A 54,030-nucleotide genomic window follows, 5' to 3' on the forward strand; every position below is an offset into this window, starting at 1 on the left:
GGACCCGATCACGATCAGGGCCAGCGACACCAGCATCACCAGCAACGCACCGGCCACCGCCGCCGCGACGGGTCCACGACGGCGTCGCCAGGCGAGCACCATCGCCACCAGGCTGCCGACGAAAGACACACCCAGCGCGACCAGCGCGGCCACGATCCAGTACTGCATGGCCTGGATGCCATGGTTTCCGTCACCCGGCGAGCCGAAGCTGGCCGCAAAGGCCATTACTCCCAGCAGCAGGGACGCCCAGGCGAGCACGGACAGCCCCAGCGCGACCAGGCCCCAGGGCCAGCCGCGCGCCGACGTGCTCGTATTCATCAAAGCAATCCGTAGAACAGGGCGCCGAGCCACAGCGAAAGCAGGATGATCGCAAAGCCAGCCGCCACCTTGCCGCGATTCAGCCGCCAGGCCAGCACCGCGGCCGCGAGGCAGCCCGCGGCACCGAGCAGCTCCGCGACCAGCAGCGCAATGAAATACGCACGCAGATCAAGCGCGCTGCTGCCATCACCCGGGGGGCGCACCGACGCCGCACCGATCAGCACCAGGCCAAACATGCCCACGGTGAACAGCACGGCCAGGCCCAGTGCGATCAGGCCCCAGCGCCACTGTTTCCAGTGCCGGCGATGACGCTGGGCTTCCAGCGCCACCCTCGGGTCACGACTCACGCGAAGCGCGAGAAGCCGTGCTTCTTGGTCACCGCGTCGAGCTCCATCAGGGTCTCGAGCAGCGCTTCCATCTGGTCCAGCGGCCACGCGTTGGGGCCATCGGACAGGGCCTTGGACGGATCCGGATGGGTCTCGGCGAACAGGCCGGAGATGCCCACCGCGACGGCGGCACGGGCCAGCACCGGCACGTGCTCACGCTGGCCACCGGAACTGGTGCCCTGCCCGCCCGGCAACTGCACCGAGTGGGTGGCATCGAACACCACCGGGCAACCGGTATCGCGCATCACCGCCAGCGAGCGCATGTCGCTGACCAGGTTGTTGTAGCCGAAGCTGGCACCGCGCTCGCAGACCATGATCTGCTCGTTGCCGGTGGCCTTGGCCTTCTCCACGACCGGCTTCATGTCCCAGGGCGCCAGGAACTGGCCCTTCTTGATGTTGACCGGCTTGCCGGCCGAGCACACCTTGCGGATGAAGTCGGTCTGGCGGACCAGGAACGCCGGGGTCTGCAGCACATCCACCACCGAGGCCACTTCGTCCATCGGGGTGTACTCATGGACGTCGGTCAGCACCGGCACGCCGATCTGCTTCTTGACCTCGGCCAGGACCTTCAGGCCCTCTTCCATGCCCGGGCCGCGGAACGCGGTGCCCGAGGTGCGGTTGGCCTTGTCGAAGCTGGACTTGAAGATGAAGTTGACGCCGAGCTTGTCGGTGACTTCCTTCAGCTTGCCGGCGGTATCGAGCTGCAGCTGCATCGACTCGATCACGCAGGGGCCGGCGATCAGGAACAGGGGCTGGTCCAGCCCGACCTCGAATCCACACAGTTTCATGGCGTTTCCTTGTTGTCCGCAGCACCGGCCGGGCCGGTGCGCTGGGGGTTGAAGCATGCAGGATGGGGGCCGAAGCCCCCATTCACAAGTCAGGCGCGCGCTTCGGAAAGCAGCTTGCCGCCGGCCTTGCGCTCGCGCGCGGCACGGATGAAACCGATGAACAGCGGGTGGCCGTCACGCGGCGTGGACAGGAATTCCGGGTGCGCCTGGCAGGCCAGGAACCACGGATGCGCGTCGCGCGGCAGTTCGACCACTTCCACCAGGGTGTCGTCCATCGACTTGCCGGCGATCACCAGGCCGGCATCTTCCAGCTGGGTGCGGTAACGGTTGTTGAACTCGTAGCGGTGGCGGTGGCGCTCGGCGACGACGTCCTTGCCGTACAGCTCACGGGCCAGCGTGCCCGGCTTCAGGCGCTGTTCCTGCAGGCCCAGGCGCATGGTGCCGCCGAGGTCGCTCTTGTCGTCACGCTTCTCGACATCGCCGGTGGCGGTGCGCCATTCGGTGATCAGGCCGATCACCGGGTTCGGCGACTGGCGGTCGTTCTCGGTGCTGTTGGCGCCTTCCAGGCCGACCACGTTGCGCGCGTAATCGACGACGGCCGCCTGCATGCCGTAGCAGATGCCGAAGTACGGCACGTGCTGCTCGCGGGCGAACTTCGAGGTCAGCACCTTGCCTTCGAAACCACGGTCACCGAAGCCACCCGGCACCAGGATGCCGTCGACATCGGCCAGTGCGGCCATGTCGGTGCCTTCCAGATCCTGTGCTTCCAGCCACTTCAGGTTGACCTTGGTGCGCTGGCGCAGGCCGCCGTGCTTCAGTGCTTCGCCGACCGACTTGTAGGCATCCTGGTGATCCACGTACTTGCCGACCACGGCGATGGTCACTTCATCCAGCGGATGCAGGGTCGCATCGACTGCGTCCTCCCACATCGACAGATCGACCGGACCGGCCTTGTCGGCCAGCTTCAGCTGGTTGACCACGATCTCGTCCAGGCCCTGCGCGTGCAGGCCCGACGGAATGCGATACAGCACGTCCACGTCCGGCACGCTGATCACTGCGCGCTCGGAGACGTTGGTGAACTGGGCGATCTTGCGGCGCTCCGAATCCGGCACGGCCTGCTCGGAACGGCACAGCAGCACGTCCGGCTGGATGCCGATCGAACGCAGTTCCTTCACCGAATGCTGGGTCGGCTTGGTCTTCAGCTCACCGGCGGCGCCGATGTACGGCACCAGGGTGAGGTGCATGAACAGCGCCTTCTCCGGGCCACGCTCGGTGCGCACCTGGCGGATCGCTTCCAGGAACGGCAGCGACTCGATGTCGCCGACGGTGCCACCGATCTCGACCAGCGCCACGTCGTAGCCTTCGGTAGCTTCGTCGATGCAGCGACGGATCTCGTCGGTGATGTGCGGAATGACCTGCACGGTCGCGCCCAGGTAGTCGCCGCGGCGCTCCTTGCGGATCACGTTCTCGTAGATGCGGCCGGTGGTGACCGAGTTCTTGCGGCTCAGGCGGGTGCGCACGAAGCGCTCGTAGTGGCCCAGGTCGAGGTCGGTCTCGGCGCCGTCGTCGGTGACATACACCTCACCGTGCTGGAACGGGCTCATGGTGCCCGGGTCGACGTTGATGTACGGGTCGAGCTTCATCATCGTGACCTTCAGGCCACGGGCTTCGAGAATGGCGGCCAGCGACGCGGCGGCAATGCCTTTGCCGAGCGAGGACACCACGCCGCCGGTTACGAAAATCAAGGGAGTCATGGCTGCAAGCATCCTGTCTGGAAATGGAAAACGGCAACACCACGCGCACCCGTAGGGCGGGCATGGTGCTCGGAGGGGGTTTTCCGGTTCGCTGGGACAGCGAGGGAGGTGCGGATCCGTGCGGCGGCAGGCGCCGGACGGGGACCATCGTGCGAGGTCGGGGCGGCCGTGCCGGCCAAATCGACCGTCACCTGCGACCCGCCATGCTGGAAGCCACGCTTGGCCGCTCCAGCCCATTCGCAAAGGGTGGACACGCACTTACTCCCGGAAAGCCATAGTTTACAGATTGATGGCCGCCAACCCAAGGGGCAGACGCCACGTTCCTAAAAAGAAACGCCCCGCTGAGCGGGGCGTTCCGTTGCGCACCCCTTGTCGCAAGGGCGCTTGGCAGGTTGCGGGATCAGCGCTTCTTGCGCGCTTCTTCCTCTTCTTCCTACTGCGGGGCCGGCTGGCCCTGCGCCTTCATTTCGGCATTGGCCTGGGCACGACGCTTGGCCTTGGCATCGGCCTCGGCCTGCGCCTTGTCGGCCTGGTCACCCTGCTGCGGGGCCGGCTGGCCCGCGTTCTGCGCCACCACCAGCGGCACTGCAACGGCGGCAGCGGCCAGGATTGCAACGGTCAGCAACTTCTTCATGAGGTCCTCCTCGCGGTATGGCTTGGATGTTTCGACCCGATGGGGCCGCCGGCGTTCAGATTCCAGCGGCTGCCATTTTACCCCCTCCCCGTCGCCGAGGCTGAACCGCAGGCGTGCAAAATCGCCGTCCAGACCGCACACTTGCGCGTCGCTCCGCGCTTTAGAAGATAGATGAACGCCCGCTATAACGCCGCCGATATTGAAGTCCTGTCCGGCCTTGACCCGGTCAAGCGCCGTCCCGGCATGTATACCGACACCGCGCGCCCGAACCACCTGGCGCAGGAAGTGATCGACAACTCGGTGGACGAGGCCCTCGCCGGCCATGCCCGCTCGATCGAGATCACCCTGTACAAGGACGGCAGCGTGGAGGTCAGCGATGACGGCCGCGGCATGCCGGTGGACATCCATCCGGAAGAGAAGATCCCGGGCGTCGAACTGATCCTCACCCGCCTGCATGCAGGCGGCAAGTTCAGCAACAACAACTACACCTTCTCCGGCGGCCTGCATGGCGTCGGCGTCAGCGTGGTCAACGCGCTGTCGACCCTGGTGGAGGTGCACATCAAGCGCGAAGGTGCCGAACACCGCATCACCTTCCGCAATGGCGACCGCGCCACGCCGCTGGAGGTGGTCGGCACCGTCGGCAAGAAGAACACCGGTACCCGCGTGCGCTTCTGGCCGGACCCGAAGTACTTCGACACGCCCAAGTTCGCGGTGCGCGCGCTGAAGCACCTGCTGCGCGCCAAGGCCGTGCTGTGCCCGGGCCTGACCGTCAAGCTGACCGACGAAGCCACCGGTGAAGTCGATACCTGGTACTACGAAGACGGCCTGCGCGACTACCTGAAGCTGGAACTGGGCGAGCGCGAATCGCTGCCGGCCGACCTGTTCGTCGGCAACCTCAAGAAGGACACCGAGGTGGTGGACTGGGCCGTGGCCTGGCTGCCGGAAGGTGAGCTGGTCCAGGAAAGCTATGTCAACCTGATTCCGACCGCCCAGCATGGCACCCACGTCAACGGCCTGCGTACCGGCCTGACCGAGGCGCTGCGCGAGTTCTGCGACTTCCGCAACCTGCTGCCACGCGGCGTCAAGCTGGCCCCGGAAGACGTGTGGGACCGGGTGTCGTTCGTGCTGTCGCTGAAGATGACCGACCCGCAGTTCAGCGGCCAGACCAAGGAACGCCTGTCCTCGCGCCAGGCCGCCGGCTTTGTAGAGGGCGCCGCGCACGATGCGTTCAGCCTGTTGCTGAACCAGAACGTGGAGCTGGGCGAGAAGATCGCGCAGATCGCCATCGAGCGCGCCAGTGCGCGCCTGAAGACCGAGAAGCTGGTCGTCCGCAAGAAGGTCACGCAGGGCCCGGCCCTGCCCGGCAAGCTGGCCGACTGCATCAGCCAGGACCTGTCGCGCACCGAGCTGTTCCTGGTGGAAGGTGACTCGGCAGGCGGCAGCGCCAAGCAGGCGCGCGACAAGGATTTCCAGGCGATCCTGCCGCTGCGCGGCAAGATCCTCAACACCTGGGAAGTGTCGTCCAACAGCGTGCTGGCCTCCGAAGAAGTGCACAACCTGGCCGTGGCCATCGGCTGCGACCCCGGCAAGGACGACATCACCGGCCTGCGCTACGGCAAGGTGGTGATCCTGGCCGACGCGGACTCCGATGGCCTGCATATCGCCACCCTGCTGACCGCGCTGTTCCTCAGGCATTTCCCGGCGCTGGTCGATGCCGGCCACGTGTTCGTGGCAATGCCGCCGCTGTTCCGCATCGACGTGGGCAAGCAGGTGTTCTACGCCCTGGATGAGGAAGAGAAGCGTTCGATGCTGGACAAGATCGAGCGCGAGAAGATCAAGGGCGCAGTCAACGTCACCCGCTTCAAGGGCCTGGGCGAGATGAACCCGAACCAGCTGCGCGAGTCGACCATCCATCCGGATACGCGCCGCCTGGTGCAACTGACCGTGGACGATGGCGAGCAGACCCGTTCGCTGATGGACATGCTGCTGGCCAAGAAGCGCGCGTCCGACCGCAAGGGCTGGCTGGAGTCGAAGGGCGATCTGGCCTCGCTGGAGGTCTGATCCCGGCACGGGGTCGGATCCCTTTGCCTGGCAAAGGGCTCTGACCCGGTTGCCCGGTAGTGCCGGCCGCTGGCCGGCAACCTCGACTGCCGGCCAGCGGCCGGCACTACCGGTTCATGCGCCCTCGGCATTACGCCCCCATCGGCAAACCCGGCAGCGCCATAATGCGCGTCCACCCGTGTGGACCATCGTATTGGCCAGCCACTCGCTGCTGTTCCCCGGCCTGCCGCTGCACAGTGCACGGCTGGTCCTGAGCCCGATCCGTCGTGACGACGCCGCCGCGCTGTTCACGCTGCAGTCCAACCCGGATGTCATGCGATGGTGGAACCATCCAGCCTGGACGCGACTGGCCGAAGCGCGCGAGCAGATCGACGATGACCTCGCCGCCCATGCCATCGGCACCCAGCTGAAGCTGGCCGTGCGCGAGTCGCTGGAAGGTCCGCTGCTGGGCATCTGCGTGGTATTCGCGGTGGACCGCGATGCGGCGCGCGCCGAGATCGGCTACCTGCTGGCACCCGATCGCCAGGGCCAGGGCTATATGCACGAGGCCCTGCAACAGGTACTGGCCTACCTGTTCCGCACCCTGCACCTGCATCGGGTGGAAGCCGAGATCGACCCGCGCAATGCGCCGTCCGCGCACGTGCTGGATCGCCTGGGCTTCCACCGCGAGGGGGTGCTGCGCCAGCGCTGGCGCATCCAGGGGCAGCTGGCCGACTCGGCCGTCTACGGCCTGCTGGCCGATGACGACGCCGCAGCCACCCTCCCCGCTTGACCCAATCTGGCCAGTAGCGGGCTCAACGCACGGCCATGCCTTTGGACACATACGGCATGGCCCGCCACCGGCCTAGCATCGGAACCCCCTTCCGCTGCCGAACCGGTGCCATGAAGTCCCTGCTGCACACTGCCGCGCTCTGCGTCGGCCTGCTCATCGCCCCTGCCAGCGTGCTGGCCGCGCCCGACGCCGAGGGCAAGCCCGACCCGAAAGACGACAAGACCGAAGCGCCTGCGCTGCCCGCCGACGCCTCGGCCCGCCAGAGCATGCGCCTGGCCGGCCGCACCCTGGACTACACCGCCACCGTCGGCACCCTGCCGGTACGCGATGCCAAGGGCAAGGTGATCGCCGATGTGGTGTTCACCGCCTACACGATGCCGGGCAAGGACCGGCCGGTGACCTTCGCGCTCAATGGCGGCCCCGGTGCGTCGTCGGTGTACCTCAACATGGGCGCGATCGGGCCCAAGGTGGTGACCTTCGGCTCCGAGGGTGACAGCGCATCGGCGCCGGCCACCCTGCACGACAACCCGGGCACCTGGCTGGACTTCACCGATCTGGTGTTCATCGATCCGGTCGGTACCGGCTTCAGCCGCGCGCGGATCGGCGACGATGAAGCCAAGAAAGCGCTCTACAACCCCAGTGCCGACGTCGAATACCTGTCGCGCTCGATCTACGACTGGCTGCTGCGCAACCAGCGCATGGCCTCGCGCAAGTACCTGACCGGCGAGAGCTACGGTGGCTACCGCGGCCCGCGCATCACCCACTTCCTGCAGACCCGGCTGGGCGTGGCGATGAACGGACTGGTGCTGGTCTCGCCCTACCTGAGCCCGACCCTGGAAGACAACGCCGATGTCTCGCCGATGGCGTGGATGCAGACGCTGCCGTCGATCGCCGCGGCGCACCTGGAGCGCCAGGGCAAGCTGACCGATGCGGCGATGCGCGAGGTGGTGGAGTACACCCGTGGCGATTACGCCACCGCGTTGATGAAGGGCCGCAGCGATCCGCAGGCTACGGAGGCCATGCTGCGCCGGGTCACCGCGCTGACCGGACTGGACCCGCAGTTCGTGCGCCGCGCTGGCGGGCGCCTGGAGACCCAGGCCTACCTGCGTGAAGTGTTCCGCGACAAGGGCACGCTGGGCAGCCGTTACGACTCCAACGTGACCGCGTTCGATCCGTTCCCGAATGATCCGGAGCAGCGCGCCAACGACCCACTGCTGGACAGCATCATCGCGCCGACCACCACGGCGATGGTCGACTTCGTGACGCGCGTGGTCGGCTGGAAAGTAGATGCGCGCTACCAGGCGCTGAACTACGACGTGAACCGGCTGTGGGACCGCAATGGCGAACTGCGCCAGGGTGCGGTGACCCAGCTGCGCCAGGCGGTGGCGATCGACCCGCATCTGCAGGTGCTGATCGTGCATGGCTGGAACGACCTGTCGTGCCCGTTCATGGGCTCGATCCTGACCGTGGACCAGATGCCGACGATGGGCAGCAATCCGGACCGGGTGCAGGTGCGCAGTTATCCGGGCGGGCACATGTTCTACAGCCGGGCGGACAGCCAGGCGGCGTTCCGCAAGGATGTACAGGCGTTGTTCCAGCGTAATTGAAGGGGTTTGGCCGGGCCTGCGGCCCGGCACCCGCTGACAGCCACGGCAACGGCAACTGCAAAAGCTGGCTTCCTGAGGGCTGTTGGTGGGTGCCGACCGTTGGTCGGCACGGGGCGGATCCCGTTGCTTGGCAACGGGCCCTGACCCTGGTTCTGCTCTGGTAGGTGTCGACCTTGGTCGACACGGTGGGTGCGGAAAAATTCTTGCCCATGAAAAAGCCCGCCTGATATGGCGGGCTTTTCGTTTACAACCTTGGCGTGGCGATCAGGTCCAGCCGAACAGCTCGAACAGCTTCAGGATCAGGTACGCACAGCCACCGGCCGCCGGGATGGTCAGGATCCAGGCCCAGACGATGCGCTCGATCACGCCGAACTTCAGCGAGCGCGGGTTCTTGGCGAAGCCGACGCCCATGATCGCGGTGGAGATGCTGTGCGTGGTCGAGACCGGCATGCCGAAGTGGGCCGCCAGGGTCAGGATGGTGGCCGAGCTGGTCTCCGCGGCGAAGCCGTGGATCGGGTGCAGCTTGACCATCTTGTGGCCCAGGGTCTTGATGATCTTCCAGCCGCCCGAAGCGGTACCGGCCGCCATCACCACCGCGCAGGTCAGCACGATCCACATCGCGATGCCGTCACCGGCATGCGCGTCCGGGTGCATGAAGGCCAGCCAGGACGGCAGGTCGTTCAATGCGCCGGTGGCTTCGGCACCGATCAGGGTCATGGCGATGATGCCCATGGTCTTCTGCGCGTCGTTGTGGCCGTGGGCGAAGCCCATGTAGGCCGCCGAGGCGATCTGCGCCTTGCCGAAGAAGGCGTTGACGATGCGCGGACGGGCCAGGCGGCCGATGGCACCACCGATCTTGGCCAGGCCGGCGATCAGCGCCCACAGCAGCACCATCACCACGATGCCGAGCAGGAAGCCGGCGATCGGCGAGGTGATCATCGGCACGAACACCTTCCACAGCAGGCCCTTGTTCTGCGCCCAGCTGCCCAGGCGCTCGGACCAGATCAGCGCGTCCCAGTTGTTGTGGGCGGCAGCCAGGCCGGCGCCGCAGAGGCCACCGATCAGGGCGTGCGAGGACGAGGACGGCAGGCCCTTCCACCAGGTGATCAGGTTCCAGATGATGCCGCCCAGCAGGGCGCACAGGATCACCTGCGGGGTGACCTCGACCACGTTGGTGTTGAGCAGGCCCGAGGCGATGGTCAGCGCCACCGCGGTACCGGTCAGTGCACCGATGAGGTTCATGAAGGCGGCCAGCATCACCGCCCAGCCGGGCGAGAGCACCTTGGTCGCCACCACGGTGGCAATGGAGTTGGCAGTGTCGTGGAAGCCGTTGATGAACTCGAAGACGAGCGCGGCCAGGATCACCACCAGGACAAGGGTCAACATGCGGCGGCGTCCGTCAGCTGTTCTTCAACACGATCTGGTACGCCACCACGCCAGCCTCGCGGCAGCGGTCGATGGCCTTTTCCAGGATCTCGAAGAATTCCTTCAGCAGGAACATCTGCAGGTTGTCCAGGCGGCCCGAATAGATGTCGCGGTACAGCTCGAGCATCAGGCGGTCGGCCTCGTTCTCCAGCGAGCGCAGCTTCTCGTTGAGCGCGGTCATCCGGTCCAGGTTCATGTGGCGCAGATCGGCCACCATCTCCACCACCACGCCGGCGGCCTGTTCGAGCATCGCCGCGCGCGGCGCGAAGTCGATGTGCTCCAGGTGCGTCGTGGCCAGCGAATAGCGATCGGCGAACTTCTCGATCTGCTTGGGAATCTTGTACAGCGCCGAGCCCAGCGCTTCGATGTCTTCGCGCTCGATCGGGGTCATGAAGCTGTCCACCAGCGCCTGGCTGATCTTGTCCGAGGCCGCGCGTTCGCGCAGGCGGGCCAGCTTGAAGGCGTCCAGCGCGGGCTGGCGGTCGGCCTCGCGCAGCATGGAATGCAGCGCCTTGGCGGCGTCGGAAGCCGCGACGGCAGCCTCATCGAGCAGGGTGTAGAACTGTTTGCCGGAACCGAAAATGGTCTGCAGAGAGAACATTGAGAAACCTGTCAGCCGTCGCGGGAAGGACGGCACCAGACGGAATTATGACGGCTAGATGACCATCACGGGTATCCCCGCCCCCTTTCGAGGCCTTGGAACTCCCAACCTGAACAGGCGGTTGCCACCCTGCCATGCCCCTTTGCTAAGATGCCAGCGCGCCTTCGGGCGCACCTTATGGACGACGACCCTTATCCCCCTGCGCCGCGCCGGACCCCGTTCCTGAGCGCCTGCCGCCATCGCCAGCACCCGCCCTCCCTGCCACCAACCGGGGACGACGCCCGTGTTTGAAATGATCCTGATTGTCTTCGCGCTTGTTCTGCTGAACGGCTTCTTCGCCATGTCCGAGATGTCGGTCATGACCTCGCGCAAGAGCCGCCTGAAGCAGATGGCTGCCACCTCCAAGCGCGCGGCCAAGGCACTGGAGCTGTCCGAGAAGCCGGAGAGCTTCCTGTCCACCGTGCAGATCGGCATCACCGTGATCGGCGTGCTGACCGGCTACCTCGGCGGTGAGGCGCTGGGCGAGGCCTTCGCCGGCTGGATCCAGGGGCTGATGCCGGGGTTTGCGTACGCGGGCAACATCGGTACCGCGCTGGCCGTCAGCCTGATCACCTTCATCACGCTGATCTTCGGCGAACTGGTGCCCAAGCGCCTGGCGCTGACCCGCTCGGAGGCCATTGCCGGCCTGGTCGCGATGCCGATGAGCTGGCTGGCCAAGCTGGCCCTGCCCTTCGTCTGGCTGCTGTCCAAGACCACCCAGCTGGTGCTGCGCCTGTTCGGCCTGGGCAAGGATGAAGTCGCCTCGGTGACTGAAGAAGAGATCCGCATGCTGGTGGCCGAGAGCCACGAAGCCGGTGTGATCGACGCCCACGAGCGTGACATGATGAACCGCGTCATGCGCCTGGGCGACCGCACCGCCGACAGCCTGATGACCCCGCGCAACCGCATTGCCTGGCTGGACACCCAGGCCGGGCTGGAGCGCAACCTGGAAATCATGGCCGAGCACGAGTTCTCGCGGTACCCGGTGTACCGCGACAACGACATGGACGTGGTCGGCGTACTTGAACTGAAATCGCTGGCCACGCGCATGGCGCGCGGCGACAACGCGCTGTTCCAGACCCTGCGCGAACCGCTCTACGTGTCCGAATCGACCCACGCGATGAAGCTGCTGGAGATCTTCCGCGAGGAACAGCAGTCGATGGCGCTGGTGGTTGACGAGTACGGCGAGATCCAGGGCCTGGTGACCATCAGCGACTTGATGGGCGCCGTGGTCGGCCGCCTGCAGGCGGTGGAGAATGCCGATGAAGACGCGCTGGTGGTGACCCGCGAGGACGGTTCGCTGCTGGTGGACGGCTCGCTGCCGATCGAAGACCTGCGCGAACTGATCGGCAGCAACGAGCTGCCCGATGCCGAGGACGGCGATTACTACACCCTGGCCGGCATGTGCATCCACTACTTCGGCCGCATCCCGCACGCAGGCGAGTACTTCGACTGGGCCGGCTGGCGCTTCGAAGTGGTCGACCTGGACGGTGCGCGGGTGGACAAGCTGCTGCTGCGCACGCTGTCCGACGAGCAGGCCGATGAGCTCACCGCCTGAGGCCGGCCAGGGTCCAGGCGCCGAGCGCCCGGCCTACCGCAACGAGGGCATCCGCACCCTGCTGGAGATGTTCGCTTCCGGCGACCCGGCCGAGCACATGCCGCTCGGCCAGATCCTGAGCAACCTGCAGCAGAGCGCGTTCGGCGTGTTCCTGTTCGTGGCGATCCTGCCTTCGTTCATCCCGATCCCGGGCATGGGCGGCGCGGTCAGCGGCCCACTGGTGATCCTGATCGGCCTGCAGATGCTGTTCTGCCTGCGCCGGCCGTGGCTGCCCGGCTTCATTGCCCGCCGCGGACCCAAGCGCGGCACCATGCACCGTTTCCTGGACCGCATCGACCGCCCACTGCGGCGCCTGGACAGGATGCTGAGGCCACGCCTGCCGCAGCTGTTGACACCCCTCCCCGCCCACGCCTTCAGCGGCCTGCTGCTGGTGCTGCTGGGCCTGCTGCTGTCGTTGCCGATCCCCTTCACCAATTTCCTGTTCGGCTTCCAGCTGCTGCTGTTCTCGCTGGCGCTGCTGGAACGCGATGGCGCGCTGATGCTGTTCAACTGGATCGCCGCGTTGGCGGCGATCGCGTTCTTCGGCTTCAGTTCGGGACAGCTGGTGGGTTACACGGTGGACCTGTTCCAGCGCTGGTTCTGAGCCGGAATCCGGTAGAGCCGGCCGCTGGCCGGCTGCCACGTTTCCAGGTCTGCCGGCCAGCGCCCGGCACTACCAATACCGGACATCGATCCTCACCGAAGATCGATGAAGCCATTGTCGGCCAACTGCGCCGGCTCGTCCTGCACCGCCGACAGCACGAAATTCAACGCCTTGCCCAGCAGCGTACCCGGACCATCCCAATACTCGGCCGAGTCGGCCCGCACGTGGATCAGGCGCAGGTTCGGGTCGTCCTTGCCGCCCGGGAAAAACAGTTTCATCGCCGGCGACCACAGTTCCTCGATCTTCGCGCGGTCGTCAACGATGCGCGCGCGCCCTGCCACCGATACGTAGGTGTTCTTCGACGGCGAGGCATAGGCCACGTTGACGTGCGGATCAAGCGCGATCTCGGCAACCTTCGGGCTGTCGGCGGTGATGACGAACCACAGGTCACCGTCGAAGGTGACCTGCTGGGTGGCCAGCGGCCGGCTGTAGAGTCGTCCGTCGACGCCGGTGGTGGTGAACATCGCCACCTCCACGTCCTTGATCAGTTCTGCCAGCTGGGCGATGTGTTCAGCGCGGGTATCCGCCATGGGAGGCTCCAATGGGAAGAGCCACCATCAGACCCGTCGCGGCTGCAACGGGCCGTGACGCCATTGTTCAGCCCGCGTGGCGGGCATGCCAGGCCTGCATCGCCAGTTCGAACGAACGCAGGCGCGCGCGGTGGTCATACAGGTTGGCGGTGAGCATCAGCTCGTCCGGCGAGTGCCGCTCTACGAACGCGGCGATGCCATCGGCCACCTGCTGCGGATCGCCGAGCACGGTGCAGGCCAGGGCCCGCTCCACGCCGAGCTTTTCGTGCGGCTCCCAGAAGGCTTCGATGTCCTCGATCGGCGCCGGAATCTTGCCCGGCCGGCCGCGGCGCAGGTTGACGAAACTCTGCTGCTGGCTGGTGAACAGGCGGCGCGATTCGGCCTCGCTGTCACTGGCGACGACATTCAGGGCCAGCATCGCGTGCGGCTGCTTCAACGTGGCCGAGGGGCGGAACTCGCGGCGGTACACCGCCAGCGCCTCGTCCATGGCATCGGGCGCAAAGTGCGAGGCAAACGCATAGGGCAGGCCCATCGCGGCGGCCATGCGCGCGCCGAACAGGCTGGACCCCAGGATCCAGGTCGGCACCCGCAGGCCACCGCCCGGAACCGCCTGCACCGCCTGCCCGGGCTGTACCGGCTCGAAGTAGTGCAGCAGTTCGCGCACGTCCTGCGGGAACTGGTCGGCGCTGTCGAAGTAGCGGCGCAGTGCACGCGCGGTGGGCTGATCGGTGCCCGGCGCACGGCCGAGGCCGAGATCGATGCGGTCCGGATACAGCGAAGCCAGCGTGCCGAACTGCTCGGCCACCTGCAGCGGCGCATGGTTGGGCAGCATGATGCCGCCGGCACCGACGCGGATGCGCCGGGTGCCGCCCGCGACGTGGCCGATCAGCACGGCCGTGGCCGCGCTGGCGATGCCGGGCATGTTGTGGTGTTCGGCCAGCCAGTAACGGCGGTAGCCCAGCGCATCGGCGTGCTGGGCCAGTTCCAGCATGTTGGCGAAGGCGGCGGTGGTGTCACTGCCCTCGCAGACCGGGGCCAGGTCAAGGATCGACAACGGGATCATCAGCGGTTTTCCGTCTCAGTATCCCCCCTGCATGGGGTCGGCCAGGCGCAGCGGCCAGTGACGGTGGCGGGATGCTGATTCCCGCGGAGCCGGTTCAGGGCCTGCCGGACCGTGTAGAGCCGAGCCCATGCTCGGCTGCTGTTGATCAACAAAAGGCAGCCGAGCATGGGCTCGGCTCTACAGAAGCGTGTCAGAACGCGCTGGGGCGCGGCTCCGGCAGCGGCTGGTCGACCATCGGCTTCAGTTCGGCATCCAGCGCCACGCGCTCGTCGAACACGAAACAGCGGCCTTCATAACCTTCGCCGCCGACCTCCTCGAAGTAGCCGAGGATGCCGCCATCGAGCTGCAGCACGTTGTCCATGCCATCGTTGGCCATCCACAGTGCGGCCTTCTCGCAGCGGATGCCGCCGGTGCAGAAACTGACCACGGTGCTGTCCTTCAGCGCCTCGCGATGCGGCGCCAGCGCCTCGGGCAGGTCGGTGAACTTGTGGATGGGCAGCACCAGCGCATCCTTGAAGGTGCCGTACTCCACTTCCTGCAGGTTGCGGGTATCGAGCATCACCACCGGCTTGCCGGCGTCATCGTGGCCCTGCCGCAGCCAGCGCTGCACGGTGGCCGGATCGACCGCCGGTGCACGCGGATAGTCCAGCGGCTGGCCGTCATCGCGGCGGAAGCTGATGATCTCGTCCTTCACCTTGGCCTTCAGCCGCGCGAACGGCTGGTGCTCGCTCAGGCTGGTCTTGACCCGCATCCCGGCGAAACGCGCATCGGCATGCAGCGCGGCGTAGAAATCCTCGACCGCCTCCGGCGCGCCGGCCAGGAACAGGTTCAGTCCCTCGCCCGCCACCAGGATCGTGCCCCGCAACCCGGCCGCCTGGGCACGCGACAGCAGCTGGTCGCACAGGGACTGGGGGGCGTCGATGACGGCGAAATGGTAGGCAGCGGTGTTGGCGATCATCCTGCCATTTTAGCGCCTCCCGCCCGCACAGACAGATTCAGGGGTCAGAGCCCTCTGCGCAGCAGAGGGATCCGACCCCAAGCCCGGCAGACACCCGGAATCTGTCAGAGGCGGGGCGGTGTGGGCAGGCGGGACCGTTGGCGCCATGGATGGCGCCATCGAGCCCCCAAGGATGGGTTTACGGCGTGTCCCGCCTGCCGACACCGCCCTGCCCGCCACGGATTGCCTGCCGTTGCTGTTGCTGTTGCTGTTGCCGGCCAGCGGCCGGCACTACCGCGGGTGCCGGGTGCAACCCGGCCGCGCCCCCTACCCCCGCAACAGCATGAACGGCAGCAGCACCAGCGCCGCCGCAGCGGCCATGCCCAGCAGCACCAGCACCACGAACACCGGCCGCCGCCGGAACAGGCTGCCAAAGGTCTCCGCCGTGCCATCCCGCAACGCCTGCTCACGCTCGGCCCGCACGCGCACACCGCGCGCCGCCTGGTACCCGGCCATCAGCGCCTTCGCCCGCGGATGATCGGCGTCCTCGCGCAGCCACAGGCCACCGTTGGAAATGCCCCAGGGGCTGGGTTCGGTGCGGTACCAGGCGATGCCGTGCTGGTCGAGCAGCGTGCAGACATCGGCATATTCGTCGTCGCCGACATTGCGCAGATTGAGCAGGAGTTTTGCCATGCCGCCATGATACCCGGCGCCGATGCGCTACCCTTGCCGCCCTCGCCCTGCGCCCTTCTGGAGACGCCCGATGCGCCGCCTGCTGCTTCCCCTGCTGCTGTCCCTCGCCGCCGCTGGCTGCTCGAGCGAGCCCTCCGGTCCGCCGCCGGGCGGCACCCTGACCACCTTCGAGCGCATCGATACCGTCGCTGGCACCGGCACCGAAGCCGTTCCCGGCAGCAAGGTCACCGTGCACTACACAGGCTGGATCTACGACAACCGCACCGAAACCAAGCACGGCAAGACCTTCGACAGCTCCTTCAAGCACGGCCAGCCGTTCACCTTCGCGCTCGGCGCCGGCCAGGTCATCCGCGGCTGGGATGAGGGCGTGGCCGGCATGAAGGTCGGCGGCAAGCGCACGCTGATGATCCCGCCGGATTACGGCTACGGCGACCGCCGGGTCGGCCCGATTCCGGCCGGTTCGTCGCTGGTGTTCGATGTCGAGCTGCTCGATGTCAAGCCGTAATACCGCATTGCCCCATCGGGTCGCCGTCATCGGCGGTGGCCCGGCCGGCCTGTTCGCCGCCGAGCGCCTGCGCGCCGCGGGGCTGGACGTGGACCTGTACGAGGCCAAGGGCTCACCCGGCCGCAAGTTCCTGATCGCCGGCAAGGGCGGTCTCAACCTCACCCATTCCGATCCGCGGCCGCTGTTCGACAGCCGCTACCGCGAGCAATCCACGGCCGTGGGCCGCTGGCTGGATGGCTTCGACGCGCAGGCGCTGCGCGACTGGGCTGCCGGCCTTGGCGTGGAGACCTATGTGGGCAGCTCCGGCCGCGTGTTTCCGGTCGACCGCAAGGCTGCGCCGCTGCTGCGCGGCTGGGTGCGCCGACTGAAGGAACAGGGCGTGCGCCTGCATGCCAACCACCGCTGGATCGGCTGGGGCAACGACGGCGCGCTGCGCTTCGCCACCGAAGCCGGCGAGATCGATGTCCACGCCGATGCCAGCGTGTTGGCGATGGGTGGCGGCAGCTGGCCGCAGCTGGGCAGTGATGGCGCCTGGGTCGCCCCCTTGCAGGCACGAGGCGTGGACATTGCGCCGCTGCAATCGGCCAACTGCGGCTTCGACATCGACTGGACGCCGTTCTTCGCCCAGCGCAATGCAGGCGCACCGTTGAAGCCGGTGGTCGCGCACTGGCTCGACCTGGCCGGACAACCGCAGTCGCTGCAGGGCGAATGCGTAGCCAGCGAGTACGGCATCGAAGGCAGCCTGATCTACGCGCTGGCCGCAGACCTGCGCGAGACCATCAACCGTGATGGCCATGCCATGCTGTGGCTGGACCTGGTACCGGGACGCGATGAAGCACGCCTGCTGGCCGATCTTTCGCGGCCGCGCAAGGGTCGCAGTTTTGGTGAGCATCTGCGCCGCCAGGCCGGCCTGGATGCGGTGAAGGCCACCCTGGTGTTCGAGATCCTTGGCAAGGATGCGGGCCACGACCTGCCTGCCGTGGCTACCACGCTCAAGCGCCTGCCGTTGCGCCTTCTGCGTCCACGGCCGATGGCCGAGGTGATCAGCACTGCCGGCGGCGTGCGCCTGGATGCGCTGGATGATGGCCTGATGCTGCGGGCAGCACCCGGCGTATTCTGTGCCGGCGAGATGCTGGACTGGGAGGCCCCCACGGGGGGCTACCTGCTGACGGCGTGCTATGCCAGTGGCCTGCGCGCCGCCGAGGGCGTGATCGGGTGGCTGGCTGGGCGGTGACACCCGCATTGTGGAGTTTAGCCATGCTCAACTGCCTTTGATTCAGGCGATGAAGCAGTCGAGCATGGCTCGACTCTACAATCCCCGGGCGCTCACCACGGCCTGCGCATGCTCACCGAAGCCAGCGCCACGCCGCTGGGATGCGGGTAGGCTTCCTCCCGCACGGCAATGAATCCCTGCCGTTGGTAGAACGGCACGGCGTTTAGCGAGGCTGACAGCACCACCTCGCGCTCACGATCGGCCATCGCCAGCAGACGCTGCATCAGCGCCTGGCCGATGCCTGTGCCGCCACGATCCGGATCGACAAACAGCGCATCGACTTCATTGGCGTCGGCATCAAACACGCCGAACCCGAGCAGGACACCCTGCCCGTCCTCGGCCACCACGCAGCCTCCCTGCCCCAGCAGCCGTGCGTACTGCGACGGCGGCGGCGAAGCAGACCACGGATCGATCACCTCCGCCGGGTAGTGGCTGCTGCACGTCTCGCGAACGCAACGCGTGCGCAGTGCCCACAGCATGGCGACATCGTCGATGGTGCCGGTCCTGAACCGCATGACATCTCCCTGTAGGGCCGAGCCCGTGCTCGGCTCGGCTGTTCTTCGTTCCAACATCGCGATGAAAGAAGCAGCCGAGCATGGGCTCGGCTCTACAGCAACACATTATCGCGACTTGCTGGCGCGCAGCGCCTGGATCTTCGGCGGCGGCTGGAACGAATCGCTGCGTGCATCGGCCCAGAATGCATGGAACACCGCATGATCCGGCACCTTGTGCAGCAGCTCGCCCGGTTCCAGGTAGCGGTACAGCGACGCCAGCGAGCGGATCTCGACAGGCGAAACACGACGCAGGATGTGCTCCGGCCCCAGTTCGGCCGGATCGTTCAGGCCGGCCGCACACAACAGCTCCTTCAGGGCGTGCAGCGTGTGCTCGTGGTAGCTGTACACGCGGGTGGCCTTGTCCGGTGCATCCAGGTGCTTCCAGCGCGCCGGGTCCTGGGTGGCGATGCCGGTCGGGCACTTGTCGGTATGGCAGCTCAGCGACTGGATGCAGCCCAGCGCGAACATGAAGCCACGGCCGGCATTGCACCAGTCGGCACCCAGCGCGATGGTGCGCGCGATGTCGAAGGCGCTGGTGATCTTGCCCGCCGCGCCGATGCGGATCCGCTCGCGAAGGTCCAGGCCGACCAGCGTGTTGTGCACCAGCAGCAGTGCTTCGTGCATCGGCACGCCGACATGGTCGACGAACTCCGCCGGTGCTGCGCCAGTACCGCCTTCGGCACCGTCGACCACGATGAAGTCCGGCAGCAGGCCGGTTTCCTGCATCGCCTTGGCAATGCCGAACCACTCCCACGGGTGGCCGATGGCCAGCTTGAAACCGACCGGCTTGCCGCCGGACAGTTCGCGCAGACGGGCGACGAACTGCAGCAGTTCGACCGGCGTCGAGAACGCCGAGTGACGCGACGGCGATACGCAGTCCACGCCCATCGGCACGCCACGGGTGACCGAGATCTCAGCGGTCACCTTTGGCGCCGGCAGCACGCCGCCATGACCGGGCTTGGCGCCCTGCGACAGCTTGATCTCGATCATCCTGACCTGATCATGGGTGGCGTTGGCGACGAAGCGCTCTTCACTGAAACCGCCCTTTTCGTCACGGCAACCGAAGTAGCCCGAGCCGATCTCCCACACCAGATCGCCGCCCATCTCGCGGTGGTACGGCGAAATCGAACCTTCACCGGTGTCGTGGTAGAAGCCACCACGCCGTGCGCCTTCGTTCAGTGCGCGGATCGCGTTGGCCGACAGCGAGCCAAAGCTCATCGCCGAAATATTGAACACGCTCGCCGAATACGGCTTTGCACAATTGGCGCCGATCAGCACGCGGAAATCGTGCTTGGCGATGGCGGTCGGCGCCAGCGAGTGGTTGATCCACTCGTAATCCACCGCGTAGGTGCTGCGCAGGGTGCCGAACGGCACCGTGTCCATCTCGTTCTTGGCCCGCTGGTAGATCAGTGCACGCTGCTGGCGCGAGAACGGCACGTCCTCCAGGTCGCTCTGCACGAAGTACTGGCGGATTTCCGGACCGATCGATTCCAGGCCGTAGCGGAAGTGTGCCATCACCGGATAGTTGCGGCGCAGCGTGCTGCGCTTCTGCAGCAGGTCCCAGGTCCCCAGAGCCACCATCGCGGCGGTCAGGCCGACGCCCCAGTACCAGGCCGGCCAGATCGTGGCCAACCACAGGCAGATGGGGAACATCAGGATGGCGAGCAGGTAGACGATATACCGGTGCATGGCGTTCCTTGGTTGCAACTGCCTGCGAGTCTACCGTGCTGCCCGCCGCCCGGGTTTACAGGCGATCGTCAACCACGTTGCGTGGCCAGGCCGATTTGACGTCGTAGACCAGGCCGCCCGGCGCCAGCAGCGACCGGATACCCGCCTCGTCCATCGCCTTGAAGCGGGCATGGGCAACCGCCAGCACCACCGCGTCATAGGCCCCTGCCACGGGTTCGGCCAGCCACTGCACGCCCTCATCGGCCAATGCCGCCGGGCCGACCCAGGGATCACTGACCTCGACCTGAGCGCCGGCATCACGCAGGCGCTGCGCCAGCTCCAGCGCGCGGCTGTTGCGCAGGTCCGGGCAATCCTCCTTGAAGGTCACACCGAGCACCAGGATGCGCGACTGCACTGGTTCGCGGCCGCGTTCGGCCAGCATCGCCAGCACCCGCGACGCCACATGCTCACCGACGCGGTTGTTGACCTGCCGCGCGGTGTGGATCAGGTCCGGGTGGTAGCCCACGCTCTCGGACTTGTGCAGCAGGTAATACGGGTCTACGCCGATGCAATGGCCGCCGACCAGGCCCGGCCGGAATGGCAGGAAGTTCCACTTGCTGCCGGCGGCATCGAGCACATCCTGGGTATCGATGCCCAGCCTGTCGAAGATCAGCGCCAACTCATTGACCAGCGCGATGTTCACATCGCGCTGGATGTTCTCGACCACCTTGGCCGCCTCGGCCACGCGCATCGATGGCGCGGGGAACGTGCCGGCGGCAATGATGCGCTGGTACAGGCCATCGATCACCGCAGCCACTTCCGCTGTCGACCCCGAGGTGATCTTGCGGATGTCGGCCAGGCGCCGCTGGCGGTCACCGGGACTGACCCGCTCCGGGCTGTAACCGCAGTAGAAGTCTTCGTTGAAGCGCAGGCCCGAGCCTTCTTCCAGCAGCGGCACGCAGACTTCTTCAGTGGTGCCGGGGTACACCGTGGATTCGTAGATCACCAGGTCACCCGCGCGCAGATGGCTGGCGATCAGCCGCGTCGCCGAACGCAACGGCTCCAGATCGGGCTGCTCATAGGCATCGATCGGCGTCGGCACGGTGACGATGTAGACGTTGCATGCATCAAGCAAGGCCGGATCGCTGCCGTACTGCAGCTGCCGAGCACTGGCCAGCTCGTCGGCCTCCACCTCCAGCGTATGGTCCTGGCCATCGCGCAGCTCGGCGATGCGATCGGCATCGATGTCGAAGCCCAGCGTCGGCCAGTGCCGACCGAAGGCCACCGCCAACGGCAGCCCGACGTAGCCCAGGCCGATCACCGCAAAACGCGGGGTCTCCGCTGCCGCAAGGGACGCGCTCACTGGCATGTCCCGCGCAACGGCATGCATGCCGCCATGGATTCGGCCGACCTGCTCATTCGCTGCACCACTCCGTGTAATTCCACGCCAGAAAGGCGACAGCGTAACGGCCCGGGCGCCTGCCCGCCAAGATGGGATCAGGAGCCCAGTGCGACCGCGGCCGGTTCCAGTTCGCCATCGGCGCCGGTCCAGGCCTGCCGCAGGCGCTCGAAGCCACCGCTGCCAAGCAGGAAGCCCGGCCACGCCGATTCAACGATCTGTGCCAGCAGCTCCGCATCAATGCGCCGGGTTCCCATCGACCAGCGCGGAAACGCCCGCTGCGCCACCGGCGCGCGGCACAGCACCTTCAGCTGGCCATGGCTGCGCGCATTGACGATGCGCTGGTACACCGAATCGATACCGTCCTCCGGGCCTTCCAGGTACTGCAGGAAACGGCTGCCATCGAACATCAGCACACCGGTGACACCGGCTACACGGTTGAATGCCGTGGCATCGGCCAGCAGGCGGTCAAGATCGGTTGTCTGCAGATCGGCGCGGGCCTCACTGGCATAGGCAATCGCGTGCAGCGACATCGTGCGGCTCCCCCCCTGGGAACGATGGTTGGGACTATGACATGAATGGGAGCGACAGTTAAACACGCTGCCGCTCCACGGCAATCCAGCTGCGATTCTGCAGCTGGGCTACAATCGGCGCCGCGCTGCAGGCCCGGATGGCGAAACTGGTAGACGCATCGGACTTAAAATCCGCCGGGGGCAACCCCATGCCGGTTCGATTCCGGCTCCGGGCACCAACCGCGCTGCGCGAGTACACCTTAGATTGCACGCGAGTAACGCGGCTGTTCATGCGCCGCGCGCAGGTAGGGGTCGAAACACATCGCCAGCAGCCGCAGCAGCGGCCGACCCGGCTCGCTGGCGCGCACTACACCGTCGCGGTATTCGGCCAGGCCGTCTTCCTGCAACCGCTGCACCGAACGCAGGTCCTCGGCGAAGTACTGCTCGAAATCGACGCCATGGCGCTGGCCCAGCACGGCACCGTCCACCTCGCCCTGGCACATCAGCTGCTGGATGAGTTCAGCGCGCAGCTGGTCGTCGGCGCTCAGTGCCACGCCGCGCCAGACCGGCAGCTGGCCCTGGTCCACCGCGTCCTCCCACGACGGCAGGTCGCGCGGATTCTGGCTGTAGGTGGCACCGATATGACTGATCGCACTCACGCCCAGGCCGAGCAGGTCGGTATCGGCGTGGGTGGTATAGCCCATGAAGTTGCGATGCAGCTGGCCGGCACGCTGCGCGCGCGACAGGTCCTCTTCCGGCAGCGCGAAGTGATCCATGCCGATGTACTGGTAACCCGCAGCAGAAAGCTTCTCCACCGCCAGGCCCAGCAGCGCCAGCTTGTCTTCCGGTGAAGGCAACCGGCGCTCGTCGATCTGCTTCTGCGCGCGGAACAGGTGTGGCAGGTGTGCGTAGCCATACACCGCCAGGCGATCCGGTCGCAATGCCAGCACTCGTTCCAGGGTGCGGCCGAATCCCTGCAGGCTCTGTCCAGGCAGCCCATAGATCAGGTCGACGTTGACAGAGCGCATGCCGCTGTCGCGGCAGGCATGCAGGATGTCCAGCGTCTGCTGCACGCCCTGTATGCGGTTGATCGATTCCTGCACATGCGGATCGAAATCCTGCACGCCCAGGCTGGCCCGGTTGAAGCCCAGCCGCGCCAGCATGGCGACATCGCGGGTATCGATGAAGCGCGGATCGAGTTCGATCGAGAAATCGCGCTGCGGCGAATCGCTGAAATCGAAGCGCCGGCGCAGCCCCTCCACCAGCGTGGTCATCGCCTCGGCCTCGAGGAAGTTCGGCGTACCACCGCCCAGATGCAGCTGGATGACCTCACGGCCGTCCTCGAACTGCGGCGCCAGCAGGTCGGCCTCGGCCAGCACGCGCGCGACGTAGCTGTGGCCCCGACCGCGGTCGCGGGTGATCACCCGGTTGCAGCCGCAGTAGAAGCAGGGGCTGGAGCAGAACGGCACATGCACGTACAGCGACAGCGCGCGCGCCAGCTGGTTGCTGTCGGCGATCGCCTGGCGCAGGGCCGGCGCGTCGAAGCCATCGTGGAAGTGCGGCGCGGTCGGATACGAGGTGTAGCGCGGCCCCGGCCGGTCATGCCGGCGCAGCAGGTCGGGGTCGAAGGTCCAGGCCAGGCCACCGGCGGCGGGAGAGAACGTGTCCATGCCGCCAGCATCGCGCCGGACCACCATGACCGCCTTGACCCAGATCAATCGCGGGTGGGGATTCCCAGCACCGGCAGACCCACCTGCGGCCAGCGCAGCATCTGGTAGCGCTTCCAGAAGGTGTCACCGATGCGCGCGGCGACGTCGTTGGCCAGCTCCTGCATCGGCGGGTTGCCGCACTCGGCGGTGGTGATCCGGAACAGCACCAGCCAGCGATCGAACAAGTCCTTGTCCAGCTCGATGGCCATGTGCTTGGACATCGGCGAGCCCTTGAAGCGGCGCGTGCCGCGCAGCATCGCCGACCAGAAATCGACCAGCTGCGCCAGATGTTCCGGCCAGTCGTGGACATGCGCCTGGAACACCGGCCCCAACCGCTCTTCCTCGCGCACGCGCGCATAGAAGTCGTGGACCAGGCGGGTCACTTCCTGCTCGGTACACAACTCGGGCGAGGCGACGGCAAGAACAGGCGGCGGTGTTGCGTTCATCGGGGTACCCAAAGCGTGCCGGCAGCGTGCCCCAGCCGGGCCGCACCGCCGTTGATCCAGATCAATGTCGGCGCAGTCCGCTGCACCTAGGCTGGCACGCCTGCAGGAAACATGCCCTGCGGATGCTGCGCCGGCCTCGGCGGAGTATACGCGCCGCCCTCATTCCGATCCGGGACAGCATGAACAGACCCTCTCCCAGCCGCCGCCAGCAGCTGATCCAGCACTGGGGCGCCATCCTCTGGCCAAGCTTCATCGCGGCCGGCGTGGCCAGCGTGGTGTTCTTCGCCTTCGTCGACCCGCTGCGGTTGCAGGCGATCAGCTTCCCGGGCAAGGCGATCAGCCGTGAACTGGGCTATACGGCAGGATTCTTCATGTTCTGGTCGGTGACCGCACTTTCCAGCGCAGTCACCTGGTACCTGCAGCGGCCCCTGCCGAGCGATGACGACGACGAGCTGCCGCTGGGATGAGTACGCCCTGTACCGGAACCGGAACCCCACGCCCCTGGCGTTGGCGCGGCGCGCTCAGCGCGCTCTTGCTGGTCCTGTTCTATGCCCTGCCATGGCTGCGCTGGAATGGACACCAGGCCCTGCTGCTGGACATCAACGCACGGCGCTTCGACCTGTTCGGCTGGACGTTGTGGCCCGGCGATGTCGGCGTGCTGATCGGGTTGCTGGCGGTGCTGGCGGTGGGCCTTGCGCTGCTCACCCACCTCGCCGGCCGCATCTGGTGCGGTCATGCCTGCCCGCAGACGCTGTGGCGTCGTGCCTTCGACTGGATCGCGCACGGCATGGCCAAGGTCTTGCCAGTGCCAGCCGTGCGCCCGGCCACCCAGGTCGCCTGGGGGTTGCTGTCGCTGTGGACTGGCATCACCTTCGTCGGCCTGTTCAGCCCGATCGCCGGACTGCTGGCCGCCGCTCCGCATGCCGGCTGGAGCGGCTGGGAAACATTCTGGGTGCTGTTCTATGCCGCCGCCACCTGGGGCAATGCCGGCTTCCTGCGCGAGCAGGTGTGCCGTTCGCTGTGCCCGTTCGCGCGCATGCAACCACTGCTGATCGATCCACATACACCACGCATGCTGTACGACGCGCGCCGCGGCGAACCGCGCGGCATGCGCCCTCCGGGCATGGGGGGCGTGCTCGGACGCGGACGCGGCCTGCTCGACCCGACCACCGCACAGGACTACGTGTTCCGCGCCGCACATCCGCTGCTGGCCGGACCGATGCCCACCTTCAGCGCCGATCGCCTGGGCGACTGCACCGACTGCGCCGCGTGTGTCAGCGCCTGCCCGATGCAGCTGGACATCCGCCAGGGACCGCAGGCCGATTGCCTGGCCTGCGGCGCCTGCCTGGACGCCTGCTCGCGGCAGCAGCACCAGGCCGGTTTCGGCCCGGGGCTGGTGCGCTACTGCAGTCCGCAGGCCATGGCCGGGCAACCGCGGCAATGGTGGCGACCGCGGACCCTGGCACTGCTGTCAATGCTGCTGGCGCTGTTGGCCTGTGGCGCCTGGCGCCTGCTTTGAATCAACGGGTCAACGCGGCCCGTTGGCGTGCGGCGGCACCAGCTGCGCACGTCGGACGATGCCGAGCTGTTCGATGATCAGCGCCATTTCATTGGTGACTTCGGTACGCTCGGTCCCCTGCGGGACCAGGCGGTCCAGCACCTGCTGGTAGGTATCCCAGAACGCCGGACCGCATCCGTGTTTGTGATAACTGGCTTCCAGTTCGCGGCGTACCCGTTCAGCCAAGCCATGCATGCCGTATTCCATACGACCTCCGTTGGACTTGTTCTGCATCGTTGACGGTCTACCGACTCACTTGCGAGCTACTGAAAGACTCCCGGGCTTCACGCCCGGTTGATGCCAATTAGTCATAGATTTCACGACAGGTCAATTACATGCAGCGACTTTCGTGATCGAAATTATTAATCGTTCACGAAACCACATACGGGATGGCAGGCTTCCCGGATGGGCCGGAGCCGACAACCTACCCGATTCCTCCAGCCTCTGCCCTGGTAGGCCTCATCGATAGCCCGACCCCGTTCCATCGAAGTTTCCTATGTTGCTAAGCATACTTAGCAAATGGCACTTAGAGTGCTATATGCGACAAAAGGCGGCGCAGTTGAGGCTTATTCGCCCTGCGTGGCTTCAGTTGCCGGGAACAGGTTGGGATAGCGCTGATGCAGGATGTATTGGCGTAACGCAGGAATCGGGAAATCCTTGGGCCATTGCGACACTGCAGATCGGCTTATGCCAAAAAAGCGCGCCAGTTCGGCATCGGTGCGGAAACCCAGCCGGGTGCGCACCTGCCCCTTGCTCCAGAATTCGGTCACGGTCGGTCCTTCTGTTAACCAGACTTATTCTTGGAACAAGGGATCTTTGCGATCCACGCGTTAAGCTGGCTTGCATAGATGAATACTCTCGGCCAACGACTCGCCATTGCCATGAAGAAAGCCGGGCACCCTCGCCCGGCCGATCTGGCCCGCGCCGCCGATTCGACGACGGCAACCATCAGCAACTGGCTCAACGACCACGTCAGCCCCGCCCATGTGAAGGCCGAACAGCTGTTCCGCATCGCCGATGCGGCCAAGCTGGACGCGCGTGAACTGCTGTATGGCGTGAGCGGGCTTGGCGTCGGTGAGCGGGGCAATACCTATATCCCCAGCCAGGCCCACCTGGATGTCTGGCAGGACGCCTACGAACTGGTCAGCCATCTGGTGGAAGAGAAGGGCCTGGAGATCGACCACCGCCGCCACGCGGCCCTGGACCTGCTGGCCTTCGAACTGCTGATGGACGGCTTCAGCCGCAGCAAGGTCATCCGGGTGCTGACGACCTCGATGACGTGAATGCACTACCGCTGGTAGCATGGTCGCCGATGGGGATGGGGCTCCCCCGATAACCGCCTGAAAGGGCTGATGGCTCCTGCCAGGACGAACCGGCGTTCGTCGATGGCAGGCCGTGCCTGCCCTCGGCGTTCGCCATCGAATCAGCGAACCCGTACCCGAGGCACGTGATGCACGCATTGAACAACTACTTGCTGGTCTTCATCGGCGGCGGGCTCGGCGCCTGCCTTCGCCATGCCTGCAACCTGATCGGTACGCGGGTGGCAGTCGGCAGCCCGTGGCCATGGTCGACCTTCCTGATCAACATCAGCGGCGCGCTGCTGATGGGCGTGCTGGTCGAAGCCTTCGCCCTGCGCAATGGCGCCTCGCCGCAGCTGCGCCTGCTGCTGGCCACCGGCGTTCTCGGCGGCTACACCACGTTCTCCACCTATGCGCTGGAAATCGGCGTGCTGCTGCAGCGCGGCCAGCACGGCCTGGCAGCGTTGTACGCCGGCGGTTCGGTGGCACTGGGCCTGGTCGGCCTGTTCGGTGGCATGAAACTGGCCCGGCTGGTGCTGGGCTGAAGCTCAGGCCGCGCCGGCGCGGGCCTGCCCACGCCACTCGCGCGGCGACTGCCCGGTGTGCGCCTTGAATGCGCGCGACAGCGCGGCTTCGCTGCCGTACCCCACATCGTCGGCAATCCGCTTGAGCGGTCTGCCCTGGCGCAGTGCCTGCTGCGCCAGGCCCACCCGCCAGCCCTGCAGGTATTGACCGGGCGTGGTGCCCATCGCCTCACGGAAACTGGCAGCAAACACGCTGCGTGACATGCCGGCGACCTCGGCCAGATCTTCCAGGGTCCAGGACTGTGCGGGCGCTTCATGCATCGCCACCAGCGCCAGCCGCAGCCGCGGATGACCCAGCCCGGCAAACAGGCCACCACGCATTTCGCCACCTTCCATCAGCTGGCGCAGCACCTGGATCATCACCACCTCGAACAGCCGGTTGACCATCGCCGCACGCCCGCAGCGCTGCTCGAAGGCTTCCTCGAACAGCAGTTCCAGCGCTGCGTTGCCGCCGTACAGATCGGCCAGCGGCAGGCAGATGAAATCGGGCAATGCGGCGCTGATCGGGTTGAGCCGTCCACCCTCGAAATGCAGGTTGGCGCAGGCCATGTCGGCGCCGTGCTGCGGATCGGTACTGAACCGATGCGGCATCGGCCGCGGGTACAGCAGCAGGCTCGGCACCTCGACCTGCACGGTCTGCTGGCCGTGGCTGACCTGCAGCGGGCCACGTCGCACCAGGTGCAACTGCCCGGCTTCATCCTCGCCCTCCAGCGTGTTGATGCCGCACAGCGCGCCGGCATGGAACACCGAGGCGGTGACCGAAAAACGTTCCAGCAGAATGGCGAGACGGTCGACCATGACGGGACTCCGGGTCAAGCGAGACTAACTCAATGTGACAGATCGTATCGGAATCGGCGGTTGAGGGGGCGGCACTGGCTGAGTGATCCGTCTCGGATTCATGCAGCTGCGCCAGCATGACGACGGCCGCCTGGTGCTGCGCTACGCCGGGTCTGCCTCGGTATAGCGCATCACCACGAAGCGCTCTTCCGCGGCCGGTGCAACGAAGTGGCGGGTGATACGTTCGAACTCCTCGTCGCTGGCCTGGAACGGTTGTTCGCCGAGAGCATTGCGCGCGCGCAGCCGCGCCTTACAGACCTCGTCGGCAACATCCAGGAAATGCAGCTGGTGCGCGGCTCCCTCCGGTTCGAACAGCTCGCGCGCCCATGCCCGCGCGGCCGGCGTGTTGAAAGGGAAATCGAGCACCACCGAGACGCCCATGCGCAGCAATGTGCGCAGATGATCGGCCAGCACATTGCGCAACGTGGCTGCACGCTGCAGATAGTCGGCAATGGAATGGATTTCGCCCGGATACAGCGCCGCCAGCCACGTGTCTTCACTGATCAATACGTGGCGCGGCTTCAACGCCAGCTGCTGCGACAGGGTGGATTTGCCGGCACCGATCTTGCCGCACACCAGGTGCAGGGTCGGCGCAGCGTCGTTCGATGAAAGGTCGTGCATCTGCATTCTCCTTGGTGGATTCATTACCCGGGAGAGCGCTGCATGCAACCCGCCTTCCCGGGCAGGTTGCCTGGCCGTGATGACCGCGCGCTACCCCGCCTTTCCGTGGGGAATGCGGATAATCGACGCGATGCTGTGCAGGGCCATGCCGCCAGCGTAGAGCGCGGCACCGCCGACCGGCAATGCCCTGCGGCAGTGCAGCGCGCGCAAGGTGGTGCAGGGATCTATGCTCGGCGCCATTCCCGCATGGAATGACCCCGATGCGACCCTTGCTTCGATGCGCACTTGCCCTCTGCCTGCTGCCCTGGATCACATCGCTGGCTGCACCGCCGCCAGCAGCGCGTACGCTCAGCGGCGAGCGGCAGGGCGCACCGTGGCGGCTGGATGTGCCTGCCGACTGGAACGGCGACCTGGTAATGCTGGCCCATGGCTATGAACCGGTCGGCGTGCCGCGCACCGCCCCCATGGCGGCCAATGACAGCACCGCACCACTGCTGGCAGCAGGTTACGCCGTCGCGCAGAGCGCCTATGCCAGCCAGGGCTGGGCGGTGGCCGATGCGATCACCGACATGGAACGCCTGCGCCAGCAGGCAGTGGGTGAACTCAAGCATGTCCGCCACACCTGGATGCTGGGATTCTCGATGGGCGGTGCCGTGACCATCGGAAGCCTCGAACGCTTCCCGCAGCACTACACCGGCGGTGTATCGCTGTGCGGCGCCAATCTCAGTGGCGAACAGATCGCGACCGATCTGCTGACCACGCTGGTCGCGTTCGATTACTTGTTCCCCCAGGCTGATGGGCTGCCGCCCACCGGCCTGCTATCGCGCGAAGCGGCGGCGCTGCCGCAGGGCGAGTTGTACCAGGGCATCGCCAATGCACTGCAACGTGATCCGTCGCACGCCGCAGTGCTGGCACGGCGGCTGCAGGTCTCCGCTGATGCACTGGCCGGCACGATCAGCCTGCACGCGCTGGTCCTGCATGAACTGGCTGCACGGAGCGGCGGCATGCCGATGGGCAACATCGGCGTGGTCTACAGCGGCTTTGGCGATGACACCGCGTTCAATGCCGGCGTGCAGCGTGTCAGCGCTGTTCCCGCGGCGCAGGCGCATGTCCGCAACTCGCTGGCAATCACCGGCGCACTGAAGCGACCGCTGGTGATCCAGTTCAACCACAACGACCCGACCATCGTGCCGCACATGCAGACGGTGTATCCGCAATTGGCCGTACGGGCTGGCGCACGCCCGCTGCCACGCGTGTTGCCGCCGCTGGGCGAAGGACACTGTGGTTTTTCTGGGACACAGGTGGTCGACGCCTTGAAAGCAGTGCAACGCTGAGTCCATCGCGTGCCGCAACGCATCACCACCGCGCGGGAAGGGGCTGCTCGGGTGGCGTGTGTCGTTCAGCCGCCAAGGCCTCGGCCTGACCAGCATGGTGCTGCACAATGCACGCCGCCCGATCGGCATGCAGGGCCAGGCGCTGACCGTGCGAGCGCAACCATGACGGGCCCAGTCAGCCGCCCAGCGTGCCCATCGTGAAGGTGTAGCCCGAGCTCATCAGGAATTCGCGCATGCGCATTTCCGCGCGCCGCGGTGAGGCCAGGCTGGCCGGCGCATACAGCGCATACACCAGGCCCGATCCCTCGATATGCTCGCGGCGGACCTCGCAGCGGGCGGTTTCCGAGGCAATCACCCATCCGTCCTTCAGCCGCTCCGGCCCGATGGATTGCCCGTTCTTCAACCGAAAGGTCAGCCAACGCACATCTGCCATGACTTTGCTCATTTCCGTTTCGCTCCGTGGCTGAAGCGACGCGTGATGTCCTTGCTCGACATTGCGGCTCCCTGAGACGTGGAACCCGACCATAGCGCCTTTCCATGTCGTGGCCTGCTGAGACTGGCGGCCGCGGCATGCGAGCTGCCGCACGGGTTCCCTCGCGGCGTCGGAAATGGCGACGGCAGGGAGCGTCCTGCCGGCGCAGTTCACAGGCAGGGAACCCGACTCACGCAGCGCGGTCGCTGCCCTGGTTCAAGGCGTGCAGCGCATCGGCCAGCGCCTGGATTTCGGCACGCAGGGCCAGCCGCTGCAACCACCGCCCGGGGATTCCGCGCGCACCATGGAATGCGCCCGCCAGCTGCCCCGCGATGGCGGCCGTGGTGTCGGCGTCCTCGCCAAGATTGGCCGCCTCGAGTACGACGGCTTCAAAGGTGTCGTGGCGATCAAAGCACCAGAGTGCAGCTTCGACACTGTCGACAACATAGCCATTGCCACGGATCTGCTCACGCGCGGCACCGCGGTAGCCGCCCGCCGCGATCTGCTGCAGCCGCGCGCTCTCGACGGGGACATTGCTGAGATCCAGCACCGCGTCACGGGTGCCACCTGCCAACGCCCGCTCCAGCGCGACCGCCAGCAAGCGGCACGCCTCCAGGCACTCCTGCGCAGCGTGCGTCGTTCGCGAACTCAGCTCGGCCATTGCCTGCAGGTCGGGGGTCCCGGCGTAGCGCAATGCCACCGGCGCCAAACGCATGATCGAGCCATTGCCAGCGCTGCGTGGGTCGTCACTACCCGCCAGCGGATGGCCATCCTGCAGGAACCGGTCGATCGCAGCCCGCGTTGCCATACCGATATCGAAGCACTCGCCGGTCGCACTCCAGTACCCATGCCGGTACCAGTTGGCGTAGCGGTTCATCTGATCGTGCACATCGAAGGTGTCACAACGCACCAGGCTCTCGGCCAGGCACATCGCCATGGAGGTATCGTCGGTCCATTGCCCCGGCTGCAGCTGGAACGGCCCACCGCCCACCATGTCGGTGATCGGGGTGAAGCTGCCACGAGGCTTGAACTCCAGCGTGGTACCGACGGCATCGCCGCACGCGAGGCCGAGCAAGGCGCCGCGGAAGTGATCAATCTGGTTCATCAGACCAGTGTAGCGCCACCGGATCCGCCATGACTGGCCGCCAGGCCGCGCAACGATCGCGCAAGCGGGAAAGCAATCGTAGCCAACAAAAAAGCCCTGACCGGAGTCAGGGCTTTTCAATTGGAGGCCTCAAGCGGAATCGAACCGCTGTAAACGGATTTGCAATCCGGTGCATAGCCACTCTGCCATGAGGCCAACGTACTGCGCGCCAGGAACGGAACCCTGACAAGACAAAACCCCATGATGGGGCCTGTCGGAACATGGAGCGGGAAACGAGACTCGAACTCGCGACCTCAACCTTGGCAAGGTTGCGCTCTACCAACTGAGCTATTCCCGCGTAAGCCGACATGCTACCGGAAATCCGGAAAACACACCAGCGATTTCACCTTTCTGACTGCGCGCAAAGCCTTGTGGCTCAACGTGCCCCGCCTTGCCGTGGCGGGAGAAAAACAAGGCCCCTGCCGGGGCCCTGTAGAATCTGGAGCGGGAAACGAGACTCGAACTCGCGACCTCAACCTTGGCAAGGTTGCGCTCTACCAACTGAGCTATTCCCGCAGATTCCGTTCGACCTGCGTCGAAGGAGCGCTATTGTGTCCAAATTCCTTCACGCCGTCAACAGTCTTCACATCATGCGGTCACGGGCGTCCGCACTGGGGTACGCTGCCCCGCCCAGCCCCATGCGCCCATGTTCCTTCGCGGCAAACCCTTGTTGATCGCCCTGATGCTGCATCTGCTGGTGGCGCTGCTGTACTGGGCATTGATTCCGCTGGGAATGAACTGGTATCGCGACCATTTCGGCTTCACCGCCCATCGCGACATCGGCCTGGGCGTCGCCCAGTTCCATCTGTTCTGGATGTTCATTGGCGCCCAACTGCTGATCGCAGTGTTGCGGCCATTGTTCGCCAAGCTGCTGGTGCTGGCGGCGCCGCTGGCGTTCGCCAGCTGGACGCTGATGCACGACCATCCGCTGCGCCTGGTGTACTTCACCGCTGGACCTGGCCTGCTGGCACTGGCCGCAATCGCCGCAAGCCTGCGCTATTCGTCGCGGGCAACCTCCCGCTACACCACGGACACCACCGATGCCTAGACGTTACATCCGCCTGTTCTGGCTGCTGGTCGCGCTGACCTGGCTGGCGCTGATCGCCGCACTGGTCAATGCCGGCTTCACTCCGGACTACTGGCTGCTGCACCACCTGGAAGGCGCCGAACTGCCCTACCCGACCAGCACCGTCATCGTCTTCGCGTTGCTGGGCACCGTCGAACTGGTGGTAGCCGCCTTGATCGTGCGGCCGTGGAGACTGAAACGCCTGTGGCTGCGCCTGCTGATCGCCTTCGCCCTTCTGCTGCTGTGGTCGGTGCCGTGGATGCTGTCGGCGATGCATCAGCCGCCGGTACAAGGCATGCATCTGCTGTGGCTGCTGCTGTTGGACGTGGGCCTGCTGCTGGCGCTGTGCATGGTGTCGGCGGTGAGCGCGTGGCGGGCGTTCAGGCGTCGAGGGCGCGCGGATGCGCCCCCGTTGCAGCACTAGGCCTACTTCCGGAATTCCACCCGCACATGCTGGCCGAAGCGCGCCTTGGCCTCGCCATCGAACTCCAGCACGCACTCCACCACCTTGGCCACGCCACGCCCCGCGTCTTCAGGCAGGCGAGCCTGCGCGAACACCGGGCTGATGCGTACCACGCGTGCGGGCGGCAGCGTGCTGGCGTTCTCGGCACCATCGCTGTCTGGCACCACGGTGGCCCTCATGCCGACCTGCACGGCATCGGCGTAGGCCGCGCTGAGTTCGGCACGTACCTGCAGCGGGCGCGCCGGCAGCAGTGATATCGCCGGCTTGCCGGCCTGCACGAAGGCGCCGAGGCCCGGCACCTGGCTGACCACGGTGCCGGCTTCCGGCGCGCTCAGCGACATCTGCTGCAGTTTCAGCCTGGCGTGTTCCAGCTTGTGCTGGGCCATGTCGACCTGCGCACCGGCCACGTCGACATCGGCGCGTACGCCAGCCAGCTGCTGCTTGGCCGCATCGGCCTGCTGGTTGGACGACACGCCTTCGCTCGCACCCGTGGACAGGCGGGTGGCATTGCGCTCCAGTTCGCGCAGCTGCGCCTGGCTGCCCTTCAGGCGGTCATTGGCCAGTGCGAGATCAGCGGTGGCCATCGCCACTTCCTGCTGCAGCAGCGCACCGTCCAGCGACAGCAGAAGCTGCCCCTTCTTCACCGTGGCGCCCTCCTTCACCAGCGCGGCGGTGATCGAACCATCCACCGGCGGCGCCAGCGCGATCAGGCCACCCTCGACATCGATGATGCCGCGCGCCACCGCAACCTTGCCGGCGGTGGCAGTGCTGGCTTTACCTGCAGGTGCCTGGGCGGGCGCGTCCCTGGAACAGGCGCAAAGCAGCAGTGCCGCGGACAGTACCAGGCTGAGGGGAAGCAGGTGCGACGTCTTGGTCATGGGGCGGACTCTACGGTTTCGTTCTGGCGGCGGTCATCACGGACCATGCCGTCTTCCATGGCGATCACCCGATCGGCATGCCGGATCAGGCGCGGATCGTGGCTCACGCACAGCACGGTGGCGCCATGCGCACGTGCGTAGCGATGCAGGATGTCGATCACGCGCTGGCCGTTCTCGGCGTCCAGCGCGCTGGTGGGTTCGTCGGCGAAGATCAGTGTCGGCGACTTGGCGAAGGCACGGGCGACGGCCACACGCTGCTTCTCACCGCCGGACAACTGCGCCGGGCGCATGTGGCTGCGGTGGCTGAGGCCCACTTCTTCCAGCGCCTTGCGCGCCAGCGGCTCGCTTTCGCGATTGCGCATGCCGCGGTAGCCCAGCGGCAGCTGCACCTGCTCCAGCGCAGTCAGTGCCGGGAACAGGTTGAAGCCCTGGAACACGAAGCCGACATGGTGCAGGCGGAAGCGCTCCACCTCGCCGCGGGTCATGTGGCCCACGTCCTGACCCAGCGCGTGCACGCGACCGCCATCCGGCGCGGACAGGCCGGACAGCAGCGACAGCAGCGTGCTCTTGCCGCACCCCGAAGGGCCCGAGACCAGGGTCAACTCGCCCGGATAGATGTCCAGCGACAGGCCGCGCAGCACCGGCACCTGTACATCGCCGGACATGAAGCCTTTTTCCAGTGCGTCGGCCTGCAACGTGGGGGCGACGGCATGTTTGGAGGTCATCGGCCGGTCCTCAACGCAGCAGCAACGATGGATCGGAGCGGACCACACTGCGTACCGCCATGATGCTCGACAGCATGGCCATCACCGCGACCAGCGCCACGCAGCCGATGATGACCATCGGCGTCAGCTGCACCGGCACGCGCTGGGACTGTGCGATCAACAGCACGACGGTACTGAACGCCGCCGCCAGCAACATGCCCACGCCACCGATCAGCAATGCCTGCTCGAATACCACCCGTGCCAGCGCGTAGCGACCTGCGCCGAGCGCGTTGAGCGTGGCGTACTCGCGCACCGAGCCAGCCACCACCGAGGCGAACGACTGGTTGGTGATCACCGCGCCGACGAAGCAGACGATGACGGCCATGAACAGCACCGCGATGCCGGCGCCGGTGTCGAACAACCAGTACTGCTGCGAACGGCTGGCGAACGCCGGCGCGGTCCAGAACTCGACCGGCGTGGCTTGGCCCATCGACGCAGCGAGGCGGTCGCGCACGCGGTCGGCCAGGTCCGGCGAGCGCAGGCCCGCCACGAAATAGGTACTACCCTCGTGCGGATCGGTACCGGCAATGGCACGCGCGGTATCCAGCGAGGCCAGCACGTTGACGCCACCGAGGCCACGCAGGCCGGGTTGCGCGGCGACCACGCGCACCGCCTTGCCATTGATCCATGCACGGTTGCTCTGCAGGTCCACGCCCAGCGTATCCAGGTCGGCGCTGTCGACGATCACCGCCCCCGGCTCGCGCAGTTGCGCGCGCAGGTCGGCAGGCAGGATGCGCGCGAACATCATTGCGTCATCGCCGGTGGAGATGCCGGACAGGTATACCGACACGTTGCCGGTACCCTGCGCGCCCGAGCGCCATTCGCCATCGACCCACTCGTAGGGTTCGACGCGGGTGACATCCGGGTCCATGCGCAGGTGGCTTTCGACGTCGGCGCTGATCGCATGGCCGTAATTGACGCTCTGGGTGCCGGGGAAACCCGCCCAGATGTCGGCCGAGGACGCTTTCACGTAGATCGCAGCGGTACCGAAGATGCCCAGCACCAGTGCCGCCTGCACGATCAACAGCACACCGGCGAAGCACATCGCCAGCACCACCGGCAGGAACCGGCGCCACTCATAGGCCAGGGTCTTGCGGGCCAGCGCGATCATTGCGATTCGCCCTCACCCTCGACAGGCAACGGAGCACCACCGAGGGCGCGGTAGAGCGACGCAAAGGCCAGCACGCGCGCACCCTGTGCACCGATCAGGTCGGCCTGCGCGGCGAGTGCCGCACGCTGCCCGTCAAGCCCGTCGAATTCGCTGGACAGCCCCAACTGCACCTGCCGCGCCTGCCGCTTGACCTGTTGCCCGGCGGCATCATCGGCCGCGCGCAGCGACTGGATGCTGCTGTCCTGGCGCGCCAGGCTGCCGAGCGCGCCTTCCACTTCGCTCACGCCTTCCAGCACCGCCTTGCGGTAACCCAGCAAGGCGGCATCCAGCTGCTTTTCATCGGCATGGAAGCGTGCGCGGCGCTGGCCCCAGTCCCACAGCGGAATATCGATGTACGGGCCGATCGACGGGCTCGAATCGGAATTGGAGCGGGCGTTCTGGGTGAGGTTGTAGGCGTACAGGATGGAGCCACCGAGGCTGACACGCGGATACATCGCGGCGCGTGCCGAACCCTTGCTGGCAGCAGCCTGCATCACCTCCGATTCGGCCAGCAGGATCTGCGGCCGATGGCGCAGCAGATCGGCCGGGACCTGCTGCAGCGAGAACGCACCCAGCGTCGGCGGCGTGCGATAGGCACGCCAGGCCGGGTCCGGGCCATCGCGTCCCAGCAGCAAAGCCAACGCACGGGCAGCGTTGTCCGCGTTTTCCCGTGCCTGTGCCGTGGCCGCGCGGGTGGCGGCCTGGCGTGCACGCAGGCGATCAAGTTCGCCGGGCTCATCAAGGCGCAGGCGCTGGCGTACCAGGGCCAACTGTTCGCCGCGATCGTCCACCGCCTGCTGGCGGGCCAACAGGTCCTGCTGGGCCTGCGCCACGGTCAGATCCAGATAGCTGCGCACCACGTCGGCGATCACCGCGACCTGCGCGGCACCACGCAGCGCCTCGGCATTGCCGGCCGACGCCTGTGCACTCAACTGCGCGCTCTCGGCGGCGCCGAACAGGCCCAGGTCCCAGATCGCTTCGATACCCGCGTGGAAGTAGGTGTCGACCGCAGCGGCATCCTGCACCTGCTTGGCGCTGGCCGTGATTTCCGGCAGGAAGCGCGAATCGGACGTGCCGGCGACAATCCGCACGGCCTGCAGGCGCAGCGTGGCCTGCTGCAGGTCGAGGTTGCCGGCGATGGCCTGATCGACCAGTCCATCCAGCGCTGGGTCGGACAACACTTTCCACCACTGTTTGGCGTCCACCGCCACGCCCTGGCCCTGCGGCACCTGGGTCCAGGTGCTGGGCGTGCGATCAGGCAGATCCGGAACCGGCACCGACATGCAGCCCGCCAATGCGAGACTTGCGAGCAGCGCGCCGGGTCGCAGCACTGCCTGCAGGGAGAGTCCGCGCCCCGTCCTGGGCACTGCCACTGAAGTGATACGCCTGACCACCAGCCCGCCAACGTGTAGAAGGAGCATGAAGGCTACCGTGCGATTGTGGAGCGAACATGGAGAAATGGTCCGAAAAAGGTCACAGCACGCGTGCGGTTCAGGCAACGCCGGCGCAGGCCTTTCGCCAGCCTTTCAGCGCCTGCAGCAGGCGGAACACTGGTGCGGATTCCAGGTCATTGCGTCTGTTGCAGCCCCTCGTGCCAGGTGCTTCCGATCGTCCCCACGATCGCTGCGCCCCCCGTCATGCCGATTGCGACACCAATGTCGGAATCGCCCCCAGCTGCAGACTTACCACGCCCACCATGAAAATGTCGTGGCCCGCCTGTAGCGACCCGCCTGGCCAACGTCATGACAAACGAAAAACGCCCCCTTGCGGGAGCGTTTTTCTTGAATCTGGAGCGGGAAACGAGACTCGAACTCGCGACCTCAACCTTGGCAAGGTTGCGCTCTACCAACTGAGCTATTCCCGCAGATTCCGTTCGACCTGCGTCGAAGGAGCGCTATTGTGTCGATATTGCTGCACGGCGTCAACAGGAATTTTCACCGGCATTGCGGGAGGCGTTCAGGCCCTCAGGACCGACACCTCAGGTTCGCAGGCCACGGCGGTGGAAGTAGACCTGCTCGGCGATGCGCCGCGTGGCCCCCGTGTGCAGCAGTGCGTTGAGCGGCCAGTCGGCCTGCAGATGGTCCATCGCCCAGCGCAGCAGGCGCTTGCCATGGAATGCCGGCGCCACCTGCCGCGCCACCCGTTCCGCTTCCGGCCCTTGCCCACGCAGATGGCGGGAAATCGCCTCGCCGACCGCCCAGCCGTGCCGCCACGAGGAGTGGATGCCGCCGGCGGACAGCGGCGAGACGATGCCTGCCGCGTCGCCGGTCAGGATCACGCGTTGGCCGGTGAAGGGCCCATCCGGCCGGCCGCACGGGACCAAGCCGGCGCGGGTGGCCGAGGGACGCGCCGAAGGCGGAATGCCGACCACATTGCGCACGTGGTCGAGGAAGCCATCGATATCCGGCGGCCGTACCTGTTGCGGGTCATGACGCAGCGCCAATCCCACCTGCAGCCCGGTCGGATTCTGCGCGACCCAGCCGATGTAGCCCGGTGCGTAGCGCTTGCTGACGAAGCAATGCAGTGCATCGCCCTGCGACACCTGCAGGCCGGCGAACTCACGCTCGACGCCGTAGAGGTTGTCACGCACCTGGCCAAGCCCGGTGCGTTGTGCCACGCGTGAGCGTGCGCCGTCAGCGCCAACCAGATAGGCGCATCGCCCTGCCCCATCCACCTGCCAGCCGTCACCACTGCGATGGGCGTCGGTAAAGGACTGCTGCAGGCGCAGGTCGACGCCGTTCGCATGCAGCTCGCTGGCCAGCCAGCGCATCAGGTTCGGCGTATCGGTGGTGAGGAAGTAATAGCCCGGTGCGGCCAGCAACACGCTGCGAAGGTTCGGCGCATACAGGCGCACGTTTGCGACCCGGTCCACCAGATGTTCGGGCATGCGCCCCAACCAGGTCTCCTCCATCGCTTCTTTCACCACGATACCGGTGGTGTGCAGGCGCTCGCCGGGGTCGACCTTGCGTTCCAGCACGCAGACGCGCAGACCGTACTGCGCGGCGGCCAAGGCGCAGGCGGCACCGGCGAAACTGGCGCCGACGATGACCACATCGTGGTCGTAAGCAGAGGATTGATGAGGCATCGCGGCATCGCCGGGCTGGAACGGAGATACAGCTTCGCGAGCACGCGTGGTGAGGCGATGGGGTGGCGGTGAAGCAGGGATGAAGTGCCCTGCACACAAACGAAAAAACGCTCCCTTCCGGGAGCGTTCTTCTTGAATCTGGAGCGGGAAACGAGACTCGAACTCGCGACCTCAACCTTGGCAAGGTTGCGCTCTACCAACTGAGCTATTCCCGCTTGGGAGGCGAAATTCTACCTGTTCCAAGGATGGCGTCAAGCGGTTTTTTCGGGGCCTGCGAGGCGCCTTGCACCGCGTATCCATGCATGGCGTGGATCTACCACAGCGTCTCCGCAAACTGATGGATCCGCACCATCCGTGGACGCAGCATTTCCAGTAGGTCCACGCCATGCGGGGATAGGCGCATCGATGGGGTCAGAGCCCTTTCCTTCGGAAAGGGATCCGACCCCGGGCGACCCCGGGGCTCAGACCCCGGGCTCAGTTGCCCAGCTTCTTCTGCCGCGCACGCTCGCGCGCAGCGCGCTCATCGTCGCGCAGGCTCGGCCAGGCGGCGTGCAGGTACTGCAGGCCCGACCACAGGGTCAGCACGGCGGCAATGGCCAGGGTCCAGTCGCCGATATGGAACACCGGCCAGCCCATCCAGATGTCTTCCACCGGCACGTTCGGGGCCACCGAATACAGCAGGCACAACAGCGCGACCATCTGCGCGGTGGTCTTGACCTTGCCGATCATCGCCACGCGCACCTTCGCGCGCTGGCCCAGCTCGGCCATCCATTCGCGCAGCGCCGACACCGCGATCTCGCGGCCGACGATGACCGCCGCCCAGAACGCCATCCACGGCGTCGGATGACCCTGCACGATCAGGAACAGCGCCACCGCCACCATCAGCTTGTCCGCGACCGGGTCGAGGAAGGCGCCAAAGGCCGACTCCAGCTGGTAACGGCGTGCGATCCAGCCATCGAGCCAGTCGGTGATCGCGGCCAGGCCGAAGATCGCCGCCGAAGCGAAGTTGGTCCAGGTGTAGGGCAGGTAGAACACCAGCACCAGCACCGGGATCATCACGATCCGCAACAACGTCAGCCAGGTGGGCAGGGTCAACTTCATGCTTGCGTGCTTCTCTCTCTACTCGGCCGCATCAGGCGTGGCCAACCCGTGCAGGTTAGCGTAGATACGTGCCGCGAGGGCGTCATTGATGCCTTCCACCTTGGCGATTTCCGCTTCGCCAGCGGCTTTCAGGCCCACCAGGCCGCCGAAATGCTTGAGCAGGCTGGCGCGGCGGCGCGGCCCGATGCCGGGGATATCCTCCAGTTTGCTGGTCATCCGCGCCTTCTGGCGGCGCCCCCTGTGGCCGGTGATGGCGAAGCGATGCGCCTCGTCGCGCACCTGCTGGATGAATTGCAGCGCCGGGCTGGCCGCGCCCGGGCGCAGCTCGCGGCCATCGGGCATCACCAGCGCTTCGTGGCCGGCACGGCGCTCCACGCCCTTGGCCACGCCCACCAGCAGCACGCCTTCCACGCCCAGATCGGCCAGTGCGGCCTGGGCCTGCGACAGCTGGCCGGCGCCACCGTCGATCAGCAGCACGTCCGGCAGCACGCCCTGCTCTTCCACTGCGCGGCGGAAACGGCGGTCGATGGCCTGGCGCATGGCGGCGTAGTCGTCGCCCGGCTCGATGCCGCTGATGTTGAAGCGGCGGTACTGCGCGCGCACCGGGCCGGCGGCGTCGAACACCACGCACGAGGCTACGGTGGCCTCGCCCAGGGTGTGGCTGATATCAAAACACTCGACACGCTTGACCGGCTCGGCCAGGCCCAGCATCTCGCGCAGCGCATCGCTGCGCGCGTGCTGCGCATTGCGGCTGTTGAGTTCGGTGGCCAGGGTCAGCTGCGCGTTGCGGCTGGCCAGTTCCACATAGCCGGCGCGCTCGCCGCGCACGTTCCACTTCAGCTGCACCTTGCGCTCGGCCGAGGCCGACAGCGCGGCGACCAGCAGGTCGGCGTCGGGAATCTCGCGGTCCAGCAGGATCTCGCGCGGCGGCTCGAATTCGATGTAGTACTGCGAGACGAAGGCGGCAAGCACCTCTTCCGGGCTTTCCTCGCCATTGGTGCGCGGGAAGAACGGGCGGGTACCGAGGTTGCGGCCATCACGGAAGGCCAGCAGCAGCACGCAGGCCTGCGAGCCCTGCATGGCCACGGCCAGCACATCGAGGTCCGCGGCGCGGCCATCCACGTACTGGCGGGTCTGCATGCTGCGCAGCGAGGAGATCAGGTCGCGCAGGCGCGCGGCCTGCTCGAACTCCAGCGCCTCGCTGGCGGCCTGCATCTGCTCGCCCAGTTCGCGGGTCAGCTCGTCACTCTTGCCTTCCAGGAACAGGGCGGCGCGGCGCACCGACTCGGCGTACTCCGGCGCCGGGACCAGCTCCACGCACGGCGCGCTGCAACGCCCGATCTGGTATTGCAGGCACGGCCGCGAGCGGTTGCGGAACACGCTGTCCTCGCAGCTGCGCAGCTTGAACAGCTTGTGCATCAGGTTCAGCGTCTCGCGCACGGCGGTGACGCCGGGATACGGTCCGAAGTAGCGCCCAGGAATGGCACGCGGACCACGATGCAGCGCGATGCGTGGCCAGTCCTCGCGGGTCAGCAGCACATGCGGATAGGTCTTGTCATCGCGCAGTGAGACGTTGTAGCGCGGCGACAGCGACTTGATCAACTGGTTTTCCAGCAGCAACGCCTCGGCTTCCGAGCGCGTCACGGTCACGTCCATGCGCGTGATCTGCGAGATCATCGACATGATCCGCGCGTTCTTCGGGCTGCCGTTGAAATAGCTGCCGACACGGTTGCGCAGCGCGCGCGCCTTGCCCACGTACAGCAGGGTGTCGTCGGCGGCGTACATGCGGTACACGCCAGGGGCGGTGCTGAGCTGGGCCGCGAAGGCCTTGCCGTCGAAGGCCGGGGCGGGAACGTCGGTCATTCGCTGATCGGGACTTCGCTGAGCACGCCGCTGTCGGGGTCGAATCGCAGCACGGCATGGGCGTCAGTCTCGGCGATCCACACCGCACCGGCGCCCACCGCCAATCCGGCCGGGCCATGCAGGCGGCGCGGCAGCGGCTGGGTGGTCAGTTCACCGCCGCCAAGGCGCAGCGTGCGCAGGCGACCGTTGCCGGTATCGGCAATCCACAGCAGCGGAGCGTCCGCGCTCAATGCGATCGCCTGCGGATACTGCAGGCTGGCCTGCGCACGCGGGCCGTCTTCGCTGCCGAAGCGCCAGGGCCCCTGCCCGACCAGCGTCTGCACCAGGTCGCCGCGCAGTTGCAGTGCACGGATCGAGGATCCCAAGGCGTCGGCGACGTACAACACCTGCTGCACCACGGCCAGCGCAGTCGGTTGGGCAAAGGCAGCCAGGTGGCCGCTGCCGTCACGCTCGTCGATGGAACCACTGCCGGCGCGCCATTGCAGGCTGCGCTGGCCCAGGTGGTAGCTCCAGATGCGGTTGTCGCCGGCCATCGCGATGTGCAGCTGGTTGTCGGCGATGGCCAGGCCGACAGGATGGTCCAGCGAGACCTGCCGCGCCTGCGCCACCGGACCTTCCATCGGCGCACCGGGACGTCCGTTGCCACACAGCGTGTCGACGATGCCGGTCAGCAGGTTGATGCGGCGCACCGCATGGTTGCCGGTGTCGGCGACGTACAGCGAATCGCGCTCCAGCACCAGCGCCTGCGGGCGGTGGAACGCCGCTTCGGCCAGGTTGCCGTCCATGAAATCGGCGGTACCGAGGCCGAACTGGCGCAGGATGCGGCCGCCATGGCTGCATTCGAGAATGCGGTGATGGCCACTGTCGGCGATGTACAGGCGTTCGGTGCTGACCGCCAGGCCCAGCGGGAACCGCAGCGCCTGGCGTGGTTCCGGATGCAGTTCGCTGCCGCCGCGCGGCGGCGCCGAAGGCGCGCCCTGGCACAGCGTGTTCAGGGCGCGCTCCAGTTCACCGGGTGCTCCCTGCCCGACCAGCCGCTGCTGCTCGCGACCCTGCGCGTCCAGCAGCACCACGGTCGGCCAGGCGGTAACGCCGAAGCGGCGCCAGCCATCCCAATCGGCATCGAGCAGTACGGGCATGGCCAGACCCTGGCGGCGCAGCAGCTTCAGTGCGGCACTGGCGTCGCGCTCGAAATCGAAGCGCGGCACCTGCAGCACCAGCGGCTGCAGCTTGCCGGGGTGGCGCGACAGCCATTGCCCGAACTCGGCCAGGCGTTGCGCACTCCAGGCGGAGGCCGCATTGACGAACAGCAGCGCGACCGGCCGGCCGCGCAGTTCGGTCAGGGTGCAAGGGGTGGCATTGAGCCAGGTGGCGAACTCGGGCAGGTCCGGGACGGGCTGGACGTTCATGACCCGATTATGCCGGAGTCGGCGTCATGCAACAGTCGTGCCACCGCACGTTTTGCAGCATCGTCGACCAGCGACCAGACCTGTTCGAAATGATCGCTGCCGCCGGTGTAGGGGTCGGGGATGGCTACCCGCCCCTGAACGCCCGACCAGGGCAGGTACAACGCCAGCCGTTCACGCTGGGCCGCCGACGCCAGGCGCCCGGCATCACGCAGGTTGGCCTCGTCGGCACACAGGATCCAGTCGAAACGGTCGAAATCCACGGCCTGCAGCTGGCGTGCGCGCAGGCCGCCGATGTCCACGCCGTGCCCGGCCGCGCAGGCGATCGCGCGGCGGTCCGGCGGCTCGCCCACATGCCAGTCGCCGGTGCCAGCCGAATCAACCTGCACCCGCCCGGCCAGCGGCGAGGCAACCAGGCGTGCGCGCAGCGCGCCTTCGGCCATCGGCGAACGGCAGATGTTGCCGAGGCAGACGACCAGCAGCCTCATCGCGGCGCCATCGCCTGCAGCAGCCCCTCGGCGCGCTCCAGGTCCTCGGGCGTGTCGATGCCCGGCGGGAACGGCTCGGGCGAGATCGCCACGCTGATCGGATAGCCCGCTTCCAGCACGCGCAGCTGCTCCAGCGATTCGACCTGCTCCAGCTGGCCCGGCGGCATCGCCGCGAACTGCTGCAGGAAGCCGGCGCGATAGCCGTAGATGCCGATGTGGCGCAACCAGTGGTGGCCGTCCGGCAGCGTGTCGCGGCTGCGTGCGAAGCCGTCGCGGTGCCAGGCGATCGGCGCGCGGCTGAAGTACATCGCCTCGTTGCGCACGTTGCGCACCAGCTTCACCACGTTCGGGTCGAACAGGGTGTGCGCGTCCTCGACGGTCGTGGCGAGAGTCGACATCGTCGCAGTGCCTGCGACCAGCGCATCGGCCACCGCACGGATACCGGCCGCCGGTGCGAACGGTTCGTCGCCCTGCAGGTTGACCACCACCGTGTCATCGGCCCAGCCGGCAATGCGTGCGCATTCGGCCAGGCGATCAGTGCCGGAGGCGTGCGTGGTCGCGGTCATCGCCACCTTCACTTCGGCCAGCCCGGACAGCGCATCGGCAATGCGCTGATCGTCGGTCGCTACCCAGACTTCACGGGCACCGGCCTGCAGCGCGCGGCGCGCCACATGCAGCACCAGCGGCTCGCCGCCCAGCGGGCGCAACGGCTTGCCCGGCAGCCGCGAGGCGGCATAGCGGGCCGGAATGGCGACGACGAATTCAGTCATGCAGGCGGTACTCGGCAGGCTCGTTACAACGGGAATGCGGGCAGCAGCGCGTGAATGCAAGCGCCGCCGCGCCACTCAGTTCGGCCGCAGCTTGTCCAGGCGATCGGTCAGCGCCACCCAGAACGCCGCGGGCAGCTCGGCGCGCAACGGAACCGCGTAGTGCCAGTCGTTGCCGAACGCACGGCATTTCACCGCGTCCTTCTCGGTCATCAATACCGGCAGCTGGCTGCCGAAGGACAGGTCCTGCGGCTGGTAGGCCTGGTGGTCGGCGAACGCATGCGGCACCACACCGATCCCACGCGCGCGCAACATGTCGAAGAAGCGCTGGGGATGGGCAATGCCGGCCACCGCATGCACGCGCTGGCCCTTGAAGTACGCCAGCGGGCGAGCGCGGCCACCGGCCAGCGGCTGTGCACTGTCGATGTGCAGCGCCATCGGCCACTGGCCGAAGCCACAGGCCTGCGCTGCGGTTTCCTCATCGGCCTGGCCGAGGTTGACCACCCGGAAATCGCATTCGCTGGCGCGGCTGACCGGCTCGCGCAACGGCCCGGCCGGAATCATCCGGCCATTGCCATAGCGACGCTGCGCATCGACCACTTCGATCTCGATGTCGCGCGCCAGGCGGTAGTGCTGCAGGCCATCGTCGCAGACGATCACATCGCAGCCGGCCTCGACCAGCGCCTTGCCGGCGGCGACACGGTCGCGGTCCACGCGCACCGGCACACCGGTTTTCCAGGCGATCAGCACCGGCTCGTCACCGCCCTTGGCAGTTGGCGTGTCGGCCTGCACCCACAGCGGCTTGTCGGCGTCTTCGCGACCATAACCACGGCTGGCCACGCCCGGCTTCCAGCCGGCCGCGCGCAGGCGCTCGACCAGGGCAATGGTCAGCGGCGTCTTGCCGGTACCACCGGCGGTGATGTTGCCGACCACGATGACCGGCACCGGCAGCGAGTGGCGCTTGCGCCAGCCACGCCGATAGGCGCGCCGACGCAGCGCGGTGACACCTGCGTACAGCGGCGCCAGCAGGCGCATCGTCCACGGAACGGGGCTGCCGTCGTACCAGTACGCCGGGGTCTGGGTACCCTTGCCGGCCATCAGTCCTGCCTTTCGCGGAACTGCATGCTGTGCAGATGCTGGTAAAGGCCGCCCAGTTCGAGCAGCTCCTTGTGGGTGCCACGTTCAACGATGCGGCCATGGTCCATCACCAGCACCTGGTCGGCATGCTCGATGGTCGACAGGCGGTGCGCGATGACCAGCGTGGTGCGTTCCGGCATCAGGCGCTGCAGCGCATCCTGCACCAGGCGCTCGGATTCGTTGTCCAGCGCCGCAGTGGCTTCGTCGAGGATCAGGATCGGCGCGTCGCGCAGGATCGCGCGGGCAATCGCCAGGCGCTGGCGCTGGCCACCGGACAGCAGCGCGCCATTCTCGCCGACCGGGGTCTGCAGCTGCTGCGGCATGCGTGCGATGAATTCCCAGGCATTGGCCGCTTCGGCCGCCGCACGGATCTGCTCATCGGTCGCCTCCATGCCGTAGGCGATGTTGGCGGCGATGGTGTCATCGAACAGCATCACCTTCTGCCCGACGATCGCCACCTGCCGGCGCAGGTCGGCCAGCGGATAGTCATCCAGGGCCACGCCATCGAGGGTGATGACGCCGCCACTGGGCTCGTAGAAGCGCGGAACCAGCCGGATCAGGCTGGTCTTGCCGCTGCCGGAACGGCCGACGATGGCCGTCACCGTGCCCGGCCTGGCAACGAAACTGATGTCGTCCAGGGCAATGCCGCTATCTTCGCGGTAGCGCAGCATGACGTGGTCGAACGCCAGTTCGCCGCGCACGCGCTGCACGCGGTGCTGGCCCTCATCACGCTCCACCGGCATGTCGAGGATGCCGAACAGGCGCTCGGCGGCGGAGACGCCGCGCGAAATAGAGGTCTGTACGCTGGTCAGTCGGCGCAGCGAGGGAATGATGGCCATCATCGAGGTCATCAGGCCCATGAACTGGCCGGCATTGAGGCGGCCGGCCAGGGCTTCGCGGGTCGACACCCAGACGATCACCGCCAGCGCCAGTGCGGCCAGGAACTGCACCACGCTGGACGCGGCGGCGCGGGTGACCTCGACCTTCATGTTCAGCGCCAGCATGCGGTTGGCCAGGCGCGAGTAGCGCGAGATCTCATGCTGCTGGGTGCCGTGCACCTTCACTTCCTGCTGCGCGGCCAGCGACTGCTCGGCAGTCTGCGCCATCGTGCCCATGCCGTCCTGGATGCCGCGGCTGATGCGACGGTAGCGCTTGCCCACGTAGGACACGATGCCGCCGATCAGCGGCACCACCAGCAGCATCGCCAGGGTCACCTTGACGCTCATCTGCAGCATCACTGCCAGCATCGCGATGATGGTGAGGGTATCGGCGACCACGGTCTTCAGCGCGTCGGCACTGGCCTGGGTGACCTGTTCCGTATCGAAGTTGAGGCGGCTGACCATTACCGGCGTCGCTTCGGTATCGAAGTGCGACGACGGCAGGTGCAGGTACTTCTGCAGCACCTGCTCACGCAGGTCGCGGACCACGCTGCGGCCGGTCTTGGCCAGCGTGTAGTCGCTGACCCAGGTGGCCAGGCTGCGCATCAGGAACAGGCCGAGGATGGTCAGCGGCAGCACCACGGCCGCGCGCGGCTGCGGATCGACGAAACCTTCGTTGACCAGCGGCTCCATCAGCTTGGTGAAGTGGTAGCCGGCGAGGGCTTCGACCACCATGGCGATGACCGCGCCGACCATGAACACCCAGTAGGTGCGGGTGTAGCCCAGCAGACGTTTGTAGATCGGCCACACCGGCGCGTGATGGGAACTCATGGACGCACCTCTGGCGCAGTTGCAATGGCGATACGACGGAAACCGAGCTGACCGAGCGCGTCCTGCGCAGTCACCACGGCCTGGTAGGGAGTACGCGCGTCGGCGCGCAGCAGCACGGGCTGGCTGCGATCACTGCCGGCGACGGCGGCGATGGTCTGCTTGACGGACTCGACATCGCTGCGCAGCACTTCCTGGTCATTGATGAAATAACGGCCTTCGGCGTTGATCAGCACGCTGAGCGAACGCGGCGGCTCGTTGTTGGGCTGCTGGCTGGCGGTGGGCAGCTGCACCTGCAACGTCGAGCGCGCATCGAAGGTGGTGGTGACCACGAAGAAGATGATCAGCACCAGGATGACGTCGATCAGCGGGACCAGATCGATATGCGGCTCATCCTGGGATCGGTCATTGCCGATACGCATCGATCAGGCCTTCGCCGCAGCGGCGTTGGCCGGGCGCGCCGACGGGGACGGGTTCATCACCCCCGGGCGGCCGTCGAGCGTATCCAGCAGGGCGCTGGCCTCCTGTTCCATCTCCACCACGTAGCCGTGGATGCGGCCCTTGAAGTAGCGATGGAACATCAGTGCCGGGATGGCCACGATCATGCCGGTGGCGGTGCACACCAGGGCCTTGCCGATGCCACCGGCCAGCTGGTTCACATCACCCACGCCATGGTCGAGGATGCCCAGGAACATCTGGATCATGCCGATCACGGTGCCGAGCAGGCCCAGCAGCGGGCCGGCCGAAGCGATGGTGCCCAGCGCGTTGAGGAACCGCTCCATGCGGTGCACCAGGTGACGGCCGGTATCCTCGATGCGCTCGCGGATCTGGTCGCGCGGGCGGTTGCGGGCTTCCAGCGCGGCCGCCAGCAGCGCGCCCAACGGCGAGTTGGCACGCAGGGTCTGCAGGTGCGCGGGGTCAAGCTTGCCGCGCGCGGCCCAGTTGCGCACTTCCTGGCCGAGACCGGGCGGCAGCACCTCCGTTCGCCGCAGGGACCAGAAACGCTCCAGGATGATCGCCAAAGCCAGTACGCCCAACAGCAGCAGCGGCACCATCGGCCAGCCACCGGCCTTGACCAGTTCCCACACGTTTCAACCCTCCGGCCCAACGGCCGCTTGTTCGATCGGCGATAGGATAGCAGCCGACCGCGCCCGCCCAGCGGCATCCCACCACCGGGATGCATGGATGCGCTGTTCACGCAGCTGCAGCCCTTGTGCGCCAAGCCATACGCGGATCGCCCCGGACTCCGCAGTGGACACCACCTCGGCGCCCTGCGCCTGCCAGCGCCGGACCACGTCCTTGCGCGGGTGGCCGAAACGGTTCTGGTGGCCGGCCGAGACCAGTGCCAGCCGGGCTGACACCGCCGCCACCCAGGGCGCGCTGGAACTGCCGCCGCTGCCATGGTGCGGCACCAGCACCACATCCGCCTTCAGCGCCGCCGCAGACGCCCGCAACAGCGCCTGTTCGGCCGGACGGCCGATGTCCCCCGGCAACAGGACCACGCCATGGGCACCGGCCACGCGCAGCACGCAGCTGTCTTCGTTTTCGGCCCGCTGGCTGCCGGCATCCGGGTGCAGCACCTGGAAATCGACGCCATCCCAGTGCCAGCGCAGGCCGCGCTGGCAACGGCCGGCCCCGGCGATCGTACTTCCCGGCGGCGCCAGCAATGGCAGCCCCGGCAGCTGAAGACGCAGGCTCGGCAGGTTGCCGGCATGATCGAGATCGTCGTGGCTGAGCAGCACCCGCTCGGGCGGCGCCTGGCCCAGGGCCCGCAGTGACGGAACCAGGATCCGCTCGCTGCCCTCGCCCCCGTTCGGCGGCCCCACGTCATACCAGAGGGCATGCCGCGCAGTACGCAGCAACACCGCCGTGCCCTGGCCGACGTCATGCACCAGCAGCTCCAGCTCTCCCTCGGCCGGGCGCTCACGCGCCGGCCACAGCAGCGGCAGGCACAGCAGCAGGCCAGCCAGCCAGCCCCCGGCCCCCCGTGGCAGCAGCCACCAGAACACCCCCAGCAGCGCCGCCGGCACCGCCCAGGCCGGCGCCTCGGCCAGCCACCACATCGCCTGCGGGTGCGCCGCCAGTGGCTGCAGGGCCTGCCAGCTGATCTCGAACAGCCACGCCGCCGCGCGCCACGCCCAGCGCCCAGCGCCGTCGTGCAGCGCCTGCAGGGCGGTGCCCAGCAGCGACAGGGGCACCACCAGCAATGTCCACCACGGGATGACCGGCAGGTTCACCAGCGGCCCCAGCCAGGCGGTGCCACCGAACAAGGCGATGCCCAGCGGCAACAGGCCGACGCTGGCCACCCCTTGTGCGGCCAGGAACCCGCGCAGGTTGGCGGCCACCCCGCGCGGACGTCCCTGCGGCAAGCACCACACCAGCCACAGTACGCCGCCGAAGCTGAGCCAGAAGCCCGCTGACAGCACCGACAGGGGCGCCGGCAGCAGCAGCGCCAGCGCCGCCAGCGCAAGCCCCTGCACGAGACCGAGCGGGCGCCGCCCGCTGCGCGCCAGGGCCACCAGCCCGATCATCAGTGCCGTGCGCACGGTCGGCAACTCACCACCGGCCAGCACCGCATAGCCCGCTGCGGACAGCGCCGCGGCGCAGGCCGCCGCCTGTGGACGTGGCCAATGCCGGGCCAGCAGGGGGCACAGCCACCACAGCCCTCGGCACAGCAACGCCCCCAGCCCCGCCACCACCCCGACATGAAATCCGGAAATGGCCACCAGATGGGTCAGCCCCAGCGCCCGCAGCTGATCCCAATCGGTGTCGGACAGGCCACGCGTGTCGCCCAGGGCGAGCGCCTGCACGAAACGGGCGGCCGGATGGGCCACTTGCAGCGCGATGGCGGCGCTGGTGCGCTCACGCCATGCCGGCAGGCCATGTCCGGCCTGCAGCTCACGCGCGCTGGCCGGCGCCCTCACCGTTCCAGTGCCGGCTACGCCACGCAGCAGCGCATGACGCTCACTGTCAAAACCCCCGGGATTGATCCGCGAGCGAGGGGCCCGCACACGCAGCGCCAGCTGCCACTGCGCACCGGCCAGGACCTGCCTGCGCCGCCCCTCGGCAGCGGCGCTGGACCTGCCTTGCCAGCCGTCGTTCCAGGTGACCTGGAGGCGCTTGCCGCGCAGCGATGGCAGTTCGCGGCTCTCGCTGACCTGCAGCACTAAGCGGGTGTGCGCGGCCCGATGATCCGGCAGATCGATGACCCGGCCACTGACCACTACATCCCGAGCCGGTTGGCCCGGTGGCAGCTGGTCCTGCATTGCCCAGTGCGCGTGCATCGACGTCCATCCGGCACCGAGCAGCATGACCGCCGGCAGGCGCCCCCGCCATCGCAGGCCCCACCCGGCCATGCCAAGCACGATCATCACCGTGCAGACCCACAGCGGCGGCAGCTGCGACAGCTGCACGCAGCCCAACGCCCCCAGTGTCAGCGCCCCAGCGGTGCCACTGCCCAGCAAGGGAGACGGGGAGCGCTCGATGGCCATGAGGCCAGCCTGCCGCTGCCGGCGGCAGGTTGCCTATCGGGACTTGCCCCGCAAACGCGTCAGCGCCGCGCGCTGCCGCGATGGAAATTGACCCGGAAGCTTGCGCCGCCGCCCGCGGCCTCACCGACACTGACCGAGCCGCCATGGTGCTGCACGATCTCCTTCACCAGGTGCAGGCCAAGGCCACTGCCGCTGCCCGCCGCGCGCAGGCGATGGAACGGCTCGAAGATCGCCTCGCGGTCGCCTACTGGAATGCCCGCGCCCTGGTCGCTGACTTCCAGCAACCCGCGCGTGTCCAACCGCACACAGATGGTGCCACGGCCACCACCATGCACGATCGCGTTGTGTACCAGATTGGCAATCACCCGCCCCAGCGCCAGGCTGTCACCGTGGATCCACACCGGCGCTTCCGGCGCGTCCACTTCGAATCCATAGCCGGCGCCCACCACCAACGGCGCCAGGTCCGCGGCTGCCTCACGCACCAGCAGGGCCAGGTCCAGCCGCTGCAATGCGCCGACATTGCGGTCAAGCCGCTGCAGATCAAGCAGGTGCTCGGCAACATTGCCCAGCCGCGCCACGTCGGTCAGCAACTGCGATTTCAGCTCGCCCTGCGGCAGCTGCGACAGGCGCGCCTGCACCACGGCGATCGGCACGCGCAGCTCGTGCGCTGCGTCGGCAAGGAACTTGTCGCGCGCGGCGTAGCCCTGCTGCACCTTGTCGATGGCATCGTTGAACGCTTCCACCAGCGGCGCCACTTCCGTGGAGACCAGCCGCGCATCCAGCCGCGCACCGGGCTGGCCGATGTCCAGTTCCTTGGCCTGCTGCGCGGAACGGCGCACACCGCGCATGGCACGGTGGATCACGGTCGGCATCACCAGCAGGGTGACCACGATCAGTGGCAGGAAGAACCACAGGCCGATCAGGCGCAGCACCATCAGCGCACCGTCCAGCAGCCCGCCCTTGGGTGCTCCACCGACCATCACGGTGATGCGGCGCCCATCCTCGTTGCGGATCATCACCCGCGCCACGTCCAGGTAGGGCGGTACCAGCGAACCCAGCTCGGTGGCACCCACGGTCGGCAGCCGCGCGAGCATCGGCGCGTGGATCGCGGGGATGGTGCCGCGCTCGAGCCACATGCCCTTGTCATCCACCGCGGCGAACCAGAGATTTCCCCCGGCGTTGGCATCGAGCTTGTCCCAGCGCGCCTGGTCCAGCACCAGGCGGCCGTCTTCGCTGTGCACCGCCTTGGCCACCGCCTCGGCAACGAACATGTCCATGCCCCAGGAGTCCTTGTCACCCCAGGTCAGGATCAGCGCGACCACCGCGAACAGTACGGTGAAGGCCTGCGCCAGGAACAGGCGCCAGGCCAGGCCAAGGGTGATCGAACGGATCGGACGGGCCATCTCAGGCCTCCGCCAGCAGGTAGCCGACGCCCCGTATCACGTGGATCTCGACGCCGGCACCGGCCTGCTGCAGTGCCTTGCGCAGCTTGGAGATGTGCGCGTCGAGCGCATTGGACTGGATCTCATCGTCGAAACCGTACACCGCAGCCTCCAACGCACTGCGGGTGACCGTGCGCCCCTGCCGCATCGCCAATGCCTGCAGCACCAGTACCTGCCGACGTGGCAGCGCCAGAGGCTGGCCCTCCACCTGCGCCTGCAGCGATTCGAAATCGAACTCGAGCCGCCCCAGCCGCAGGCTCGGTGTCACCATCGCCGAAGGCCTGCGCGATACCGCGCGGATGCGCGCCATCAGTTCCTCGATCGCCACCGGCTTGACCAGATAGTCATCGGCACCGACGTCCAGGCCTTCGACCTTGTCCGACAGCGTGCCCTTGGCGGTCAGCATGATCACCGCCAGGTTCGGCCGCAGCGCACGCGCCGTCGCGACGAATCCGGCGCCATCGCCATCGGGCAGCTGGCGATCGAGCAGCAGCAGCTGGTGCACCGGTTCGCGCAACGCGAGCGCGGCCTCGGCCAGGCTGCCGACCACGTCGGCGACCACGCCCTGCCGCTCTAGGCCCGATTGCAGGGCGCGGGAAAGATCAGGATCGTCTTCGACCAGGAGGATGCGCATCAGGAACTCGTCTGCCGGAAACGCTGCCGATCATAGTGCCTGGCGCCAGGGTTTTGCGCCCATGCGTGCCGATCACGCGGGCGCAATGTTCTGACAATGTTGCCCCCTCACCATGCGCAGCCATCCTCCGCAACGTGGCTGATCGATGCCGTCGCTGTCCCCGACCCTGCTGCGCCCGCTGCTGTTCACCGCTGCCCTCGGCGTGCCGTTGCTCGCCCACGCTGCCGAGCAGAACCCGGGCGTACAGGCCGGCATCAGCGCTGGCGCGACCTCCGGTGCGTACGCGCACTACGACGTCAAACCGCTGGTGGTACCGGCCATTGCCTGGCAGGGCGAGCGCTTCTTCGCCAGCCCCGGCTCGCTGGGCATGTACCTCTACAAGGGCCAGGGACTGCGCCTGTCGGCGGCGGTCACGCCCTACACGCTGCGCTTCAAGACCGACGACGTGAACGATGCTCAGCTGCGCCGCCTGCACAGCCGGCAGATGTCGGCCATGGCCGGCATCAACGGCGAGTACAGTGCCGACTGGGGCATGGTCGAGGCCAGCGTGATGCGCGAAGTGACCGGCCATGGCGGCGGTTTCGAGTCGCGCCTGCATTACAGCTACCCGATCCAGGCGGGTCGCTTCACCTGGGTGCCGCGGGCGGGCGTGGTGCACTCCAGTGCACGGCTGCTCGACTACTACTACGGCATCAGCGATGAAGAAGCCCTGCGCTCGGGCCTTGCCGCCTACCGCCCCGGCAGCACCACGTCACCGAGCCTGCAGATCGCGGTCAGCACGCCACTGGGCACCAAATGGCGCGCCA

General features: G+C 67.1%; 55 protein-coding genes, 6 tRNA genes and 1 riboswitch (2 of these 62 cut by a window edge). Of the genes, 16 read left to right on the top strand and 45 right to left on the bottom strand.

Going from position 1 to position 54,030, the window contains the following annotated elements; translation table 11 throughout:
• The 5 genes from J3A72_RS16760 to J3A72_RS16780 form a co-directional block, all read right to left on the bottom strand.
• Positions 1-318 carry the 5' portion of a hypothetical protein gene (locus J3A72_RS16760; RefSeq protein WP_049442298.1) on the bottom strand. 12 nt of this gene lie to the left of the window's left edge, so 318 of the gene's 330 nt are visible here — the first part of the coding sequence; the start codon lies at positions 316-318; its stop codon lies off the left edge, out of view.
• Positions 318-665, bottom strand: coding sequence for a hypothetical protein (locus J3A72_RS16765; RefSeq protein WP_075076284.1), 348 nt, complete (start codon positions 663-665; stop codon positions 318-320). Before J3A72_RS16765 ends, J3A72_RS16760 begins: the two co-directional genes overlap by 1 nt.
• Positions 662-1,492, bottom strand: coding sequence for a 3-deoxy-8-phosphooctulonate synthase (gene kdsA, locus J3A72_RS16770; RefSeq protein WP_014036736.1), 831 nt, complete (start codon positions 1,490-1,492; stop codon positions 662-664). Before kdsA ends, J3A72_RS16765 begins: the two co-directional genes overlap by 4 nt.
• 89 nt (positions 1,493-1,581) lie before the next feature.
• Positions 1,582-3,246 (bottom strand): CTP synthase, encoded by a 1,665-nt coding sequence (locus tag J3A72_RS16775; protein WP_014646697.1) that lies wholly within the window; start codon positions 3,244-3,246, stop codon positions 1,582-1,584.
• A 433-nt stretch (positions 3,247-3,679) separates the two neighbouring features.
• On the bottom strand, positions 3,680-3,880 hold the full coding sequence (locus tag J3A72_RS16780) for a hypothetical protein (protein ID WP_209572054.1): 201 nt from the start codon (positions 3,878-3,880) through the stop codon (positions 3,680-3,682).
• A gap of 171 nt (positions 3,881-4,051) precedes the next feature.
• Here J3A72_RS16780 and parE point away from each other — a divergent pair, with 171 nt between their 5' ends.
• The 3 genes from parE to J3A72_RS16795 all read left to right on the top strand — a co-directional run bounded on the left by parE (position 4,052) and on the right by J3A72_RS16795 (position 8,320).
• Positions 4,052-5,941: a DNA topoisomerase IV subunit B gene (gene parE / locus J3A72_RS16785; protein ID WP_032959196.1), complete on the top strand. Its 1,890-nt coding sequence runs from the start codon at positions 4,052-4,054 to the stop codon at positions 5,939-5,941.
• Between the two features lie 193 nt (positions 5,942-6,134).
• Entirely contained in the window at positions 6,135-6,713 is a 579-nt protein-coding gene (locus J3A72_RS16790; RefSeq protein WP_046429987.1) for a GNAT family protein, read from the top strand.
• Between the two features lie 110 nt (positions 6,714-6,823).
• A complete protein-coding gene (locus tag J3A72_RS16795) occupies positions 6,824-8,320 on the top strand; it encodes a S10 family peptidase (protein ID WP_014646692.1) in 1,497 nt (498 codons plus the stop codon).
• 264 nt (positions 8,321-8,584) lie between these two features.
• On the opposite strand, the gene J3A72_RS16800 is transcribed toward J3A72_RS16795, so the two are convergent.
• Complete coding sequence (locus J3A72_RS16800; RefSeq protein WP_014646691.1) at positions 8,585-9,706, bottom strand: inorganic phosphate transporter; 1,122 nt, start codon at positions 9,704-9,706, stop codon at positions 8,585-8,587.
• Between the two features lie 13 nt (positions 9,707-9,719).
• Positions 9,720-10,346 (bottom strand): DUF47 family protein, encoded by a 627-nt coding sequence (locus J3A72_RS16805; protein ID WP_004152833.1) that lies wholly within the window; start codon positions 10,344-10,346, stop codon positions 9,720-9,722.
• A gap of 292 nt (positions 10,347-10,638) precedes the next feature.
• Here J3A72_RS16805 and J3A72_RS16810 point away from each other — a divergent pair, with 292 nt between their 5' ends.
• Together J3A72_RS16810 and J3A72_RS16815 are read left to right on the top strand one after the other, a co-directional pair.
• Positions 10,639-11,943, top strand: coding sequence for a hemolysin family protein (locus J3A72_RS16810; RefSeq protein ID WP_032959200.1), 1,305 nt, complete (start codon positions 10,639-10,641; stop codon positions 11,941-11,943).
• Positions 11,927-12,586, top strand: a complete 660-nt coding sequence (locus J3A72_RS16815) for an exopolysaccharide biosynthesis protein (protein ID WP_014646689.1) — start codon at positions 11,927-11,929, stop codon at positions 12,584-12,586. The genes J3A72_RS16810 and J3A72_RS16815 overlap by 17 nt, the downstream gene beginning before the upstream one ends.
• Positions 12,587-12,678: 92 nt before the next feature.
• Here J3A72_RS16815 and J3A72_RS16820 read toward each other — a convergent pair whose 3' ends face one another.
• The 4 genes from J3A72_RS16820 to J3A72_RS16835 all read right to left on the bottom strand — a co-directional run bounded on the left by J3A72_RS16820 (position 12,679) and on the right by J3A72_RS16835 (position 15,869).
• The gene (locus J3A72_RS16820; protein ID WP_014646688.1) at positions 12,679-13,176 is read right to left on the bottom strand and encodes a pyridoxamine 5'-phosphate oxidase family protein; all 498 of its coding nucleotides are present in this window, start codon (positions 13,174-13,176) and stop codon (positions 12,679-12,681) included.
• 67 nt (positions 13,177-13,243) lie between these two features.
• Complete coding sequence (locus tag J3A72_RS16825) at positions 13,244-14,239, bottom strand: LLM class flavin-dependent oxidoreductase (protein WP_075076285.1); 996 nt, start codon at positions 14,237-14,239, stop codon at positions 13,244-13,246.
• Positions 14,240-14,429: 190 nt separating this feature from the next.
• On the bottom strand, positions 14,430-15,197 hold the full coding sequence (locus tag J3A72_RS16830; RefSeq protein WP_075076286.1) for a sulfurtransferase: 768 nt from the start codon (positions 15,195-15,197) through the stop codon (positions 14,430-14,432).
• Positions 15,198-15,503: 306 nt separating this feature from the next.
• Positions 15,504-15,869: a DUF6164 family protein gene (locus tag J3A72_RS16835; RefSeq protein ID WP_032959288.1), complete on the bottom strand. Its 366-nt coding sequence runs from the start codon at positions 15,867-15,869 to the stop codon at positions 15,504-15,506.
• Between the two features lie 70 nt (positions 15,870-15,939).
• Between J3A72_RS16835 and J3A72_RS16840 the strand changes: the two genes are divergently transcribed.
• Both J3A72_RS16840 and J3A72_RS16845 read left to right on the top strand, forming a co-directional pair.
• Positions 15,940-16,374: an FKBP-type peptidyl-prolyl cis-trans isomerase gene (locus tag J3A72_RS16840; RefSeq protein WP_014646684.1), complete on the top strand. Its 435-nt coding sequence runs from the start codon at positions 15,940-15,942 to the stop codon at positions 16,372-16,374.
• A complete protein-coding gene (locus J3A72_RS16845; RefSeq protein WP_075076749.1) occupies positions 16,361-17,608 on the top strand; it encodes a TIGR03862 family flavoprotein in 1,248 nt (415 codons plus the stop codon). The genes J3A72_RS16840 and J3A72_RS16845 overlap by 14 nt, the downstream gene beginning before the upstream one ends.
• A 92-nt stretch (positions 17,609-17,700) precedes the next feature.
• Here J3A72_RS16845 and J3A72_RS16850 read toward each other — a convergent pair whose 3' ends face one another.
• From J3A72_RS16850 to J3A72_RS16865, 4 genes are all read right to left on the bottom strand, one after another.
• The gene (locus J3A72_RS16850; protein ID WP_075076750.1) at positions 17,701-18,162 is read right to left on the bottom strand and encodes a GNAT family N-acetyltransferase; all 462 of its coding nucleotides are present in this window, start codon (positions 18,160-18,162) and stop codon (positions 17,701-17,703) included.
• Positions 18,163-18,267: 105 nt separating this feature from the next.
• Positions 18,268-19,890, bottom strand: coding sequence for an FMN-binding glutamate synthase family protein (locus tag J3A72_RS16855; protein ID WP_049442295.1), 1,623 nt, complete (start codon positions 19,888-19,890; stop codon positions 18,268-18,270).
• A gap of 55 nt (positions 19,891-19,945) precedes the next feature.
• A complete protein-coding gene (locus J3A72_RS16860) occupies positions 19,946-21,232 on the bottom strand; it encodes a nucleotide sugar dehydrogenase (RefSeq protein ID WP_014646680.1) in 1,287 nt (428 codons plus the stop codon).
• 134 nt (positions 21,233-21,366) lie between these two features.
• Positions 21,367-21,801: a BLUF domain-containing protein gene (locus J3A72_RS16865; protein ID WP_014646679.1), complete on the bottom strand. Its 435-nt coding sequence runs from the start codon at positions 21,799-21,801 to the stop codon at positions 21,367-21,369.
• Positions 21,802-21,932: 131 nt separating this feature from the next.
• On the opposite strand from J3A72_RS16865, the gene J3A72_RS16870 reads away from it, so the two are divergent.
• Positions 21,933-22,019: transfer RNA gene (locus tag J3A72_RS16870), tRNA-Leu, on the top strand.
• Positions 22,020-22,040: 21 nt separating this feature from the next.
• Here the strand turns inward: J3A72_RS16870 and hemN are convergent.
• Both hemN and J3A72_RS16880 read right to left on the bottom strand, forming a co-directional pair.
• Positions 22,041-23,450, bottom strand: coding sequence for an oxygen-independent coproporphyrinogen III oxidase (gene hemN / locus J3A72_RS16875; RefSeq protein WP_041864131.1), 1,410 nt, complete (start codon positions 23,448-23,450; stop codon positions 22,041-22,043).
• A gap of 44 nt (positions 23,451-23,494) precedes the next feature.
• Positions 23,495-23,935: a group III truncated hemoglobin gene (locus J3A72_RS16880; RefSeq protein WP_032959292.1), complete on the bottom strand. Its 441-nt coding sequence runs from the start codon at positions 23,933-23,935 to the stop codon at positions 23,495-23,497.
• A gap of 179 nt (positions 23,936-24,114) precedes the next feature.
• Here J3A72_RS16880 and J3A72_RS16885 point away from each other — a divergent pair, with 179 nt between their 5' ends.
• Both J3A72_RS16885 and J3A72_RS16890 read left to right on the top strand, forming a co-directional pair.
• Positions 24,115-24,402, top strand: coding sequence for a hypothetical protein (locus J3A72_RS16885; RefSeq protein WP_075076751.1), 288 nt, complete (start codon positions 24,115-24,117; stop codon positions 24,400-24,402).
• Positions 24,399-25,454, top strand: a complete 1,056-nt coding sequence (locus J3A72_RS16890; RefSeq protein ID WP_049442294.1) for a 4Fe-4S dicluster domain-containing protein — start codon at positions 24,399-24,401, stop codon at positions 25,452-25,454. The genes J3A72_RS16885 and J3A72_RS16890 overlap by 4 nt, the downstream gene beginning before the upstream one ends.
• A gap of 9 nt (positions 25,455-25,463) precedes the next feature.
• On the opposite strand, the gene J3A72_RS16895 is transcribed toward J3A72_RS16890, so the two are convergent.
• Positions 25,464-25,700 (bottom strand): hypothetical protein, encoded by a 237-nt coding sequence (locus tag J3A72_RS16895; protein WP_005416001.1) that lies wholly within the window; start codon positions 25,698-25,700, stop codon positions 25,464-25,466.
• Between the two features lie 359 nt (positions 25,701-26,059).
• Positions 26,060-26,263 (bottom strand): hypothetical protein, encoded by a 204-nt coding sequence (locus J3A72_RS16900; RefSeq protein WP_014646673.1) that lies wholly within the window; start codon positions 26,261-26,263, stop codon positions 26,060-26,062.
• A 111-nt stretch (positions 26,264-26,374) separates the two neighbouring features.
• On the opposite strand from J3A72_RS16900, the gene J3A72_RS16905 reads away from it, so the two are divergent.
• Together J3A72_RS16905 and crcB are read left to right on the top strand one after the other, a co-directional pair.
• Positions 26,375-26,776 (top strand): helix-turn-helix transcriptional regulator, encoded by a 402-nt coding sequence (locus tag J3A72_RS16905; RefSeq protein WP_005415999.1) that lies wholly within the window; start codon positions 26,375-26,377, stop codon positions 26,774-26,776.
• Positions 26,777-26,798: 22 nt separating this feature from the next.
• Positions 26,799-26,862, top strand: a riboswitch (Fluoride riboswitch).
• Between the two features lie 81 nt (positions 26,863-26,943).
• Complete coding sequence (crcB, locus tag J3A72_RS16910) at positions 26,944-27,336, top strand: fluoride efflux transporter CrcB (protein WP_014646672.1); 393 nt, start codon at positions 26,944-26,946, stop codon at positions 27,334-27,336.
• 3 nt (positions 27,337-27,339) lie between these two features.
• On the opposite strand, the gene J3A72_RS16915 is transcribed toward crcB, so the two are convergent.
• Positions 27,340-28,173 (bottom strand): AraC family transcriptional regulator, encoded by an 834-nt coding sequence (locus J3A72_RS16915; RefSeq protein ID WP_014646671.1) that lies wholly within the window; start codon positions 28,171-28,173, stop codon positions 27,340-27,342.
• 141 nt (positions 28,174-28,314) lie between these two features.
• Positions 28,315-28,833 carry an ATP-binding protein gene (locus tag J3A72_RS16920; protein ID WP_075076755.1) on the bottom strand — a complete coding sequence of 173 codons (519 nt, stop codon included), beginning with the start codon at positions 28,831-28,833 and terminating at the stop codon, positions 28,315-28,317.
• A 260-nt stretch (positions 28,834-29,093) separates the two neighbouring features.
• On the opposite strand from J3A72_RS16920, the gene J3A72_RS16925 reads away from it, so the two are divergent.
• Positions 29,094-30,167, top strand: coding sequence for a hypothetical protein (locus J3A72_RS16925; RefSeq protein ID WP_075076753.1), 1,074 nt, complete (start codon positions 29,094-29,096; stop codon positions 30,165-30,167).
• Positions 30,168-30,342: 175 nt separating this feature from the next.
• On the opposite strand, the gene J3A72_RS16930 is transcribed toward J3A72_RS16925, so the two are convergent.
• The 5 genes from J3A72_RS16930 to J3A72_RS16950 form a co-directional block, all read right to left on the bottom strand.
• The gene (locus J3A72_RS16930) at positions 30,343-30,612 is read right to left on the bottom strand and encodes a hypothetical protein (RefSeq protein WP_032959304.1); all 270 of its coding nucleotides are present in this window, start codon (positions 30,610-30,612) and stop codon (positions 30,343-30,345) included.
• A 217-nt stretch (positions 30,613-30,829) separates the two neighbouring features.
• Positions 30,830-31,744, bottom strand: a complete 915-nt coding sequence (locus tag J3A72_RS16935) for an ADP-ribosylglycohydrolase family protein (protein WP_014646667.1) — start codon at positions 31,742-31,744, stop codon at positions 30,830-30,832.
• 121 nt (positions 31,745-31,865) lie between these two features.
• Positions 31,866-31,939, bottom strand: a tRNA-Cys gene (locus tag J3A72_RS16940).
• Positions 31,940-32,005: 66 nt separating this feature from the next.
• Positions 32,006-32,081, bottom strand: a tRNA-Gly gene (locus J3A72_RS16945).
• A gap of 142 nt (positions 32,082-32,223) precedes the next feature.
• A tRNA-Gly gene (locus J3A72_RS16950) sits at positions 32,224-32,299 on the bottom strand.
• Positions 32,300-32,429: 130 nt separating this feature from the next.
• Between J3A72_RS16950 and J3A72_RS16955 the strand changes: the two genes are divergently transcribed.
• Both J3A72_RS16955 and J3A72_RS16960 read left to right on the top strand, forming a co-directional pair.
• On the top strand, positions 32,430-32,831 hold the full coding sequence (locus tag J3A72_RS16955) for a hypothetical protein (RefSeq protein WP_209572057.1): 402 nt from the start codon (positions 32,430-32,432) through the stop codon (positions 32,829-32,831).
• Positions 32,824-33,273: a hypothetical protein gene (locus J3A72_RS16960; RefSeq protein WP_014646638.1), complete on the top strand. Its 450-nt coding sequence runs from the start codon at positions 32,824-32,826 to the stop codon at positions 33,271-33,273. The genes J3A72_RS16955 and J3A72_RS16960 overlap by 8 nt, the downstream gene beginning before the upstream one ends.
• Before the next feature lie 2 nt (positions 33,274-33,275).
• On the opposite strand, the gene J3A72_RS16965 is transcribed toward J3A72_RS16960, so the two are convergent.
• The 19 genes from J3A72_RS16965 to J3A72_RS17055 all read right to left on the bottom strand — a co-directional run bounded on the left by J3A72_RS16965 (position 33,276) and on the right by J3A72_RS17055 (position 53,224).
• Complete coding sequence (locus J3A72_RS16965) at positions 33,276-34,190, bottom strand: HlyD family efflux transporter periplasmic adaptor subunit (protein ID WP_075075705.1); 915 nt, start codon at positions 34,188-34,190, stop codon at positions 33,276-33,278.
• Positions 34,187-34,915, bottom strand: coding sequence for an ABC transporter ATP-binding protein (locus J3A72_RS16970; RefSeq protein WP_032959314.1), 729 nt, complete (start codon positions 34,913-34,915; stop codon positions 34,187-34,189). Before J3A72_RS16970 ends, J3A72_RS16965 begins: the two co-directional genes overlap by 4 nt.
• A gap of 10 nt (positions 34,916-34,925) precedes the next feature.
• The gene (locus J3A72_RS16975; RefSeq protein WP_032959316.1) at positions 34,926-36,065 is read right to left on the bottom strand and encodes an ABC transporter permease; all 1,140 of its coding nucleotides are present in this window, start codon (positions 36,063-36,065) and stop codon (positions 34,926-34,928) included.
• On the bottom strand, positions 36,062-37,525 hold the full coding sequence (locus J3A72_RS16980) for an efflux transporter outer membrane subunit (RefSeq protein ID WP_032959318.1): 1,464 nt from the start codon (positions 37,523-37,525) through the stop codon (positions 36,062-36,064). Before J3A72_RS16980 ends, J3A72_RS16975 begins: the two co-directional genes overlap by 4 nt.
• Before the next feature lie 367 nt (positions 37,526-37,892).
• A tRNA-Gly gene (locus J3A72_RS16985) sits at positions 37,893-37,968 on the bottom strand.
• Between the two features lie 114 nt (positions 37,969-38,082).
• Positions 38,083-39,189 carry an NAD(P)/FAD-dependent oxidoreductase gene (locus J3A72_RS16990; RefSeq protein ID WP_075075706.1) on the bottom strand — a complete coding sequence of 369 codons (1,107 nt, stop codon included), beginning with the start codon at positions 39,187-39,189 and terminating at the stop codon, positions 38,083-38,085.
• Positions 39,190-39,328: 139 nt separating this feature from the next.
• Positions 39,329-39,404 (bottom strand) — tRNA-Gly (locus tag J3A72_RS16995).
• Between the two features lie 259 nt (positions 39,405-39,663).
• The gene (pgsA, locus tag J3A72_RS17000) at positions 39,664-40,290 is read right to left on the bottom strand and encodes a CDP-diacylglycerol--glycerol-3-phosphate 3-phosphatidyltransferase (RefSeq protein WP_012510614.1); all 627 of its coding nucleotides are present in this window, start codon (positions 40,288-40,290) and stop codon (positions 39,664-39,666) included.
• A gap of 18 nt (positions 40,291-40,308) precedes the next feature.
• A complete protein-coding gene (uvrC, locus tag J3A72_RS17005; protein ID WP_014646611.1) occupies positions 40,309-42,153 on the bottom strand; it encodes an excinuclease ABC subunit UvrC in 1,845 nt (614 codons plus the stop codon).
• Positions 42,150-43,562 (bottom strand): hypothetical protein, encoded by a 1,413-nt coding sequence (locus tag J3A72_RS17010; RefSeq protein ID WP_014646610.1) that lies wholly within the window; start codon positions 43,560-43,562, stop codon positions 42,150-42,152. Before J3A72_RS17010 ends, uvrC begins: the two co-directional genes overlap by 4 nt.
• Positions 43,559-44,047 carry a low molecular weight protein-tyrosine-phosphatase gene (locus J3A72_RS17015; RefSeq protein ID WP_075075699.1) on the bottom strand — a complete coding sequence of 163 codons (489 nt, stop codon included), beginning with the start codon at positions 44,045-44,047 and terminating at the stop codon, positions 43,559-43,561. The genes J3A72_RS17010 and J3A72_RS17015 overlap by 4 nt, the downstream gene beginning before the upstream one ends.
• Positions 44,044-44,817, bottom strand: a complete 774-nt coding sequence (kdsB, locus tag J3A72_RS17020; protein ID WP_014646608.1) for a 3-deoxy-manno-octulosonate cytidylyltransferase — start codon at positions 44,815-44,817, stop codon at positions 44,044-44,046. The genes J3A72_RS17015 and kdsB overlap by 4 nt, the downstream gene beginning before the upstream one ends.
• A gap of 75 nt (positions 44,818-44,892) precedes the next feature.
• On the bottom strand, positions 44,893-45,912 hold the full coding sequence (gene lpxK / locus J3A72_RS17025; RefSeq protein ID WP_049406353.1) for a tetraacyldisaccharide 4'-kinase: 1,020 nt from the start codon (positions 45,910-45,912) through the stop codon (positions 44,893-44,895).
• Complete coding sequence (msbA, locus tag J3A72_RS17030; protein WP_014646606.1) at positions 45,912-47,660, bottom strand: lipid A export permease/ATP-binding protein MsbA; 1,749 nt, start codon at positions 47,658-47,660, stop codon at positions 45,912-45,914. Before msbA ends, lpxK begins: the two co-directional genes overlap by 1 nt.
• Positions 47,657-48,079: a biopolymer transporter ExbD gene (locus J3A72_RS17035; RefSeq protein ID WP_014036620.1), complete on the bottom strand. Its 423-nt coding sequence runs from the start codon at positions 48,077-48,079 to the stop codon at positions 47,657-47,659. Before J3A72_RS17035 ends, msbA begins: the two co-directional genes overlap by 4 nt.
• A 3-nt stretch (positions 48,080-48,082) precedes the next feature.
• Positions 48,083-48,745: a MotA/TolQ/ExbB proton channel family protein gene (locus J3A72_RS17040; RefSeq protein ID WP_014646605.1), complete on the bottom strand. Its 663-nt coding sequence runs from the start codon at positions 48,743-48,745 to the stop codon at positions 48,083-48,085.
• Positions 48,746-48,748: 3 nt separating this feature from the next.
• Entirely contained in the window at positions 48,749-51,148 is a 2,400-nt protein-coding gene (locus J3A72_RS17045; protein ID WP_075075698.1) for a DNA internalization-related competence protein ComEC/Rec2, read from the bottom strand.
• Positions 51,149-51,207: 59 nt separating this feature from the next.
• On the bottom strand, positions 51,208-52,551 hold the full coding sequence (locus tag J3A72_RS17050) for a HAMP domain-containing sensor histidine kinase (protein WP_014646603.1): 1,344 nt from the start codon (positions 52,549-52,551) through the stop codon (positions 51,208-51,210).
• A 1-nt stretch (position 52,552) separates the two neighbouring features.
• A complete protein-coding gene (locus J3A72_RS17055) occupies positions 52,553-53,224 on the bottom strand; it encodes a response regulator transcription factor (RefSeq protein ID WP_005415973.1) in 672 nt (223 codons plus the stop codon).
• A 145-nt stretch (positions 53,225-53,369) separates the two neighbouring features.
• Between J3A72_RS17055 and J3A72_RS17060 the strand changes: the two genes are divergently transcribed.
• On the top strand, positions 53,370-54,030 hold the 5' portion of the coding sequence (locus tag J3A72_RS17060) for a MipA/OmpV family protein (protein ID WP_032960877.1). It continues 107 nt past the right edge of the window; 661 of the gene's 768 nt are visible here — the first part of the coding sequence; its start codon is at positions 53,370-53,372; the stop codon falls past the right edge of the window.

It is taken from the genome of Stenotrophomonas sp. PvP093, assembly GCF_017876915.1.
Lineage (GTDB): Bacteria > Pseudomonadota > Gammaproteobacteria > Xanthomonadales > Xanthomonadaceae > Stenotrophomonas > Stenotrophomonas muris.

Bases quoted from the DNA above. Each gene is read 5' to 3' on its own strand.
- kdsA (WP_014036736.1), bottom strand. From the start codon at position 1,492: ATGAAACTGTGTGGATTCGAGGTCGGGCTGGACCAGCCCCTGTTCCTG.
- J3A72_RS16775 (WP_014646697.1), bottom strand. From the start codon at position 3,246: ATGACTCCCTTGATTTTCGTAACCGGCGGCGTGGTGTCCTCGCTCGGC.
- J3A72_RS16780 (WP_209572054.1), bottom strand. From the start codon at position 3,880: ATGAAGAAGTTGCTGACCGTTGCAATCCTGGCCGCTGCCGCCGTTGCA.
- parE (WP_032959196.1), top strand. From the start codon at position 4,052: ATGAACGCCCGCTATAACGCCGCCGATATTGAAGTCCTGTCCGGCCTT.
- J3A72_RS16795 (WP_014646692.1), top strand. From the start codon at position 6,824: ATGAAGTCCCTGCTGCACACTGCCGCGCTCTGCGTCGGCCTGCTCATC.
- J3A72_RS16800 (WP_014646691.1), bottom strand. From the start codon at position 9,706: ATGTTGACCCTTGTCCTGGTGGTGATCCTGGCCGCGCTCGTCTTCGAG.
- J3A72_RS16805 (WP_004152833.1), bottom strand. From the start codon at position 10,346: ATGTTCTCTCTGCAGACCATTTTCGGTTCCGGCAAACAGTTCTACACC.
- J3A72_RS16810 (WP_032959200.1), top strand. From the start codon at position 10,639: ATGATCCTGATTGTCTTCGCGCTTGTTCTGCTGAACGGCTTCTTCGCC.
- J3A72_RS16815 (WP_014646689.1), top strand. From the start codon at position 11,927: ATGAGCTCACCGCCTGAGGCCGGCCAGGGTCCAGGCGCCGAGCGCCCG.
- J3A72_RS16820 (WP_014646688.1), bottom strand. From the start codon at position 13,176: ATGGCGGATACCCGCGCTGAACACATCGCCCAGCTGGCAGAACTGATC.
- J3A72_RS16825 (WP_075076285.1), bottom strand. From the start codon at position 14,239: ATGATCCCGTTGTCGATCCTTGACCTGGCCCCGGTCTGCGAGGGCAGT.
- J3A72_RS16830 (WP_075076286.1), bottom strand. From the start codon at position 15,197: ATGATCGCCAACACCGCTGCCTACCATTTCGCCGTCATCGACGCCCCC.
- J3A72_RS16835 (WP_032959288.1), bottom strand. From the start codon at position 15,869: ATGGCAAAACTCCTGCTCAATCTGCGCAATGTCGGCGACGACGAATAT.
- J3A72_RS16840 (WP_014646684.1), top strand. From the start codon at position 15,940: ATGCGCCGCCTGCTGCTTCCCCTGCTGCTGTCCCTCGCCGCCGCTGGC.
- J3A72_RS16845 (WP_075076749.1), top strand. From the start codon at position 16,361: ATGTCAAGCCGTAATACCGCATTGCCCCATCGGGTCGCCGTCATCGGC.
- J3A72_RS16850 (WP_075076750.1), bottom strand. From the start codon at position 18,162: ATGCGGTTCAGGACCGGCACCATCGACGATGTCGCCATGCTGTGGGCA.
- J3A72_RS16855 (WP_049442295.1), bottom strand. From the start codon at position 19,890: ATGCACCGGTATATCGTCTACCTGCTCGCCATCCTGATGTTCCCCATC.
- J3A72_RS16865 (WP_014646679.1), bottom strand. From the start codon at position 21,801: ATGTCGCTGCACGCGATTGCCTATGCCAGTGAGGCCCGCGCCGATCTG.
- hemN (WP_041864131.1), bottom strand. From the start codon at position 23,450: ATGGACACGTTCTCTCCCGCCGCCGGTGGCCTGGCCTGGACCTTCGAC.
- J3A72_RS16880 (WP_032959292.1), bottom strand. From the start codon at position 23,935: ATGAACGCAACACCGCCGCCTGTTCTTGCCGTCGCCTCGCCCGAGTTG.
- J3A72_RS16885 (WP_075076751.1), top strand. From the start codon at position 24,115: ATGAACAGACCCTCTCCCAGCCGCCGCCAGCAGCTGATCCAGCACTGG.
- J3A72_RS16890 (WP_049442294.1), top strand. From the start codon at position 24,399: ATGAGTACGCCCTGTACCGGAACCGGAACCCCACGCCCCTGGCGTTGG.
- J3A72_RS16895 (WP_005416001.1), bottom strand. From the start codon at position 25,700: ATGGAATACGGCATGCATGGCTTGGCTGAACGGGTACGCCGCGAACTG.
- J3A72_RS16905 (WP_005415999.1), top strand. From the start codon at position 26,375: ATGAAGAAAGCCGGGCACCCTCGCCCGGCCGATCTGGCCCGCGCCGCC.
- crcB (WP_014646672.1), top strand. From the start codon at position 26,944: ATGCACGCATTGAACAACTACTTGCTGGTCTTCATCGGCGGCGGGCTC.
- J3A72_RS16915 (WP_014646671.1), bottom strand. From the start codon at position 28,173: ATGGTCGACCGTCTCGCCATTCTGCTGGAACGTTTTTCGGTCACCGCC.
- J3A72_RS16920 (WP_075076755.1), bottom strand. From the start codon at position 28,833: ATGCACGACCTTTCATCGAACGACGCTGCGCCGACCCTGCACCTGGTG.
- J3A72_RS16925 (WP_075076753.1), top strand. From the start codon at position 29,094: ATGCGACCCTTGCTTCGATGCGCACTTGCCCTCTGCCTGCTGCCCTGG.
- J3A72_RS16930 (WP_032959304.1), bottom strand. From the start codon at position 30,612: ATGAGCAAAGTCATGGCAGATGTGCGTTGGCTGACCTTTCGGTTGAAG.
- J3A72_RS16935 (WP_014646667.1), bottom strand. From the start codon at position 31,744: ATGAACCAGATTGATCACTTCCGCGGCGCCTTGCTCGGCCTCGCGTGC.
- J3A72_RS16955 (WP_209572057.1), top strand. From the start codon at position 32,430: ATGTTCCTTCGCGGCAAACCCTTGTTGATCGCCCTGATGCTGCATCTG.
- J3A72_RS16960 (WP_014646638.1), top strand. From the start codon at position 32,824: ATGCCTAGACGTTACATCCGCCTGTTCTGGCTGCTGGTCGCGCTGACC.
- J3A72_RS16965 (WP_075075705.1), bottom strand. From the start codon at position 34,190: ATGACCAAGACGTCGCACCTGCTTCCCCTCAGCCTGGTACTGTCCGCG.
- J3A72_RS16970 (WP_032959314.1), bottom strand. From the start codon at position 34,915: ATGACCTCCAAACATGCCGTCGCCCCCACGTTGCAGGCCGACGCACTG.
- J3A72_RS16975 (WP_032959316.1), bottom strand. From the start codon at position 36,065: ATGATCGCGCTGGCCCGCAAGACCCTGGCCTATGAGTGGCGCCGGTTC.
- J3A72_RS16980 (WP_032959318.1), bottom strand. From the start codon at position 37,525: ATGCTCCTTCTACACGTTGGCGGGCTGGTGGTCAGGCGTATCACTTCA.
- J3A72_RS16990 (WP_075075706.1), bottom strand. From the start codon at position 39,189: ATGCCTCATCAATCCTCTGCTTACGACCACGATGTGGTCATCGTCGGC.
- pgsA (WP_012510614.1), bottom strand. From the start codon at position 40,290: ATGAAGTTGACCCTGCCCACCTGGCTGACGTTGTTGCGGATCGTGATG.
- uvrC (WP_014646611.1), bottom strand. From the start codon at position 42,153: ATGACCGACGTTCCCGCCCCGGCCTTCGACGGCAAGGCCTTCGCGGCC.
- J3A72_RS17010 (WP_014646610.1), bottom strand. From the start codon at position 43,562: ATGAACGTCCAGCCCGTCCCGGACCTGCCCGAGTTCGCCACCTGGCTC.
- J3A72_RS17015 (WP_075075699.1), bottom strand. From the start codon at position 44,047: ATGAGGCTGCTGGTCGTCTGCCTCGGCAACATCTGCCGTTCGCCGATG.
- kdsB (WP_014646608.1), bottom strand. From the start codon at position 44,817: ATGACTGAATTCGTCGTCGCCATTCCGGCCCGCTATGCCGCCTCGCGG.
- lpxK (WP_049406353.1), bottom strand. From the start codon at position 45,912: ATGGCCGGCAAGGGTACCCAGACCCCGGCGTACTGGTACGACGGCAGC.
- msbA (WP_014646606.1), bottom strand. From the start codon at position 47,660: ATGAGTTCCCATCACGCGCCGGTGTGGCCGATCTACAAACGTCTGCTG.
- J3A72_RS17035 (WP_014036620.1), bottom strand. From the start codon at position 48,079: ATGCGTATCGGCAATGACCGATCCCAGGATGAGCCGCATATCGATCTG.
- J3A72_RS17045 (WP_075075698.1), bottom strand. From the start codon at position 51,148: ATGGCCATCGAGCGCTCCCCGTCTCCCTTGCTGGGCAGTGGCACCGCT.
- J3A72_RS17050 (WP_014646603.1), bottom strand. From the start codon at position 52,551: ATGGCCCGTCCGATCCGTTCGATCACCCTTGGCCTGGCCTGGCGCCTG.
- J3A72_RS17055 (WP_005415973.1), bottom strand. From the start codon at position 53,224: ATGCGCATCCTCCTGGTCGAAGACGATCCTGATCTTTCCCGCGCCCTG.